48 protein-coding genes, 2 tRNA genes and 3 rRNA genes (1 of these 53 only partly in view) are annotated in these 57,671 nt (G+C 57.1%); 21 read left to right on the forward strand and 32 right to left on the reverse strand.

The genetic code is table 11. From position 1 onward, the window contains the following. Nucleotides 1-82 precede the first annotated feature (82 nt). A complete protein-coding gene (locus KGFNPO_RS15775; RefSeq protein ID WP_472632186.1) occupies nucleotides 83-661 on the forward strand; it encodes a type II secretion system protein N in 579 nt (192 codons plus the stop codon). A 136-nt stretch (nucleotides 662-797) separates the two neighbouring features. Here the strand turns inward: KGFNPO_RS15775 and hslU are convergent, their stop codons facing one another. From hslU to KGFNPO_RS15795, 4 genes are all read right to left on the reverse strand, one after another. After that, nucleotides 798-2,135 carry an ATP-dependent protease ATPase subunit HslU gene (hslU, locus tag KGFNPO_RS15780; RefSeq protein WP_472632187.1) on the reverse strand — a complete coding sequence of 446 codons (1,338 nt, stop codon included), beginning with the start codon at nucleotides 2,133-2,135 and terminating at the stop codon, nucleotides 798-800. Nucleotides 2,136-2,140: 5 nt separating this feature from the next. Further along, nucleotides 2,141-2,677, reverse strand: a complete 537-nt coding sequence (gene hslV / locus KGFNPO_RS15785; RefSeq protein ID WP_472632188.1) for an ATP-dependent protease subunit HslV — start codon at nucleotides 2,675-2,677, stop codon at nucleotides 2,141-2,143. Between the two features lie 95 nt (nucleotides 2,678-2,772). Continuing rightward, nucleotides 2,773-4,143: an STAS domain-containing protein gene (locus KGFNPO_RS15790; protein WP_472632189.1), complete on the reverse strand. Its 1,371-nt coding sequence runs from the start codon at nucleotides 4,141-4,143 to the stop codon at nucleotides 2,773-2,775. A 12-nt stretch (nucleotides 4,144-4,155) separates the two neighbouring features. Then, complete coding sequence (locus KGFNPO_RS15795; RefSeq protein ID WP_472632190.1) at nucleotides 4,156-4,296, reverse strand: hypothetical protein; 141 nt, start codon at nucleotides 4,294-4,296, stop codon at nucleotides 4,156-4,158. Between the two features lie 124 nt (nucleotides 4,297-4,420). Between KGFNPO_RS15795 and KGFNPO_RS15800 the strand changes: the two genes are divergently transcribed. Further along, nucleotides 4,421-4,603 carry a hypothetical protein gene (locus tag KGFNPO_RS15800; protein WP_472632191.1) on the forward strand — a complete coding sequence of 61 codons (183 nt, stop codon included), beginning with the start codon at nucleotides 4,421-4,423 and terminating at the stop codon, nucleotides 4,601-4,603. Continuing rightward, complete coding sequence (locus tag KGFNPO_RS15805; protein WP_472632192.1) at nucleotides 4,603-5,538, forward strand: mechanosensitive ion channel family protein; 936 nt, start codon at nucleotides 4,603-4,605, stop codon at nucleotides 5,536-5,538. Before KGFNPO_RS15800 ends, KGFNPO_RS15805 begins: the two co-directional genes overlap by 1 nt. 360 nt (nucleotides 5,539-5,898) lie before the next feature. On the opposite strand, the gene dksA is transcribed toward KGFNPO_RS15805, so the two are convergent. The 10 genes from dksA to pabB form a co-directional block, all read right to left on the reverse strand. Then, nucleotides 5,899-6,276, reverse strand: coding sequence for an RNA polymerase-binding protein DksA (dksA, locus tag KGFNPO_RS15810; protein ID WP_472634508.1), 378 nt, complete (start codon nucleotides 6,274-6,276; stop codon nucleotides 5,899-5,901). A 343-nt stretch (nucleotides 6,277-6,619) separates the two neighbouring features. After that, the gene (locus KGFNPO_RS15815) at nucleotides 6,620-7,669 is read right to left on the reverse strand and encodes a CobW family GTP-binding protein (protein WP_472632193.1); all 1,050 of its coding nucleotides are present in this window, start codon (nucleotides 7,667-7,669) and stop codon (nucleotides 6,620-6,622) included. A 37-nt stretch (nucleotides 7,670-7,706) separates the two neighbouring features. Next, the gene (locus tag KGFNPO_RS15820) at nucleotides 7,707-8,291 is read right to left on the reverse strand and encodes a Fur family transcriptional regulator (RefSeq protein WP_472632194.1); all 585 of its coding nucleotides are present in this window, start codon (nucleotides 8,289-8,291) and stop codon (nucleotides 7,707-7,709) included. Nucleotides 8,292-8,349: 58 nt separating this feature from the next. Next, entirely contained in the window at nucleotides 8,350-9,384 is a 1,035-nt protein-coding gene (locus tag KGFNPO_RS15825) for a tyrosine recombinase XerC (RefSeq protein WP_472632195.1), read from the reverse strand. A gap of 1,048 nt (nucleotides 9,385-10,432) precedes the next feature. Beyond that, nucleotides 10,433-10,545, reverse strand: a 5S ribosomal RNA gene (gene rrf, locus KGFNPO_RS15830). A 170-nt stretch (nucleotides 10,546-10,715) separates the two neighbouring features. Further along, nucleotides 10,716-13,590: ribosomal RNA gene (locus KGFNPO_RS15835) — 23S ribosomal RNA — on the reverse strand. Nucleotides 13,591-13,983: 393 nt separating this feature from the next. Further along, nucleotides 13,984-14,059, reverse strand: a tRNA-Ala gene (locus KGFNPO_RS15840). A gap of 41 nt (nucleotides 14,060-14,100) precedes the next feature. Then, a tRNA-Ile gene (locus KGFNPO_RS15845) sits at nucleotides 14,101-14,177 on the reverse strand. A gap of 152 nt (nucleotides 14,178-14,329) precedes the next feature. Then, nucleotides 14,330-15,862, reverse strand: a 16S ribosomal RNA gene (locus KGFNPO_RS15850). The 16S, 23S and 5S rRNA genes sit together here with 2 tRNA genes alongside, the layout of an rRNA operon. A 520-nt stretch (nucleotides 15,863-16,382) precedes the next feature. Beyond that, the gene (gene pabB, locus KGFNPO_RS15855) at nucleotides 16,383-18,275 is read right to left on the reverse strand and encodes an aminodeoxychorismate synthase component I (RefSeq protein ID WP_472632196.1); all 1,893 of its coding nucleotides are present in this window, start codon (nucleotides 18,273-18,275) and stop codon (nucleotides 16,383-16,385) included. A 273-nt stretch (nucleotides 18,276-18,548) separates the two neighbouring features. Here pabB and KGFNPO_RS15860 point away from each other — a divergent pair, with 273 nt between their 5' ends. Further along, nucleotides 18,549-21,398 (forward strand): bifunctional diguanylate cyclase/phosphodiesterase, encoded by a 2,850-nt coding sequence (locus KGFNPO_RS15860; protein ID WP_472632197.1) that lies wholly within the window; start codon nucleotides 18,549-18,551, stop codon nucleotides 21,396-21,398. Nucleotides 21,399-21,407: 9 nt separating this feature from the next. Here KGFNPO_RS15860 and slmA read toward each other — a convergent pair whose 3' ends face one another. From slmA to argB, 3 genes are all read right to left on the reverse strand, one after another. Then, complete coding sequence (gene slmA / locus KGFNPO_RS15865; RefSeq protein WP_472632198.1) at nucleotides 21,408-21,983, reverse strand: nucleoid occlusion factor SlmA; 576 nt, start codon at nucleotides 21,981-21,983, stop codon at nucleotides 21,408-21,410. 214 nt (nucleotides 21,984-22,197) lie between these two features. Beyond that, complete coding sequence (locus KGFNPO_RS15870) at nucleotides 22,198-22,902, reverse strand: pyrimidine 5'-nucleotidase (RefSeq protein ID WP_472632199.1); 705 nt, start codon at nucleotides 22,900-22,902, stop codon at nucleotides 22,198-22,200. A gap of 14 nt (nucleotides 22,903-22,916) precedes the next feature. Continuing rightward, a complete protein-coding gene (argB, locus tag KGFNPO_RS15875) occupies nucleotides 22,917-23,840 on the reverse strand; it encodes an acetylglutamate kinase (RefSeq protein ID WP_472613846.1) in 924 nt (307 codons plus the stop codon). A 285-nt stretch (nucleotides 23,841-24,125) separates the two neighbouring features. On the opposite strand from argB, the gene KGFNPO_RS15880 reads away from it, so the two are divergent. Further along, entirely contained in the window at nucleotides 24,126-24,383 is a 258-nt protein-coding gene (locus KGFNPO_RS15880) for a cysteine-rich CWC family protein (RefSeq protein WP_472632200.1), read from the forward strand. 198 nt (nucleotides 24,384-24,581) lie between these two features. After that, nucleotides 24,582-25,706 (forward strand): branched-chain amino acid ABC transporter substrate-binding protein, encoded by a 1,125-nt coding sequence (locus KGFNPO_RS15885; protein WP_472632201.1) that lies wholly within the window; start codon nucleotides 24,582-24,584, stop codon nucleotides 25,704-25,706. A gap of 27 nt (nucleotides 25,707-25,733) precedes the next feature. On the opposite strand, the gene KGFNPO_RS15890 is transcribed toward KGFNPO_RS15885, so the two are convergent. The 4 genes from KGFNPO_RS15890 to pdxR form a co-directional block, all read right to left on the reverse strand. After that, the gene (locus KGFNPO_RS15890; RefSeq protein WP_472632202.1) at nucleotides 25,734-26,411 is read right to left on the reverse strand and encodes an SPOR domain-containing protein; all 678 of its coding nucleotides are present in this window, start codon (nucleotides 26,409-26,411) and stop codon (nucleotides 25,734-25,736) included. Then, complete coding sequence (locus tag KGFNPO_RS15895) at nucleotides 26,405-27,196, reverse strand: type III pantothenate kinase (protein WP_472632203.1); 792 nt, start codon at nucleotides 27,194-27,196, stop codon at nucleotides 26,405-26,407. The genes KGFNPO_RS15890 and KGFNPO_RS15895 overlap by 7 nt, the downstream gene beginning before the upstream one ends. A gap of 13 nt (nucleotides 27,197-27,209) precedes the next feature. Continuing rightward, nucleotides 27,210-28,025, reverse strand: a complete 816-nt coding sequence (locus tag KGFNPO_RS15900) for a biotin--[acetyl-CoA-carboxylase] ligase (protein WP_472632204.1) — start codon at nucleotides 28,023-28,025, stop codon at nucleotides 27,210-27,212. A 412-nt stretch (nucleotides 28,026-28,437) separates the two neighbouring features. Further along, nucleotides 28,438-29,964, reverse strand: a complete 1,527-nt coding sequence (gene pdxR / locus KGFNPO_RS15905) for a MocR-like pyridoxine biosynthesis transcription factor PdxR (RefSeq protein ID WP_472632205.1) — start codon at nucleotides 29,962-29,964, stop codon at nucleotides 28,438-28,440. Between the two features lie 173 nt (nucleotides 29,965-30,137). Here pdxR and KGFNPO_RS15910 point away from each other — a divergent pair, with 173 nt between their 5' ends. From KGFNPO_RS15910 to KGFNPO_RS15930, 5 genes are all read left to right on the forward strand, one after another. Beyond that, nucleotides 30,138-30,551: a GNAT family N-acetyltransferase gene (locus KGFNPO_RS15910; protein WP_472632206.1), complete on the forward strand. Its 414-nt coding sequence runs from the start codon at nucleotides 30,138-30,140 to the stop codon at nucleotides 30,549-30,551. A 170-nt stretch (nucleotides 30,552-30,721) separates the two neighbouring features. Beyond that, nucleotides 30,722-31,354: an FMN-binding negative transcriptional regulator gene (locus KGFNPO_RS15915; RefSeq protein ID WP_472632207.1), complete on the forward strand. Its 633-nt coding sequence runs from the start codon at nucleotides 30,722-30,724 to the stop codon at nucleotides 31,352-31,354. A gap of 70 nt (nucleotides 31,355-31,424) precedes the next feature. Then, nucleotides 31,425-31,856, forward strand: a complete 432-nt coding sequence (locus KGFNPO_RS15920; protein WP_472632208.1) for a carboxymuconolactone decarboxylase family protein — start codon at nucleotides 31,425-31,427, stop codon at nucleotides 31,854-31,856. A 289-nt stretch (nucleotides 31,857-32,145) separates the two neighbouring features. Further along, nucleotides 32,146-32,751: a phosphatase PAP2 family protein gene (locus KGFNPO_RS15925; RefSeq protein ID WP_472632209.1), complete on the forward strand. Its 606-nt coding sequence runs from the start codon at nucleotides 32,146-32,148 to the stop codon at nucleotides 32,749-32,751. A gap of 42 nt (nucleotides 32,752-32,793) precedes the next feature. Next, a complete protein-coding gene (locus KGFNPO_RS15930) occupies nucleotides 32,794-34,191 on the forward strand; it encodes a bifunctional DedA family/phosphatase PAP2 family protein (protein WP_472632210.1) in 1,398 nt (465 codons plus the stop codon). Between the two features lie 206 nt (nucleotides 34,192-34,397). Here the strand turns inward: KGFNPO_RS15930 and KGFNPO_RS15935 are convergent, their stop codons facing one another. The 4 genes from KGFNPO_RS15935 to KGFNPO_RS15950 form a co-directional block, all read right to left on the reverse strand. Continuing rightward, complete coding sequence (locus tag KGFNPO_RS15935) at nucleotides 34,398-35,441, reverse strand: HD domain-containing phosphohydrolase (protein WP_472632211.1); 1,044 nt, start codon at nucleotides 35,439-35,441, stop codon at nucleotides 34,398-34,400. A 67-nt stretch (nucleotides 35,442-35,508) separates the two neighbouring features. Beyond that, nucleotides 35,509-36,162, reverse strand: a complete 654-nt coding sequence (locus tag KGFNPO_RS15940) for a protein phosphatase CheZ (RefSeq protein ID WP_472632212.1) — start codon at nucleotides 36,160-36,162, stop codon at nucleotides 35,509-35,511. Further along, nucleotides 36,159-36,581, reverse strand: coding sequence for a response regulator (locus tag KGFNPO_RS15945; RefSeq protein WP_472632213.1), 423 nt, complete (start codon nucleotides 36,579-36,581; stop codon nucleotides 36,159-36,161). Before KGFNPO_RS15945 ends, KGFNPO_RS15940 begins: the two co-directional genes overlap by 4 nt. Then, entirely contained in the window at nucleotides 36,578-36,715 is a 138-nt protein-coding gene (locus KGFNPO_RS15950; RefSeq protein WP_472632214.1) for a hypothetical protein, read from the reverse strand. Before KGFNPO_RS15950 ends, KGFNPO_RS15945 begins: the two co-directional genes overlap by 4 nt. A gap of 92 nt (nucleotides 36,716-36,807) precedes the next feature. Between KGFNPO_RS15950 and KGFNPO_RS15955 the strand changes: the two genes are divergently transcribed. The 4 genes from KGFNPO_RS15955 to KGFNPO_RS15970 all read left to right on the forward strand — a co-directional run bounded on the left by KGFNPO_RS15955 (nucleotide 36,808) and on the right by KGFNPO_RS15970 (nucleotide 42,073). Continuing rightward, entirely contained in the window at nucleotides 36,808-37,419 is a 612-nt protein-coding gene (locus KGFNPO_RS15955; protein ID WP_472632215.1) for a response regulator, read from the forward strand. Between the two features lie 139 nt (nucleotides 37,420-37,558). Continuing rightward, nucleotides 37,559-39,295 carry a cache domain-containing sensor histidine kinase gene (locus KGFNPO_RS15960; protein ID WP_472632216.1) on the forward strand — a complete coding sequence of 579 codons (1,737 nt, stop codon included), beginning with the start codon at nucleotides 37,559-37,561 and terminating at the stop codon, nucleotides 39,293-39,295. A 63-nt stretch (nucleotides 39,296-39,358) separates the two neighbouring features. Next, nucleotides 39,359-39,754, forward strand: a complete 396-nt coding sequence (locus KGFNPO_RS15965; RefSeq protein WP_472632217.1) for an Hpt domain-containing protein — start codon at nucleotides 39,359-39,361, stop codon at nucleotides 39,752-39,754. Between the two features lie 123 nt (nucleotides 39,755-39,877). Continuing rightward, the gene (locus KGFNPO_RS15970) at nucleotides 39,878-42,073 is read left to right on the forward strand and encodes a response regulator (RefSeq protein WP_472632219.1); all 2,196 of its coding nucleotides are present in this window, start codon (nucleotides 39,878-39,880) and stop codon (nucleotides 42,071-42,073) included. Between the two features lie 596 nt (nucleotides 42,074-42,669). Here the strand turns inward: KGFNPO_RS15970 and KGFNPO_RS15975 are convergent. The 3 genes from KGFNPO_RS15975 to KGFNPO_RS15985 are packed head-to-tail and all read right to left on the reverse strand — an operon-like array spanning nucleotide 42,670 to nucleotide 48,555. Continuing rightward, nucleotides 42,670-44,127, reverse strand: a complete 1,458-nt coding sequence (locus KGFNPO_RS15975; protein ID WP_472634509.1) for an efflux transporter outer membrane subunit — start codon at nucleotides 44,125-44,127, stop codon at nucleotides 42,670-42,672. 7 nt (nucleotides 44,128-44,134) lie between these two features. Beyond that, nucleotides 44,135-47,287, reverse strand: coding sequence for an efflux RND transporter permease subunit (locus KGFNPO_RS15980; RefSeq protein WP_472632220.1), 3,153 nt, complete (start codon nucleotides 47,285-47,287; stop codon nucleotides 44,135-44,137). Between the two features lie 11 nt (nucleotides 47,288-47,298). Further along, on the reverse strand, nucleotides 47,299-48,555 hold the full coding sequence (locus KGFNPO_RS15985; protein ID WP_472632221.1) for an efflux RND transporter periplasmic adaptor subunit: 1,257 nt from the start codon (nucleotides 48,553-48,555) through the stop codon (nucleotides 47,299-47,301). A gap of 420 nt (nucleotides 48,556-48,975) precedes the next feature. On the opposite strand from KGFNPO_RS15985, the gene KGFNPO_RS15990 reads away from it, so the two are divergent. The 6 genes from KGFNPO_RS15990 (at nucleotide 48,976) to KGFNPO_RS16015 (ending at nucleotide 54,590) form a co-directional block, all read left to right on the forward strand. Continuing rightward, the gene (locus KGFNPO_RS15990) at nucleotides 48,976-49,617 is read left to right on the forward strand and encodes a TetR family transcriptional regulator (protein ID WP_472632222.1); all 642 of its coding nucleotides are present in this window, start codon (nucleotides 48,976-48,978) and stop codon (nucleotides 49,615-49,617) included. A 31-nt stretch (nucleotides 49,618-49,648) separates the two neighbouring features. Beyond that, nucleotides 49,649-50,782, forward strand: coding sequence for an MlaE family ABC transporter permease (locus KGFNPO_RS15995; protein ID WP_472632223.1), 1,134 nt, complete (start codon nucleotides 49,649-49,651; stop codon nucleotides 50,780-50,782). A 38-nt stretch (nucleotides 50,783-50,820) separates the two neighbouring features. Beyond that, a complete protein-coding gene (locus KGFNPO_RS16000) occupies nucleotides 50,821-51,636 on the forward strand; it encodes an ABC transporter ATP-binding protein (protein WP_472634510.1) in 816 nt (271 codons plus the stop codon). A 14-nt stretch (nucleotides 51,637-51,650) separates the two neighbouring features. After that, complete coding sequence (locus tag KGFNPO_RS16005) at nucleotides 51,651-52,592, forward strand: MlaD family protein (protein ID WP_472632224.1); 942 nt, start codon at nucleotides 51,651-51,653, stop codon at nucleotides 52,590-52,592. A gap of 162 nt (nucleotides 52,593-52,754) precedes the next feature. Beyond that, nucleotides 52,755-53,408 (forward strand): ABC-type transport auxiliary lipoprotein family protein, encoded by a 654-nt coding sequence (locus KGFNPO_RS16010; RefSeq protein WP_472632225.1) that lies wholly within the window; start codon nucleotides 52,755-52,757, stop codon nucleotides 53,406-53,408. A 3-nt stretch (nucleotides 53,409-53,411) separates the two neighbouring features. Beyond that, nucleotides 53,412-54,590, forward strand: coding sequence for a VanZ family protein (locus KGFNPO_RS16015; RefSeq protein ID WP_472632226.1), 1,179 nt, complete (start codon nucleotides 53,412-53,414; stop codon nucleotides 54,588-54,590). Nucleotides 54,591-55,194: 604 nt separating this feature from the next. Here KGFNPO_RS16015 and KGFNPO_RS16020 read toward each other — a convergent pair. The 4 genes from KGFNPO_RS16020 to modA form a co-directional block, all read right to left on the reverse strand. Next, nucleotides 55,195-56,016, reverse strand: a complete 822-nt coding sequence (locus KGFNPO_RS16020; protein WP_472632227.1) for a TOBE domain-containing protein — start codon at nucleotides 56,014-56,016, stop codon at nucleotides 55,195-55,197. Between the two features lie 87 nt (nucleotides 56,017-56,103). Continuing rightward, nucleotides 56,104-56,814, reverse strand: coding sequence for an ABC transporter ATP-binding protein (locus KGFNPO_RS16025; RefSeq protein ID WP_472632228.1), 711 nt, complete (start codon nucleotides 56,812-56,814; stop codon nucleotides 56,104-56,106). A gap of 12 nt (nucleotides 56,815-56,826) precedes the next feature. Next, a complete protein-coding gene (gene modB, locus KGFNPO_RS16030; protein ID WP_472632229.1) occupies nucleotides 56,827-57,498 on the reverse strand; it encodes a molybdate ABC transporter permease subunit in 672 nt (223 codons plus the stop codon). A 30-nt stretch (nucleotides 57,499-57,528) separates the two neighbouring features. Then, nucleotides 57,529-57,671 carry the end of a molybdate ABC transporter substrate-binding protein gene (gene modA, locus KGFNPO_RS16035; protein WP_472632230.1) on the reverse strand. Its footprint extends 616 nt past the window's final position, so 143 of the gene's 759 nt are visible here — the last part of the coding sequence; its start codon lies beyond the right edge, outside the window; it ends in the stop codon at nucleotides 57,529-57,531.

The following is a 57,671-nucleotide window of genomic DNA, read 5'->3' on the forward strand; positions in this document are numbered from 1 at the left end:
CCTATCGAACTTGCATGATGGGTTGCACCCATCCTACGGACGTGCGTGTCATTAGTTAATAATATGCGTAGAAAGAATTGACATGAAGCGCTTGCCCTGGTTTGCCAGTTTTGCGATGTTCATCGCGCTGTGTGCGTCGGCCGCCTATTGGGCCATGCAACTGTTCCAACCGCCGGTACGCGCGGTGGCTGCCGTACCGCAGGCGGAGCCACCCGAGTTGTCGCTGGACGCCGCCAAAGGCTTGTTCGGCGGCGGTGCGGCAGTCAGTCTGGCCAGCAATTATCAGCTCAACGGGGTGGTCGCCGCCGCCAGAAGCGACGATAGCGTGGCCATCCTGTCGGCCGACGGCAAGCCGGCCAAGGCGGTGGCTGCCGGCGGGGAACTGTCGCCGGGCGTGACGGTAAAGGAAGTCCATCCGCAATACGTACTGCTGTCGGAGTCAGGCGTCATCAAGCGCGTCGAACTGGCAGTCAGCGCCAAGAGCCAATCCGGCCTGGATCTGTCGATCAGGGCGCCTGATGCGGTGGCGCCGGGCCTGTCTTCGGCCACCACGACCACAGTCGTGTCGGGGGCGACCACTGGCTTGCCGCCGCCCGCTCAGCAAGGAGTGGCACCTGCAGCACAATCACAGTCGCCGCCAAGAGCAAGCCCACAACGTTAAATAGTATGTTTCCAAAGATTTTGGGGCTTTAAATATACACTAATGTGTATATTTAAAGCCCCAATAATTATATGCTGAAACAGTATGTTTTTTGCATATACTCCAGCATAAATCAAATTATGCGGGGGGGGGATTCCTACAGAATGTAACGCGCCAGATCGTCATCGATCGACAGCGCCCCGAGCCGCTCGTTGACGTAGGCGGCGTCGATCGAGACCACTCTGCCGGCAGTTTCGCTGGCCGCGAACGAAATTTCTTCCAGCAGCTTTTCTATCACCGTATACAAGCGACGGGCCCCGATGTTCTCGGTTTTTTCATTCACCGAATAAGCGATTTCAGCCAGGCGCCTGACGCCCTCCGGAGTGAAGTCAATCTGCACTTGCTCGGTCGCCAGCAGCGCTTCGTATTGCGCGGTCAGACAGGCGTCGGTGGAGGTCAGGATGCATTCGAAATCCGCAATCGACAGCGATTCCAGTTCGACCCGGATCGGGAACCGGCCCTGCAGTTCTGGGATCAGATCGGACGGTTTGGCCAGATGGAAAGCGCCGGAGGCAATGAACAGGATGTGATCGGTCTTGATCATGCCGTATTTGGTATTGACGGTGGTGCCCTCGACCAGCGGCAGCAGGTCGCGCTGCACGCCGGCGCGCGAGACTTCGGCCCCGCCGGCTTCGGAGCGCGAGGCGATCTTGTCGATTTCGTCCAGGAACACGATGCCGTTTTGCTCGACATTGGCGATCGCCTGCTGCTTGAGTTCTTCCTCATTGACCAGTTTGGCTGCTTCTTCCTCGATCAGCAGCTTCATCGCGTCGCGGACTTTCATCTTGCGGGCTTTCTTGCGGGCGCTGCCCATGCCGGAAAACATGGTCTTGATCTGCTCGGTCATTTCTTCCATGCCGGGCGGCGCCATGATTTCCATTTGCGGCCCGGCTTCGGCGACTTCCAGCTCGATCTCGTTATCGTCCAGCGCACCTTCGCGCAAGCGCTTGCGGAAGGTCTGGCGCGTGGAATTGCCTTTTTGTGCATCGGTCTCGGCTGGCGTATTCAGGCCGAAATCGCGCGCCGGCGGCACCAGGATGTCGATGATGCGGTCTTCGGCCGCATCTTCGGCATGTGCGCGCACCTTGCGGGTGGCCGCTTCGCGAGTTTGCTTGATGCCGATATCGACCAGGTCGCGGATGATGGTGTCGACATCACGGCCGACATAACCGACTTCGGTAAACTTGGTGGCTTCGATCTTGATGAAGGGCGCATCCGCCAGTTTCGCCAGGCGGCGCGCGATTTCGGTCTTGCCGACGCCGGTGGGGCCGATCATCAGGATGTTTTTGGGCGTGATTTCGTGCCGCAGCGGCTCCGCCACTTGTTGCCGACGCCAGCGGTTGCGCAGCGCGATGGCGACTGCGCGCTTGGCGTTGCCTTGGCCAACCACATGTTTGTCGAGTTCGGAGACGATTTCTTGCGGGGTCATATTCATGGCGATCAGTCCAGCGTTTCGATGGTGTGTGACATATTGGTATAGATGCAAAGCTCGGCGGCAATCGTCAGCGATTTTTTGACGATATCAAGCGGCGTCATATCGGTATTTTCTTGCAGGGCTTTGGCTGCCGACTGGGCGAAAGTGCCGCCGGAGCCGATTGCGCCGATGCCGTCTTCCGGCTCCAGCACGTCGCCGTTGCCGGTGATGACCAGCGTCGTTTCGCGGTCGGCCACCAGTAGCATCGCTTCCAGCCGGCGCAACATGCGGTCAGTGCGCCAGTCCTTGGCCAGTTCGACCGAGGCGCGCATCAGGTGACCCTGGTGTTTTTCCAGCTTGGCTTCGAAGCGTTCAATCAGCGTGAATGCATCGGCGGTGCCGCCGGCAAAACCGGCCAGCACTTTGCCGTGGTACAGCGTGCGCACCTTGCGGGCGGTGCCTTTCATGACGATATTGCCGAGCGTAACCTGGCCGTCGCCGCCCAGTGCGACAATATTGCCGCGCCGCACCGACAGGATGGTGGTGCCGTGAAATTGTTCCATGCTTACCTCAAAAATGCTGTGGACGAATGTGTTCCAGATATGCTGCCATAAGGAATAAAAGTGGGGATGCGCCAGCCGATTGCAAGACGACGACATCAGCCCTTGCGCGGGATGATGCTGGCGATTTCCTTCAATCCCATGACATTGAGCAGAGCCGCGACCGGGCAGTTGACTGCATGGAATTCGAGTATTTTGCCTTTTCTGGCCAGCGGCACCAAACCGGCCAGAAGTTGCCAGGATGCGCTGAAATCAATGCGGTACAACTGCGAGCAGTCGATCACAACGGTTTCGCGCTCAGACGCGAATGCACTGATAGCCTCCAGCAGTTGCCGGGTATCGCCGGTCACAAGCTCCGGCATCACGAAGTGCTCTGGCTGGCTGGTAGTCCCCTCTCCCGCTTGCGGAAAAGGGACTGGAGGAAAGTGCGGCCTTGGCGTCTCAAAGGCCGGAGGAGAAATTTCGAAAGTGATGCAATATTCGATGCTGCTTTCTTCGAATTCCTGCTCCCGGTCCAATAGCCGTAGCAGTTCCAGCAGCAAAAGCCAGGGTGCGGCACTGGCATCGCGCTGTCCGGCTTGCAGGGTGGATTGGATGCGCTCGACCAGCTGCGGCGCTCCCGGCAAGATCAGATCATGGCTGTGCAGACTGCGCAAGAGTTGCAACAGCAGAGCGCAACCGGCCGGGTCGGTCTCCCGTATGCGGCTAAAGTCCAGGCGCAAGACCTGGTGTGCGGCGCTCAACTGTTGTGCGCGTTCGACCTGCGTTGCGCTGTCGCCATCCAGGGACTCCGGAAAAACCACGCTTGGCCAACTGGATGCCGGCGCAGCGGACCGCACTTGCTGGGTTCGGTTGCGCCATGCGGGCGGCGAGGTTTCAAAACGGCTGATGTAATCGGTCGACAGGCTGTCGAACGTCTGTTGCTGGCCGCTGAGTTGATACAGGTCGAACAGCAGCAGATAGGCAGGTTCATTGGGCTCGGTGAGCGGCGCTTGCAGGATCGCGTTTTGTAGTAGCCGTTCGGCCAGTGCCTGCTGATCGTTCGCAAACAGGATCGCGGCTTCCTCAATTAATGGAGCCGGCAGGGTTGTCGCCATCACGCTGGCAGCGCCGGGCAGACCGTTGTCGAACAGGATTTCGGTCGGCGCATCCATCAGTTGCATGGTGTTTTTGAATGCGCTGGGTTCAGTGCCGGACCGCCCCTTGGCGCTCACTGTGCCCGAGGCGCCATTCGTGCGGGGATTGCCATCAAGTTGGAGCGACATGGCCGATTCGATCGCATCGATCTTCAGTTCAGTAGCGCGCGCGACCTTGCGCCGATCGAAGTGCATGTTGCCACTGCGTTCGACTTGATTGTTCGCGCGCAGGTTTTCTTCGCTGCCGTCGCGTGCACGCGCGTCTTCAGCCGGTGTGTCGGCCTGCGGCGGCTGTTTCTTGCCGAAAAGAGAAAAAAACTTCACGTTCTTCATGTTCTGCGGGCCTCACCGGTGCTGTGTGTTTTCTGAAATGACATCCGACAGGCTGCCAGACAGCAGAATCTGTTCAAAAATATAATCGATGGTTGTTTTGCTGTTGACTTCGACCACCCCGGCAGCGCGCCAAGGGCCGCCACTACGTTGCATATTTTAGTTATCATATAACAACATTTGCACTGCATCGGCAAGGCGATTATGGCATGCTTTTCCGGCCCATTGACCCCGAAGTTCAACCTCCCAGGCGCGCTCTACTGGCGCAAAAACCAAACCGTTGAGCTTCACCATGGCGAGTCTGGGGCGGATCAAAAACCTGACCGCCCTGGTGGAGTGGTATGCTGCATCGCACTATCCGGACCTGTTCTGCCATTTGCAATTGCGTCCGCGGGCAGCCGGAATCACCCACAGCAGCAACTCCAGACACTTCTTTAGCAATGTCACCGCGTTGGAAAAATAATGGAAACACTCAACAACATAATCGGCGCCTTCGATTTAAAGGAATTGCTGAACCTGTCGCAAGCGGCACTGCATATCCTGTTAATTCTGATCCTGTCCTGGGTGCTGCTGCATTTATCGAATAAAGCCATATTGGTACTGCAGAACTATTCGATACGCCATACCGGCAATGATCCGGAAGATCTCAAGCGCATCGAAACCCTGGGCCGGGTGTTCCACTATGTTTCGTCAGTGGTTATTTATGTGGTCGCGGGCATGGTGATCTTGAGCGAGCTGGGTGTTTCCATTGCGCCGATCCTGGCCACCGCCGGAGTACTCGGCATCGCAGTTGCATTTGCTGCGCAGAGCCTGATCAAAGATTACTTCAACGGCATCTTCCTACTGCTGGAAAATCAGGTGCGGCAAGGCGATGTGGTTGAAGTAGGCGGCAAGGCTGGGCTAGTGGAGGAAGTAACGCTGCGCTATATCCGGTTGCGCGATTACGACGGCAACGTACATTTCATTCCCAATGGCATTATCACCACGGTCACCAACATGAGCCGGGGATTCGCCTTTGCTGTGGCCGATGTCGGCGTGGCATACCGGGAAGACACCGATGAGGTGATGCGTTTGATGCTCCAGGTAGGAGCAAATTTGCGCATGGACCAGACCATCGGCCCTAAGATCATGGCGGATATGGAAATGGCCGGCGTCGATAAATTGGAGCAATCCGCAGTCATTATCCGCTGCCGTTTCAAAGTGCTGCCGCTTGGGCAATGGGAGGTGCGGCGGGAATTCCTGCGTCGGCTAAAGCAGGCCTTCGATCAGCACGGCATCGAAATACCCTACCCACACATGACTATCTATCCCGGTCAAGCCAAAGACGGTTCAGCGCCAACCTTCCATATAGCACCTGAAGCACCTGATAACGGCTCCGCAAAATCAGATGAGGATTAATGAAAAACATTGTCCACGAAAGACACCAAAAGCACGAAAGAATACATAACGCACTCCTTTCGGCTACAAAAGAGAAGGTTTTTTCGTATCTTTCGTGCTTTTCGTGGACTGCGTTTTTTGTGTGCAACATCAGATATTTGATGCAATACCAAACATACTCCCATAAAAAATAATGGAAACACCTGCTTTCCGCATATAACCATTGCGGTAAAAAAATAATACACCACCATGTATAATTTTTTAGCGTACGCGGCAGGTTTACAACATTACCGCTATTTGCTTTATGGCAATAAAAAACGTGCGAACAACTTGCTCGCACGTTTTTTTAACACAACGCCCATCGGGCGTTCTATTTAGTCTTTAATCGCCGTACAGCTTTTGCTTGAGTTCACGCCGCTGCTGCGCTTCCAGCGACAAGGTTGCGGTCGGACGGGCCAGCAAGCGCGGGATGCCGATTGCTTCGCCGGTTTCTTCGCACCAGCCGTAATCGCCTTCGTTGATTCTGGCGATCGATTGCTGGACTTTCTTGATCAGCTTACGCTCGCGGTCGCGGGTACGCAATTCCAGCGCATGCTCTTCCTCGATCGTGGCGCGGTCGGCCGGATCGGGCACCAGCGTGGTTTCGCGCAAATGCTCGGTGGTGTCGTCGGCGTTTTGCAGCAGTTCTTTCTCAAGCTGCTTCAGGCGTGCCTTGAAAAAGGCCAGCTGCGCCTCATTCATGTAATCCTTTTCGCCCATCTTGAGGATTTGCTCTTCAGTAAGAAGCGTGTCGGTCACGTTGACGTCGGCATTGGGTTGTTTGGTTTTAGTAATCACTTCGCTGACTTTCGATGCAGGTTCAAATAATTTTATCCGCTAATCCGGCTACGGTATCGTTCATTAACGCGTTGCCGGAACGGATGCGCTCACATTGTCAATTTGCCTGGAAGTCTCACAATCGGCTGGCCACTTTAGCAGACTTCATAGCGCTGACGTTGATAATCCTCATCTTCCAGTGCGTTAATACTTGTGCTGTTTTTGGAGGGCTAACATGGTGTTTTCAAGAATAAATTCTGCCCATACCACCAAAAACGCCGACAGTTTATACCAGACATTGCTCCAAACCGGTAATAATTGTTTCCTTTGGCAGATTTTGTCCGATAAACACCATCTTGCTGCCCCGTATTTCGCCCTCCGCCCAAGTGCCGCCGATATCGGTACCCATCAATTGATGCACACCCTGGAACAGCACCTTGCGGTCTGCGCCTTCCATCAGCAATACGCCTTTGTAACGCAGCATGCGCGGCCCGAAAACCTGCACGATGCTGCCCAGAAATTCATCCAGCAAAGCGCTATTGAATGCGCGTTCGCTCCTGAATACGAACGAGGAAATATCGTCGCTGTGATGCGCGTGGTGATGGTCATGATGCTCGTGGTGCGCGTGATCGCAGCCGGGCGCGTAGGCATGTTGTTTTTGATGTGCTTCAGCGGCTTCGTCGGCCAGAAATTCGGGATCGATTTCCAGTTTTTCATTGAGATTGAAGCCGCGGATGTCGAGCAGTTCGGCAATCGGGGCGCGGCCGAAATCGGCGGTCCCCACCGGCGCCCGCGGATTGATGCGTTTTAAGCGCGTGGTCAGTACGGCGACTTCGGCCGCGCTGACCAGATCGGTTTTCGATAACAGGATACGGTCGGCGAAGCCCACCTGGCGCTGTGCTTCTTCATGCGCATCGAGTTGTTGCATCGCGTGGCGCGCATCGACCACGGTGATGATCGCATCCAGCATGTAGGACAGTGCGACTTCCTCATCCATGAAGAAAGTTTGCGCCACCGGCCCCGGATTTGCCAAGCCGGTGGTCTCGATCACCAGGCGATCAAAGTGCAGCAGTCCGGCGGCGCGCTTTTGCGCCAGATCGGTCAGCGCCGCGATCAGGTCGCCGCGCACCGTGCAGCAGATGCAGCCGTTGTTCATCTGAATGATCTGTTCGCTGCTGTCTTGCACCAAAATTTCATTGTCGATGTTTTCCTGGCCGAATTCATTTTCGATCACGGCGATTTTATAGCCGTGATTTTCCTGCAGAATGCGATTGAGCAAGGTGGTTTTGCCAGCGCCGAGAAAGCCGGTCAGTATCGTGGTCGGAATCAATGCCATAGTGTATTTCGTCGTAAATCGCCGTAAATATTGGGAATTATTGTGGTTGCCGTGCGCATTCGGCGCACCAGCCCTTGATGGTCAACTCGATGTCGTGGCTTTGAAAGCCGGGACCGAGATTGTCTTGCAGCACCGCTTGCAATTGCTGGCGCAGTGTCGATTGCCGGCAAGCCGATTGCGCCAATACATCGGACACCAGATCAGCCTCGCCGTCCACGTTCAGGCAGAATACTTTGGCGCAGCGCGTGCATTTGAAGTGTCCATGCTGATGTTGCGCCGGTGCACCCTGGTGTTGATATGCGCTGGCGCCGCCGCGTTCGGAATGCTCGGTCCCTGCGCTGTAGCGGAACACGCGATCGTCGCCGGCGATCTTATGGGTCAGGCCAGCCGCGATCAGGCAGTCCAGCGCCCGGTACAGGGTGACGCGATCCATTTCGGTAAAGGACTCTTGCATATCCTGGTGCGACAATGCACGCGGCGCCCCCAGCAGGGCTGCCAGCACTTTAACGCGCGCCGGCGTGACCCGCACCGAGACTGCGCGCAGACGGCTTTGGGCTTCTGTGCTGGCGGCTTCCGATGGCTTGCTGCGGTGGGCGATGGCGATCTGGGACGTGGTGTTCATAGGGTGTATATGTGAAAAATCCATTCAGTAATTATGCCGCAATTGTGCAATTGCGTAGTCACACCCCAGTCGGGGATTTTTTCTTGGCGCGCGGGTGGGCGGCATCATACACGGCGGCCAGACGCTGAAAATCGAGCGCGGTATAAATTTGCGTTGAGGCAATCGATTCGTGTCCCAGCATTTCCTGCACCGCACGCAAGTCGCCCGACGATTGCAGCAGATGCGAGGCAAATGAATGGCGCAGCATGTGCGGATGCACGTCAGCCGGAATTCCCAGCGCCTGCGCATGCGCCTTGATGCGCATTTGCAGCGTTCGTACCGAGATGCGGGTGCCGCGGGTGCTCAGAAATAACGGATGCGGGTCAAGCTGGACCACGCCCGCACGTGCGGTAATCCATGCCTGCAGCGCCAGGATCGCACCCCGGCCGACTGGCACGCTGCGCACCTTGCTGCCTTTGCCGGTAACGATCACATCCCGCGCATCGATATCGATCCAGCCTGCCGAAGTGTATGGCTTGCCGCGCGGCGTCGCCTCATGTACATAACGCACATCCAGCCCGACCAGTTCAGACACCCGCAGGCCGCTCGAATACAGCAGTTCGAACATCGCCCGGTTGCACAGCTGCATGGCACTGTCGGCGGCGGCATTCGGATTAGGGTTTGACACCAGACGCACCGCATCGTCGGCGCCCAGCGCCAGCGGCAAAGTTTTGGCCCGCCTAGGCGCGCTGACACCATCGACTGGGTTCGACGCTAGCGTAGTCTGCTCGGACAGCCAGCCGAAAAACCCACGCCAAGCCGACAGTTTGCGTGCAATCGAGCGCGGATTCAGACCCCTGGCATGCAGGCGCGAAGTCATGCTGCGCACCTGCTCGTGGGTTACCAGCGCTAGCGCAGCGCCGTCCAGCATTGCCGCCAGTTCGTACAGGTCACGTCCGTAATTGTCCGTAGTGTGCGGAGATAGTTTGCGTTGCGTCTTCAGACAGTCCAGATAGCAACCGATGCGCGCATAGTTCGCGCTGACGCTCGCTGCGTCCGCAGGTGGAATGAGGCGCAACCTGGGAAAAGTAATTGGATAGGCGCGAGGATACATTTTTTCGGTTCTCTGACAGGGCGCGACGACTCGAATGTGTCAGTCGCTTTGAGACGATTATTGCGAAGCTTAGTGTCTAATTCTATCTAATTTCTTTCGTCATCTACTGAAGTCGGTTTTGGCATATTGATACCGGCTACGGTCGGCAGAATAGGCTGCCGCTGTAGACGGTAATTTTTGAAACGGTTGGATGCCTTAAAAAAGCGTTTTGCAGAACCTGCGTTCGCATAGATGATCGGTACTACGCCGTTATGTTTCGCTGCGAGCGTCATATAGCCGATACCGGAGTAGCGATGCTCCTAATTGTACCAAGAGAAAAAAGTCTGGCAAAAGGTATGTGCCTCGTCGATCGATTGAAACCGGTCCGTGAAATTAGGCTGGCATTCCATGGTCTTGACATGTGATTGCGAGAACGGATTGTCGTCAGATACGTAAGGCCGACAAATCGGTCATCGGCTGAAGCGCCTCGATGCATCTTAAATAGTGAAGATTACACAGAGATTGTAATGCGCTGACTTGGCCGCCCCCTTGATTTTGGTGATTTCTCACGATCACACTTTACATGACCTCGTCGCCAGCAACTCTGACTGTGCATACGCTGGATGCGCCAGTTCGCTACGTCGAGGCAGCGTCCGGCTGATGTGGTGCAAGCTTCGACCGATCGTAACCGGCTGCATTAAATGCGGCCGCGCAATGATCAGGTGGCACTGCATTCTGACCTTCACCATCCTGCGCCGTATTGCGCCGTAATGCGCTCAACCTGTTCAAAAGCGACACCACCACGAAACGCGGCATCAGCAACAAGCAACAGAAAGCTGGCTGGAAGGTTAATTACCTTGGCAAGTTACTGGGTTAAACAACGGACCCTTCATGCAATCGCCCTGCTTGTGCGGGCGTATTGCCTATTTTCTGAAAGCGGATGCGGAGTCATGCTGCGGGGGTTTAGTGCGGTAGTTGAGCAAGCGGCGTTGAATACTGAAGGGTATTTACGCGTGGGTGCGCATAAAAAAACCCCCATACGATGAGTACGGGGGTTTTAGGAATAACAGCCTGACGATGACCTACTTTCACACGTGTTGACGCACTATCATCGGCGCGAAGTCGTTTCACGGTCCTGTTCGGGATGGGAAGGGGTGGTACCGACTTGCTATGGTCATCAGGCATAACTTGTAACATCGTTTGCTACTGCGTATATCGTATTTCTACGAGTGTGCATGTCAGCAAGCGACGCAATCTGGAAGAAGTAAAGGTATATTATTTTTTGGGTTGTGACTACCAAAGTTGGCAAACACAAGTGTTACACATTGATTTCTATAACCTGCCAAGGTTATAGGGACAAGCCTTACGGGCAATTAGTACTGGTTAGCTTAACGCATTACTGCGCTTCCACACCCAGCCTATCAACGTCCTGGTCTCGAACGACCCTTCAAGGAGCTCAGGGCTCCAGGGAAATCTCATCTTAAGGCAAGTTTCCCGCTTAGATGCTTTCAGCGGTTATCTCTTCCGAACTTAGCTACCCGGCAATGCCACTGGCGTGACAACCGGTACACCAGAGGTTCGTCCACTCCGGTCCTCTCGTACTAGGAGCAGCCCCCTTCAAATTTCCAACGCCCACGGCAGATAGGGACCAAACTGTCTCACGACGTTTTAAACCCAGCTCACGTACCACTTTAAATGGCGAACAGCCATACCCTTGGGACCGGCTACAGCCCCAGGATGTGATGAGCCGACATCGAGGTGCCAAACTCCCCCGTCGATATGAACTCTTGGGAGGAATCAGCCTGTTATCCCCAGAGTACCTTTTATCCGTTGAGCGATGGCCCTTCCATACAGAACCACCGGATCACTATGTCCTACTTTCGTACCTGCTCGACTTGTCAGTCTCGCAGTTAAGCACGCTTATGCCATTGCACTAACAGCACGATGTCCGACCGTACCTAGCGTACCTTCGAACTCCTCCGTTACACTTTGGGAGGAGACCGCCCCAGTCAAACTGCCTACCATGCACTGTCCCCGATCCGGATAACGGACCAAGGTTAGAATCTCAAACAAACCAGGGTGGTATTTCAAGGTTGGCTCCACGCAAACTAGCGTTCACGCTTCAAAGCCTCCCACCTATCCTACACAGATTGGTTCAAAATTCAATGCAAAGCTACAGTAAAGGTTCATGGGGTCTTTCCGTCTAGCCGCGGGTAGATTGCATCATCACAACCACTTCAACTTCGCTGAGTCTCGGGAGGAGACAGTGTGGCCATCGTTACTCCATTCGTGCAGGTCGGAACTTACCCGACAAGGAATTTCGCTACCTTAGGACCGTTATAGTTACGGCCGCCGTTTACTGGGACTTCAATCAAGAGCTTGCACCCCATCATTTAATCTTCCAGCACCGGGCAGGAGTCACACCATATACGTCCACTTTCGTGTTTGCATAGTGCTGTGTTTTTATTAAACAGTCGCAGCCACCAGTTTATTGCAACCCTTTCATCCTTCCCCCGCAGGGGGGTCAAACTACCAGGGCGTACCTTATCCCGAAGTTACGGTACCAATTTGCCGAGTTCCTTCTCCCGAGTTCTCTCAAGCGCCTTAGAATACTCATCTCGCCCACCTGTGTCGGTTTGCGGTACGGTCTCGTATGACTGAAGCTTAGAGGCTTTTCTTGGAACCACTTCCAATTGCTTCGCGAACAAGTCCGCTCGTCTCAACCCCTTGAATTACGCTGCCGGATTTGCCTAACAGCCTTCTACAAGTCAAGAACCGGCACTTCCAACCGCCGGACAACCTTCTGTGATCCGTCCCCCCATCGCATCATACGACGGTGCAGGAATATTAACCTGCTTCCCATCAGCTACGCATCTCTGCCTCGCCTTAGGGGCCGACTCACCCTGCTCCGATGAACGTTGAACAGGAAACCTTGGGCTTACGGCGTGGAGGCTTTTCACCCCCATTATCGCTACTCATGTCAGCATTCGCACTTCTGATACCTCCAGCATCCTTTACAAGACACCTTCGCAGGCTTACAGAACGCTCTCCTACCATATCCTTACGGATATCCGCAGCTTCGGTGACTGGCTTAGCCCCGTTACATCTTCCGCGCAGGACGACTCGATCAGTGAGCTATTACGCTTTCTTTAAAGGATGGCTGCTTCTAAGCCAACCTCCTGACTGTTTTAGCCTTCCCACTTCGTTTTCCACTTAGCCAATCTTGGGGACCTTAGCTGGCGGTCTGGGTTGTTTCCCTCTTGACGCCGGACGTTAGCACCCGACGTCTGTCTCCCACGCTCGCACTCATCGGTATTCGGAGTTTGCAATGGTTTGGTAAGTCGCGATGACCCCCTAGCCATAACAGTGCTCTACCCCCGATGGTGATACGTGAGGCACTACCTAAATAGTTTTCGGAGAGAACCAGCTATTTCCAAGTTTGTTTAGCCTTTCACCCCTACCCACAGCTCATCCCCTAATTTTTCAACATTAGTGGGTTCGGACCTCCAGTGCGTGTTACCGCACCTTCATCCTGGCCATGAGTAGATCACTTGGTTTCGGGTCTACACCCAGCGACTAAATCGCCCTATTCGGACTCGATTTCTCTACGGCTTCCCTATGCGGTTAACCTTGCCACTGAATGTAAGTCGCTGACCCATTATACAAAAGGTACGCAGTCACGGAACAAGTCCGCTCCTACTGTTTGTATGCACACGGTTTCAGGATCTATTTCACTCCCCTTCCGGGGTTCTTTTCGCCTTTCCCTCACGGTACTGGTTCACTATCGGTCGATATCGAGTATTTAGCCTTGGAGGATGGTCCCCCCATGTTCAGACAGGATTTCTCGTGTCCCGCCCTACTTGTCGCAAGCTTAGTACCACAATAAACATTTCGTGTACGGGGCTATCACCCTCTATGGCAGCCTTTTCCAAAGCTTTCCACTATGTCTACTGCTATTGCTTGCAGGCTCTTCCCATTTCGCTCGCCGCTACTTTGGGAATCTCGGTTGATTTCTTTTCCTGTAGCTACTTAGATGTTTCAGTTCGCCACGTTCGCTTTGCACACCTATGTATTCAGTGTGCAATGACCTTTCGGCCGGGTTTCCCCATTCGGAAATCTGCGGATCAAAGCGTGTTTGCTCGCTCCCCGCAGCTTATCGCAAGCTACTACGTCCTTCATCGCCTGATATCGCCAAGGCATCCACCATGTGCACTTATTCACTTGTCCCTATAACGTTGGCTTCTAACCCGATAGTGCTGTTCATGCACGGATTAAAAACCGGTTATAGGATATTTCTATGAGTATTACTTTAGCGTTTGCCGTATTGCAAGGAATTTGTATTTAAAACATCTTAACAAACTCACTTTTAATACTTTTTTGATTTGATACAATCACAACCCATCAAGTCATACAGGTCTATCCATGTGCACGTCTGGCATTGCTGCCGCGATATTGCTATCAACGTGCGCATCGATTTATCCATACTCCTTGATAAATCTTTACTTCTTCCAAATTTTTAAAGAACGAAACAGCTAATGGCTTAAGAAACCAAACCTGAATTTTTCATGCACTTCTTACTTTCGCATGGGTGACTCAGGTTTGTATTCTTGATCAATTACGTGGTGGAGGTTGACGGGATCGAACCGACGACCCCCTGCTTGCAAAGCAGGTGCTCTCCCAGCTGAGCTAAACCCCCCAGATATGCGCACTTACAATCAACACATAATCTTTGTCGTATGGTAGGTCTGGTTGGACTCGAACCAACGACCCCTGCGTTATCAACACAGTGCTCTAACCAGCTGAGCTACAGACCCGCTTGGATCAGTGCTTGGTCAGCTCTGCGCTGTTGCCTGTGCGGCCTTTCTTGCACAACGCACACGCCGGCAGTCCAATTACTGTTCATTGCTGCTCTTCTTTTTCATAACAGTCGATAAGTGTGAACACTTGACTTGGGCACATACTCTAGAAAGGAGGTGATCCAGCCGCACCTTCCGATACGGCTACCTTGTTACGACTTCACCCCAGTCACGAATCCCACCGTGGTAAGCGCCCTCCTTGCGGTTAAGCTACCTACTTCTGGTGAAACCCGCTCCCATGGTGTGACGGGCGGTGTGTACAAGACCCGGGAACGTATTCACCGCGACATGCTGATCCGCGATTACTAGCGATTCCAACTTCATGTAGTCGAGTTGCAGACTACAATCCGGACTACGATACACTTTCTGGGATTAGCTCCCCCTCGCGGGTTGGCGGCCCTCTGTATGTACCATTGTATGACGTGTGAAGCCCTACCCATAAGGGCCATGAGGACTTGACGTCATCCCCACCTTCCTCCGGCTTGTCACCGGCAGTCTCATTAGAGTGCCCTTTCGTAGCAACTAATGACAAGGGTTGCGCTCGTTGCGGGACTTAACCCAACATCTCACGACACGAGCTGACGACAGCCATGCAGCACCTGTGTTACGGCTCTCTTTCGAGCACCCTCTGATCTCTCAAAGGTTCCGTACATGTCAAGGGTAGGTAAGGTTTTTCGCGTTGCATCGAATTAATCCACATCATCCACCGCTTGTGCGGGTCCCCGTCAATTCCTTTGAGTTTTAATCTTGCGACCGTACTCCCCAGGCGGTCTACTTCACGCGTTAGCTGCGTTACTAAGTCAATTAAGACCCAACAACTAGTAGACATCGTTTAGGGCGTGGACTACCAGGGTATCTAATCCTGTTTGCTCCCCACGCTTTCGTGCATGAGCGTCAGTGTTATCCCAGGGGGCTGCCTTCGCCATCGGTATTCCTCCACATATCTACGCATTTCACTGCTACACGTGGAATTCTACCCCCCTCTGACACACTCTAGCCATGCAGTCACAAATGCAGTTCCCAGGTTGAGCCCGGGCATTTCACATCTGTCTTACATAACCGCCTGCGCACGCTTTACGCCCAGTAATTCCGATTAACGCTTGCACCCTACGTATTACCGCGGCTGCTGGCACGTAGTTAGCCGGTGCTTATTCTTCAGGTACCGTCATTAGTAACCCTTATTAGGAGCCACCGTTTCTTCCCTGACAAAAGAGCTTTACAACCCGAAGGCCTTCTTCACTCACGCGGCATTGCTGGATCAGGGTTGCCCCCATTGTCCAAAATTCCCCACTGCTGCCTCCCGTAGGAGTCTGGACCGTGTCTCAGTTCCAGTGTGGCTGGTCGTCCTCTCAGACCAGCTACTGATCGTGGCCTTGGTAGGCTTTTACCCTACCAACTAGCTAATCAGATATCGGCCGCTCCACGAGCACAAGGTCCTTGCGAATCCCCTGCTTTCCTCCGTAGATCGTATGCGGTATTAGCGCAACTTTCGCTGCGTTATCCCCCACTCGAGGGTACGTTCCGATATATTACTCACCCGTTCGCCACTCGCCACCAGAGCAAGCTCCGTGCTGCCGTTCGACTTGCATGTGTAAGGCATGCCGCCAGCGTTCAATCTGAGCCAGGATCAAACTCTTCAGTTTAATCTCTGTTTTATGTCATTGCTGACATGGTCCGTTTTACCAGACCGGTCGCTCACTCAAAATACTGACAGGCTCTTCCTGAAGTTGCCTCCAAAAAAATCCTATTCTTCTTCTGTGCGAGCATTTGATATTTTAAGTTCACCCCAAACGCTTGCGCGTCTGACGTGGCGCCTTCATCAAGTGCCCACACTTATCGACTGTTAGTTGTTAAAGATCTTTCTTTTCTCCGTCAGCTCTGGTATCTTCACCCGGGCCAACCAGACTGCAAAGCGTTTTGTTTGCAGCACTGAAGAGGGCAGATTATGCAGCGTTTTTCTTACTCAGTCAACATTTCTTTTCCGTCCCGCACCGCGCAAACTCCAACTCCCTGCACTCCGCGTTTCGTCCAATTCCGTCAACTTCCGCTGCCACTTCTCTTCCTGCCTTTACCCCGCCTCGCAGCGGGAGCCGAACTATAGCAAACGTTGCGGAACTTTGGCAAGCGCTTTCGGGGGAATAATTGCATGCCCCCATAAATAACCTAACCCCGCCACTCCACTACTGCCGCCACCGCACCGCGCAGTGCATTGCAGACCACGACGCGCTCGGCTGCGCGCAAATCTGCCAATGTCAAACGGCGCTCGCTGGCAGCCCATTGCGGATCGTCCAGCAACACACTGCGCATTACGCCGGGCAAAACACCAGATTCTAGAGGCGGTGTGTACCAATGCCCTTGTATTTGCAGGAAAATATTGCTGCGCCCGCCCTCGGTTAATTCGCCCTTGGTATTGGTAAATATTGTATCAAACGCGCCCTTCAACTCTGCCTCACGCCAGGCGGCATCGTAGCGCGCCCTGAGCGTCGTCTTGTGGTGCAAAAACAAATCTGCCGCATTGGTGGGATGCGCGCTTATCAGTACTTTGACTTGCGCCGGCAAAGGCTCCAACGGCACGGTCTGCACCACGCACTGTCCAGATTGATCCAGTGATAATCTGGCCCGATATGCCACATCAAGCAGTAACCTACTGAGAGCCTCTTCCAGAGTATGGCGCACCTTGCCTTCTGCATAGGCAAAACCGAAGTAATCGGCGGAGGCGCGCAGGCGCCTCAAGTGCAACGCAAGGTGGCGATAACCCGCCAAACGTGTCGCATGCAAAGTCTCGAATAAATTAAATTCATGCTGCAAACCGGTAAGGAATTGGGCCTTCAACTGGCACTCGGCATACTCTTCAGTAACTTCGCTATCGTGCACGATACCTGCGCCCACACCCATCTCGCCGTTGCGGATACCGCTTGAAAGCGGAGCTTGCAAGGCCAAGGTACGAATCGGAACTGAGAGACAAAAATCACCGACTGTTTGAGGTGCATTGTTAGGGATCGGATCGAACCAGCCGATGCTGCCGGTGTATATCCCACGCGGGTCAGGTTCCAATTCGCGGATAACCTGCATCGCACGCCGCTTGGGTGCGCCGGTGATGGAGCCGCAGGGATACAGTGCCGTGAACAGTTGTTCCAGGGTGACATCTGCGCGCAGTTGGGCGCAGATGGTCGAGGTCATCTGCAGCACACTGCTGTAGCGCTTGACCGCGAACAATTCCGGTACGGCCACTGTGCCCAGCGCCGCAATACGTCCGAGATCATTGCGCAGCAAATCAACGATCATCAGGTTTTCCGCCCGGTTCTTGGGGTCGATTGCAAGCGCCTGCGCGTTTGCCGCATCCTGCAGTGAATCACCGGATGCTGGTGCGGTCCCCTTCATAGGGCATGCTGTCAACCGGCCATTTTCGTGCCGGGCAAATAGCTCTGGAGAAAACGACAGCACTGCGCGCCCATCCGGCAACGCTATCAAGGCGCCGTAGGGCACCGGTTGACGTTGGCGCAAACGCAGATATAACGCATACAAATTGCCAAAAGCATCAAAGCGCAAACGATAAGTGTAATTGGCCTGATAGATATCACCCGCCGCGATGTAAGCGCGAATCTGGGCGATGGCTTGGGCAAACTGGCTGTCACTGATATTGGCTTGAATATTTGCAATGCCGGCACTGAACGCATGACTATCCATGCTGTCCGACTGACTCTTGCTTTGCGCTGCCAGCCACGCCTGCACTTGATCGGCGGAAAGTTGCTGGTAGCTTTTGAATAACAGAATTTGCGCCAAAGGCTGGTCTACCGGATGCTGCGCCGTTCCCATCAACTCCGGCCCGAGCTCATAAGAAAACAGGCCCACTGCATGCAACCCGCGTTGTAACGCCTGCTCCATTCGGGTGAGCAAGGCGGGAAACGCGCGGCACTCGCTGCAACTCAGCGTATCGACATACGCGGTGTAAAGGCGGGAACGCGGATCAGTGGCACTGGCGTCGCAATCATCGAGCAAGGCAAAAACGTCGCCGTTGGCGGCATTACCAGAAGTCGTATCAGGAAGATGCAGCACAGGAAAACAGGCTTTCAAATGAGTAAAAAATTAAAACCAGCAACAACGCCGGGGGTCTTATTGTAGGGCTTTTTTTGTAACCTCCGGCTACTGCCTGTATTGCGCAGAATGCGGCATTACTACGGCCACTGTTAGGATCAAAAGCGCAGCAATGCTGCGTTGCGATAATGTAACAATGCGCGTTTAAACTTATCCCCTTTCACCAAATGAATTACCCTATGGCAATCGGTGCCCAGGGTTTGTACGTGGCGTGCCACTAATGGAGTACACAGTTTGTCTGAACGTAAACATTTTTCTGCATTTATACCTGCACTGCTGACCCTGCTGACGGGACTGCTTGTCACGTCGGTATTATTCGTTAGCAGTCGGCATCTGGAGAATGACAAGGTAGAAGCCAGCTTCAGGCAAAATGCTGCAATTTACTTGCAGACCATCCAGAATGAACTGGATAACGCGATCATGGCGCTGCGCGCGATCAATCGACTCTTCGTAACGAACCAATCGGTGAGCCGGGAACAATTCCAAGTCTTTACCCGCCCTTTGCTGGAGCGCTATCCGTATGTTTTGAATTTCGACTTCCATCGCATTATTTCCCACGATGAACGCCCGGCTTTCGAAGCCGGCATACGCAAACGCTATCCGGATTTCGCGATAATGGAAACGAATGGCCAAGAGCGCATCACTGCCCGCTCCAGACCATATTATCGGGTGGTGGATTACATTGAACCGATGCAAGGCAATGAAGCGGTGTTCGGATTCGATGCCGATTCTCAGCGTGGGCAAGCGGCAGCGATGCAGCGCGCCGTCGACAGCGGGCAGCCGGCAGCCACCGGCCTGTATCGACTGGTGCAGGAAAAAGGCAACCAGCGCGGGTTCCTGGTATTGATGCCGGTGTATCGGCATAACGCCAGCCTGCACGATGTGGCGGCGCGACGGCAAGCGTTGATTGGGGACACCGCGGTGGCTTTTCGCGCCGGCGACCTGATCGGGCAGATTCTCGCCAAAACACAGCTGATGAACCCGGCTGACATCAGTCTCAGCGTGTATGCCAGTGCCGCGCCTGACGAAAAATATCTTGCGTTTCGCAAGGGTAGCAAGGACATGCCGGTGTCGGGGCCTGAGCGCGTATTGCCGCATTGGCTTTTTTATAATCAGCCGGAGACAGTCGCCATGCAACTTGAGGTTGCCGGCAGCCCTTGGCACCTGACTGTCGCAGCCGCTCCCGAGCCATTTTACAAAGCCAACAATAATGCGCTGTATGCGTTGATCATGAGCGCGCTGCTGAGTGTGCTGGCAGCGGCCTATGTGCATACGCTGTCATCGCGTTCCAGGCGCATCCAGTCGCTGGTCAACCTGCGCACCGCTGAATTGCAGTTCTCGAACCAAAGGCTCAACGAAGATATCGCGGCACGGGAAAAAACCGAACATCGATTGCAAATATTGGAAAGCGCGGTGCAATCGAGCGCCAACTCCATCTTCATCACCAGTGCGACAGCGCCCGACTATGCGATCGAATATGTGAATCCGGCTTTTGAGCGCATGACAGGCTACACGGCAGCCGAAGTGATCGGGCGAAATTTACGCTTTCTGTTTCGCGATGACCGCAAGCAGGACGGCATCAAGAATATCCAGGAAGCGGTGCGAAGCCGGCGTGAAGGCCATGCGGTGGTACGCAATTACCGCAAGGATGGCACGCTGATCTGGGTCGAAATTTACTTCGCGCCAGTCAAGGATGAAACCGATCAGGTCCACCACTTCGTGGTTTCCAGCTATGACATCACGGCCAACAAGCGCTATCAGGCTGAACTGGAATTCCAGGCTGGCCACGATGTTTTAACCGGGCTGTCCAATCGCAATTTGCTCGACGACCGCTTAAGCCAGGCGATTGCCCATGGAGCGCGCCATGCGCATCCGGTCTGGGTAGTCTCCGTCGACCTCGACCGCTTCAAGTTCGTCAACGATACACTGGGTCACAAGGCGGGCGACATGCTGCTGCAGGCGATCGGCAACCGGCTCCAGCTGGCCGTGCAGGAATCCGATACCGTGGCTCGCTTAGGCGCTGACCAGTTCGTGCTGGTGCTGCAGGAACGCAGCTACGCACGCCTGACGCTGGCGACAATTGAGCAAATAATGGACACGATCGCGCAACCGCTGTCGATCCATGGGCATAATTTCCAGCAAAAATGCAGCATCGGCATCGCCATCTATCCGACCGATGGCGACGATCCGGAAATACTGATAAAGCATGCCGATATCGCCATGTACCGCGCCAAGGAAAGCGGCCGCAACAATATTCAGATGTATGCGGCGAGCATGAATGCGCGGGCGCTGGAACGACTGCGGTTGGAAGGCGATTTACACAATGCGCTGGAGCGCAACGAATTCCTGCTGCACTACCAGGCGCAAGTGGATTTGCGCAGCGGGCACATCGTCGGCATGGAAGCACTGATCCGCTGGCAGCACCCGACCCTGGGCATGATTGCGCCCGATCGTTTCATCATGCTGGCCGAGGAAACCGGCCTGATCGTGCCTATCGGCGCCTGGGTGATTCACACCGCATGCGCCCAGAACCGGGCCTGGCAACTGGCCGGTCTGGGATACTTGCGAGTCGCAGTGAACCTCTCGGCGATCCAGTTCGCCCAGCGCGATATAGTCAAATCGATCGCTGCCGTGCTGCAGCAGACTGAACTGGCGGCGCAGTATCTGGAGATCGAGCTCACTGAAAGCCTGGTCATGACCGACGTCGAACATGCAATCGGGATTTTGCGTGAACTCAAGGCGCTCGGGGTGCAACTCTCGATCGATGACTTCGGCACCGGCTACTCCAGCCTGTCGTACCTGAAACGGTTCCCGATCGATGTCCTGAAGATCGATCAATCCTTCGTGCGCGACATCACCATCGACCCCGATGATGCGGCAATCGTGGTGTCGATCATCTCGCTGGCGCACAGCCTGCGGATGAATGTGATCGCTGAAGGGGTCGAAACCGCAGCCCAACTGGCTTATCTGCGCCGCAACAATTGCGACCAGATGCAAGGCTATTACTTCAGCCGACCGGTGCCTGCCGACGAGTTTGACCTGCTGCTGCGGCAAAACAAAAGCCTGCCGGCCGAAGAGGCCTGAGCCGAGCCGTTAAACCAGCAGCAAGGTGATTTGCCCTTGCAGGCTGCCGGACGGTAGTTGCTTGAAACCGGTCTTGGCAAAACGATGCCAGCCACCGATGACGAAATTGACGATCAGGTTGGCGCGCGCCGGCACTTCCGCTTCCTTGGCATGGCCCTGCGTGACGGCGATGCGCAACGATTGCTTGAGTGCCAGTTCGATCCGTTCGACGAACTGGTTCATGCGCGCTTGCAGACGCGCATCTTCATTGACCAGCGCCTCGCCTATCATTACCCGCGTCATGCCCGGATTGCGCTCGGCAAAGTTGAACAGCATCACGGTAATCGCCTGCGCCTGCGACAGCCCGTCATCCTGCTGCGCGGTGATCTGGTTGATCAGGCCGAACACCGAGGACTCGATGAAATCGATCAAGCCCTCGAACATCTGGGCCTTGCTGGCGAAATGCCGGTACAGCGCCGCTTCCGAAACAGCCAGCCGGCTGGCCAGTGCGGCGGTGGTAATCTTTACGCTTTTCGGCTGCTCCAGCATGGCCGCGAGTGTCTGCAGGATTTGGAGCTTGCGCTCACCGGATTTAACTATTGCCATATTCTCGGAAAAAATAAATGCACTGTTGCAAGGCCGCCAGGCGCATCTGCGGTTTGCGCAAAAGCCTCTGGGGAATTCTGTTAGAGCGGGAGTATGGCAAAAAAGCAATTATTTACCGCATGTATTTATTGCGGCTTTTAGAATACTCCGCTGGCAACATCATACGCTTGCAAAGCTGCCGCCACCCTTTGCGTTAACCTTTAATGCGCCAACATCAACGCAAGCGATGCAGCTGGCCGGGCAATTGCCTGACTGACTTTACCTTGACGTCGATATAAGCGGGGCGCGCGCCGCGCCTGGGAGCGCCCGGCGCGGCCAGATATTGGGTCACCCAGGCGGTGCGCATGCCCAGCGCGCGGGCGACTTTCAGCGTGGCCGCGGTATCCTCCACCAAAATGCAATTGCTAGCGCAGACGCGCTGTCTGGCCATCAACTGGCGCAGCATCAGGCTGGACGGTTTGGGGCGCAGCTTGCCATGCACCCGCATCGACTCGATCGGAACATGGGCGGCAAAATGCCGGTGCAAGCCAAGATGGCGCAACACCGCGCGCGAATATTGATACGGCGCGTTGGTCAGCAATATCTTGCGTCCGGGCAGCCGTTTGAGCAGTTGCGCCAGGCCGCGCTCGGCGCGGATCATCGCGCTGACGTCATCGAAGCGATGCGCTGCGTGCAAAAAATCCGCCTCCCGCACCGCGTGATGCTTGACCATGCCGAGCAAGGTCGCGCCGTAACGCTGCCAGTAATCGATCCGGATCGCATTGACGATCTCTGGATCGGCCGGTCCGGCGTCATTGCCCAGCACTTGCGCGATGAACGCGTTCATGTTGACGTTGATGGCCGGAAAGATCGCGTGCGAGGCGTTATGCAGCGTATTGTCGAGATCGAACAGCCACAGCGGCCCAGGTCTGTGACGCAAACCAGTGGCCGAAATCAGTGGCTGCGGATCATGGTGCCGAACGCTTGTTCGGTCAACACTTCCAGCAACAGCGAGTGGGCGATCCGGCCATCGACGATATGCACGGTGTTGACGCCCGATTTGGCGGCGTCCAGCGCCGATGAAATCTTCGGCAGCATGCCGCCGGAAATGGTGCCGTCGGCAAACATTTCATCGATTTCGCGCGCCGATAAATCCGTCACCAGATTGCCCGCCTTGTCCTGCACGCCGGCGATATTGGTCATCATGATCAGTTTTTCGGCCTTCAGGATTTCGGCGATCTTGCCGGCCACCACGTCGGCATTGATGTTGTAAGCCTGGCCGTCGTCGCCAAAACCGATCGGCGAAATGATCGGAATGAAGGCGTCGTCCTGCAGCGCCTTGACCACCGCCGGATTGATCGCGTCGATTTCGCCGACAAAGCCGAGATCGAGGAATTGACCCGGATTTTCCTTGTCTGGCATGCGCATCTTGCGGGCCCGGATCAGGCCGCCGTCCTTGCCGGTCAAGCCTACCGCCTGGCCGCCGTAATGGTTGATCAGCATCACGATATCTTGCTGCACTTCGCCGCCCAGCACCCACTCCACCACTTCCATGGTTTCTTCATCGGTGATGCGCATGCCTTGCACGAAAGTGCCCTGCTTGCCGATTTTCTTCAGTGCGCTATCGATTTGCGGGCCGCCGCCATGCACCACCACCGGATTCATGCCGACCAATTTAAGCAAAATCACGTCGCGCGCAAAGCCGTGCTTCAAGCGTTCATCGGTCATCGCGTTGCCGCCGTATTTGATGACGATCGTCTTGCCGTGGAATTTGCGGATGTAAGGCAAGGCTTCCGCGAGGATTTCGGCCTTGATTTCCGGTGCGACAGCGTTTAAATCGCCGCCGGGATGGAGATCAAAATTAGTGAGAGCGGTCATGGCAAGTCCTGAAATATTTTCCGCGATTTTACAGGGAAAATCATCTTTCCCCGCAATTGCGGATTGCATTTCGCATGCCGAGACACCCAGGACCTGCCGCCGGAGAGTCGAAGCGTGTAGCATCGTGCCGGCAGTGCGGCCCCTTGCAGATGCCGCCACAGCGAGCGCATGTAAAGCTGAATCGACAGCCGCATTAACACGCAAATTATCCAATTGTTTCAAGGACTTATCGATGAAAATAGGCGACACACTGCTGCTACCGGTAGCAGAATCAGGATCGGAATCATGAGCCTGTGCATGCGCTGCGGTGCGCCATTCGCGTGCGGCATGGTTGACGTGCATGGCGCAGACATGGCGCCGTGCTGGTGCACCACATTGCCAGCCTTGCCAGCCGCCGCGATTGACGCGATTGGCGCGATTGGCTCGATTGGCTCAGTAAGCAGCGCCGGGGTGCCCGCATCCTGCCTTTGCCCCAGCTGCCTCAACGCGACAGTTGCAGCGTTGCCGCTTTTGCCAACAATCTTGGCAACAACTTCGCAGTAAATTATACACATATGTGTATTTTTTAATCCGCATATAAATAATGCGGGAAACTGGTATTTTATCAACATACCCCTGATATTTAAATTACATCCAGAGCGTGTTGCAAGATTTTTTGGCAGCCGGTTACACTATTTTTTCACTCAAAAGATGCCTAATGGCACTATCATCACAAGCACATCCGCACAATCAGGAGGACAAATGAATCCATTCAAGCGCATCTCATGCATCATCGCCGCACTCACTCTGCTGGGCGCTTGCAGCCGCGAGGTAACCGTGAAAATCGGCGTGGTCGGACCGATGAGCGGACCGCTGGCGCAGTACGGCAAAGACATCGCCCACGGTGCCGAAGTGGCGGTGGACGAACTGAACCGGGATTTTTTCATGATCAACGGCAAGCGCGCCCATTTCGAGCTGGCAATCGAGGATGACAAGGCGTCGCCGGACGAAGGAAAAATTGCCGCCAGGCGCTTGATTGATGCAAAAGTTGCGGCAGTGTTCGGCCACTTCAACTCCGGCGTGACGATTGCCGCGGCGCCGTTGTACGCCAGCGCCGGGATTCCGCAATTGTCCGTTTCCACCAACCCGAAATACACCCGCATGGGCCTGAAGACCGCCTTTCGCATCACCGCTGACGATATTGAGCAAGGCGCCGCCCTGGGCCATCTGATCCAGAAGAAACTGCGTCCGAAATCGGTGTACCTGGTCGATGACGGCACCCTGTTCGGGGCCGGGCTGGCGGCAGAAGTGAGCAAGACCCTCAAAAGCGCCAATATCGCCACGCAGCAGGACAGCGTGGATGGAGCCAGCACCGACTTCGCGCAGTTAGCGCAAAAAATCGTCGGATCGAAGGCCAACATCATCTTCTTCGGCGGCGACGAAGCGGCCGGCATGCCGCTGCTGAAAGCCTTGCGCAAGGCTGGCTCCAGCGCCAAATACGTAGTGGGCGATGCGATGTGCGATGCCTCCACCGTCAAGCACGCGGAAGGCAGCGGCGATAACGATTTCTATTGCTCGATTGCGGGCGTGCCGCCGTCCTGGCTGTCGGCCGGAATCGCTTTCACCGAACTGTACAAAACCAGGTTCGGCGTGCCGGGAGCCTATTCGGCGCTGGCCTATGACGGCATTCATCTGTTTGCGCAAGCGATGCAGCGCGCCAACTCGACCAACCCGAAAGTGTATCTGCCTGAAATCAGCAGGGAATCATTCAATGGCAAGATCCAGGGTTCGCTGTCGTTCGACGACAAAGGCGACATCCGCGACGGCACCATCGTGATTTTTGAATCGATCAACGGCAAGCTGACCGAACAGCGCAACATGCTGTAAACATGCCGACAAGACGCGGCTATCGGTTTACTGGCAGTTGCGCAACTGCTGCTCCGGAAAATCTGCGGCAATCCGGTCGAGCGCCGCTTTGCCGGCCGGGTCCAGATCGCGCAGCTGAAACATCACGTTGCCAGTAGCCACGCTGCGGGCGCCGATCCGGGCCGACTGCACGCCTTGCTGCCTGAGCTTGTCCAGCAGGATTTTGGCAGCAGATTCGGTCTTGTATACCCCCAGCGAAATGCCCCAGCGCAAATCGGGACTGGGATTGTCTTGCATGATGAAGAAATTGGTCACGCCGCGCTGGCGCAACTCCGCCACCTTCTGCTGCGCGCCGGCCTGGCCTCCCTGCGGCGGGAGATACACCATGTAACTGCCGACTTCGCGCACATTGCGGCGCGATTGCCGGTCGCCCAGCGCCAGCTCCGCACTCCGCGCCTCAAAACGCTTGGCCTGTGCCAGCGGGAAATTGCCGATTTCAGTGCAGGCAATCAGGGCTGGCGGCGCAGGCTCGGCTGTCACCGCTGCCGGTGTGGCCGCCGCAACTGCGGCTCCGGCAGCAAGCAAGGTCAGCTGTTCCGGATGGATTTGGCGTTGGATGCGCTGCGACTCGCGCCCATCCGGCATGAAAGCATCGAAAGCGCTCCAGTTAACCGCCAGTAGCGCAGCGTTGACCAGCAACAGTATCCAGAAAATGAATTTCAACATGATAGGTCCGAATCCGAATCCGCGGCCTGCAACGCCACGACTTGTAAGCCGATAAGCACCAGATTATCGACGGTTTTATGCGGCACCCGCAGCTGCGGCGCGATATACGCCGCCGCGCCGCCGGCCACCACGCACTGCACAGCAGCATGCCGCTGCGTATGGGCCGCCAGCGCGCGCTCGATGGCGCCAGTCTGGGCGGCCAGGCAACCGGCCACAATCGCGGCATCGGTATTGTCGGCAAACGCCTGCGACAGCGATAATTTATGCGCCACATGCGGCAATTGTGCGGTGTTTTGCGCCAGCGCACTCGCCATCAAACCCAGACCCGGCAAGATCATCCCGCCCACAAAATTTCCATCCGGATCGAGCGCATCGACCGTGGTGGCGGTGCCGCAGGTGGCGACGATCAAGGCTTGCTGCGGAAACAATGCGTGCGCGCCAATCAGGGAAGCGAACCGGTCGCAGCCGAGCTGGGCCGGGTCGCGATAGCCGTTCCTGACCCCGCCCAGTTGCGGCGTTGAAGCGAACCAGACGATCTGCTTTGGCTGCGGGTTTGTGGCGGCAGCGGCGGCGGCCAAAGCCGCCTCCAGACTCAGGCGCAATGCTGCACCGGCCACGTTGGACACCAGCGCACGCGAAAACCGCAAGTTTTTCCAAGCCTGCGCCAGCGTGCCAAGCTCGGCGTGGCTGACCGTACCAAAGGCGCTCCAGCGGCCCAATTCCGTGGCAGCATCCACCAGCGCCCACTTGATCCGGGTGTTGCCGGCATCGACCAATAACAGCATGCTTAATTTTCCTTCACTTTTTCTCTAAGCGCAGCGATACATCGCCGGCCAACACGGCAACCCGGCCGGCGGCAGTGTCCAGCAGCAGGCGGCCGATGGCATCCACTCCCATCGCCACGCCTTGCTGCACCACCTGGCCGCGATCCAGAATTACCACCGTTTTGCCGGCAAATGCATGCAGACCATTCCAGCGCGCCACGAAAGCGGCAAAACCGCCCGACTCGAATTGCACCAATGATTCCGTCAACGCATTCAACAATGCCGCCAGCAACAAGTTGCGGTCCAGCCGCGCCAGCCACGGCGCATCAGCCACCGCGCGCCCGATCTGCGCTTCGAGTTGATCCGGCACGCTCAAATTTAAACCAATCCCAATCACCGCCCAAGTGCCGCCTTGCGCGCCCGGTCCACTTGGTCTTGATGTAGGCGCGGCCACCGTTTCGACCAGAATCCCGGCCAGCTTGTTGCCGTCTTTCAGCACGTCGTTCGGCCACTTCAAGCCAACCCGAACATCAAACAGCGCCAGCGCCTCGGCCAGCGCCACCCCGACCGCCAGCGGCAAACCCAGCAGCGCCTGAATCGGCAGCGCAAAACGCCACGCCAGCGAAAACGTCAATGCGCCGCCCGGCACCGAATGCCAACTGCGCCCGGCGCGGCCACGGCCGGCAGTCTGGCTTTCGGCCACCAGCAGCACCGGCGACGACAAGCCGCCCAGCCGTGCCAGCAAGTCAGCATTGGTCGAGCCGGTCTCGGCCACGACCTCGACCGCAACCTGTTGTGCGCTAGCCTGACGCAATGCGGCAATGTGTGATTGTGAAAGCAAGATATCCATGCCGCGCATTGTAGCGGGAGTGGCATGTTTGACGCAGCAAAAAAAGGCAAGACCGTAAGTCGTAATTCGTAGGATGGGTGCAACCCATCGCCTATCGAATTTACAGATGGGTTGCACCCATCCTACGATTATCATCCCGCTCGATACTTACATCCGTTGCGCCGCAATCGAATGATTAAGGCATTAAAGTGCAATGCGATTTATTTCAAAATACAACGCACCTGTCCCGATTTGAGGTGGCAGAAACTTTTTCAGAAATTCAATAGTACAGGCCTATGTATTATTAGTTACCGCAATTAATATATGCGGTAAATACACTATTTTTAACTATACTCCTGTTATTTTTCTTTAAAAATAAAACGAATAACAGGCGACTGCGTGAATTTTAAGAGCCCGGGACCATACACGCCCCTCAATTGTGACTCGATGCCTCCTTTAAAACTTGTCGCAAAACAGTCACGCCGTGCTTAATCTCATCCACTGAAATCGCGGCAAAGCCCAGCAGCAATCCTTGCGATTGACTATATGCGGGCGCAGCGTTGGCAAGCGTGCTGGCATAGTGCGACAAGGGCCGCACTTCAATCCCTTTTGCCAGTGCCGCTTGGGCAATGGCAATTTCATCGTGCGGTTTTTTAAAATACACTGCGAAGTCGAGCCCTGCATCAGTCGGGCCGCACACCAATTCGTCTGCCAGCTGCGCGTCGAGCGCTTGCAGCAGCGCCTCGCGCCGCTCTGCATACGCTTCTCTGGTGCGCTTGATATGGCGCTTGAAATGACCCTCGGCGATGAAATCCGCCAACACTATCTGCGGCACGATCGCGGTGTGACGATCGATCACGGCTTTGCCCTGGACGATCGCCTCAACCAAGGGCAGTGGCGCGACCAGATAGCCGAGCCGCAAACCGGGGAACAGCACTTTCGACAGCGTGCCGACATAGATCACGCACGCGGCAGTATCGAGACTTTGCAAGGAAGCCAGCGGCGGGCCGGTGTAGCGGTATTCGCTGTCGTAATCGTCCTCGATCACCCACGCTTTATGGGCGGCGGCCCAAGCCAGTAATTCCAGCCGGCGTTGCAGGGGCATCGTCACGCCGAGCGGGAGTTGGTGCGAAGGCGTGACGTAGATCAATTTGGCATCCGGGCAATGCTGGGCGCCATAGGCGACGCTGAGTCCGTCGGCATCGACCGGCACGGGCGTAATGCGGGCCTGGCCCGCATGCAGCGGCGCACTGGCACCGCGATAACCGGGATTTTCGACCCAGACCGCATCGTCGGGCGCGAGCAGCAAGCTCGACAACAGGAAGAGCGCCTGCTGCGAACCGGAGGTAATGACGATCTGCTCCGGCGTGCAATTGACACCGCGTGACGCTTTCAGGTAAACGCACAGCAGTGCGCGCAAAGGCGCATAACCGGCCGGATCGGAATAGCCCATCTGATAGTCGGGGCGACGCCAGCAGCGCGCTTCAAGCCGGCACCAGATATCGAATGGAAACAGATCGAGATCGGGCATGCCGATTCGAAACGCACGCGGCTGGCCTTGATGAAAACGCATTTCCCCCATCGCATCGACAAAGCGCAAGCCACGGCTAGATAGCGGACGCAACAGCGTTGCCGCTGAATGCGTGGTTGCGCTGCTGGCGCTGGCAGAAGGAGCCGCACGCTGCTGCGATGCGATCGGCAATCGCTCACTGACAAAGGTGCCCTTGCCAACGCTGCCAGTCAGATAGCCTTCGGCCATCAGTTGCGCGTAGGCGTTCAGTACGGTTTGGCGCGAAATTCCGAGCAAACGGCAAAAATCGCGGGTTGGCGGCAGTTGCATGCCGGGGCTGATGGCACCGCTCAAGATGGCTTGTTTGATCGCTGCATACAATTGACGAAACAACGCTGTCGGGCCATTACGGTCTAGTGGTAAGGATGCGAGTAATTGGGTGATATGCATAACAATTTTTAATACTGAAATTGGTAGCTCCAAAATCACAAGCATCGGCAAACAAAAAACACGCCTGATGCTATGCAAATTGGCATTTCAAAAATAGGTGTTATTGGATATTTTCAAAAGCCAAGTTGAACAATAACATGGTGCATATCTCCACCCCAACGACCAGGCACACCATGCACACTATCGTTTATGCGCAAAACCGCCGTATCACGCCAGAACAACTGGCCCATGTCTTTACGCGCTCCGGCATCAACCGGCCCGTCGATGATTTGCCGCGCCTGGAAAAGATGCTCCAGCATGGCAGCGTACTGATCACCGCCTGGGATGGCGCAAACCTGATCGGTGTGGCCCGCGCTCTGACCGACTTTTCTTTTTGCTGTTATTTATCCGATCTGGCGGTGGATCGCGACTATCAAAAAAAGGGCATCGGGCAAGCCCTGATCGCGCAAGTGCACAGCGCGATTGGCACTGACACGATGCTCTTGTTGCTGGCGGCACCGAGCGCGATGTCGTACTACCCGAAAATCGGATTTGACGCAGTTGCCAATGGCTGGGTCATCCCGCGTCCTTCCGCTGTCGCTGCATAGCGCACTCACACGCCTCCACCATCGCCATTGCCCATTCGCTCAGAGCTGATGTGGTAGTCGAGATACCTTAATTTTTATATTGCGGCTTACGCAAATCCAGTAGTGCAGGCCTCCGTGCCTGCACGACTAAACCACAGTATTTGCGTAATCCGCATCTTGAAAGCAATCCCATGTATGTACCCTCGCACTTTGCAGAAGATCGGCTCGATGTGCTGCATCAGCTGATGCACGACTATCCATTGGGCACCCTGATTACGCTGGAGCCGGGCGGACTCAATGCCAGCCACATCCCGTTTGAAATCGCGCCCGCCAGCGCCGCTGCGCCGCATGGGACATTGCGCGCGCATATCGCCCGCAACAACCCGTTATGGCGCAATGCTTCGGACGCGCTGGATGCGCTGGTGGTATTCCAGGGGCCGCACGCTTACATCACGCCCACCTGGTACGAGGAGAAAAAAGCGAGCGGCAAGGTGGTGCCGACCTACAACTATGCGACCGTGCATGCGTATGGGCCATTGCGCATCATCGATGACGCCGCATGGTTGCATGCGCTGCTGGAACGCCTGACACATCGGCATGAAGCGACTCACGCCCAGCCGTGGCAAGTCAGCGACGCGCCGCCAGAATTTATCGAAAAAACATTACCCGCCATCATCGGCATCGAAATCCCCTTGAGCCGCGTGATCGGCAGTTGGAAAGCGAGCCAAAACCGTTCCAGCGCGGACCGGATGACGATTGCGGCCGGTCTGCGCGCGATCGGCGATGCCAACGCGGTGGCGATGGCGGATCTGGTGGCGCGATAAAGGGGTTTAGTGTTGCCTTTCGTAATCACCGGAATGCATAAATATCGTTTCTATAAATAGGAGTTTTCATATGCGTCATCTGCGCCTTCCGTATTTCGAATTGTCCCCGGAGTTGTTGAAAGGCTTGCGTCAAGTCAACGCCGCGCTGGAGCGCAGCGCGCTTGGCTTACCGTTGATTGAACTGGTCTATATGCGTATCTCGCAGGTCAACGGTTGTTCTTTTTGCCTCAAAAAACATGGCAAAACTCTCCGCGATACTGGTGAAACTACGGAAAGGCTGGACGTCTTGGCGGGTTGGCACGCGAGTGACTTATTCAACGCAAGAGAACGCGCCGCCTTAGCCTGGGCCGAATCGCTGACAAGCATCAGCGAAACCCATGCGCCCGATGCCGTGTTTAATCCATTGAAAGAACACTTCTCTGACGTCGAAATTTCCGACCTGACGTTCGCCATTGCGAATATAAACGCATTAAACCGCCTTGCTATCAGCATGCGGCAATAGAAGAAGACCATAAGGCGCAATTCGTAGGATGGGTGAAACCCATCTCCTATCGAACGCACAAGATGGGTTGCACCCATCCTACAATTAATCATCCTGGTCGATACCTACATCCGTTTCACCTCAGTCAAACGGATAGGCCGTAAGGCGCAATTCGTAGGGCAATGCACCTTATGGCCTTGAGGACATGTGTTATTGCAGCACGCATGTAAAATCGTTGCTATTGTTTATCACCGCGACGCTTCAGTTCGAGCTGAGCCCCAAACTCGTCAAATTCCATGGAACAACCTTCATGACACCATTAGAAACTCTCAACCAAGCGCTTTTCTTGCGTCTGAATGCCGACTTAAGCACTGCGGCCTGGAAGCTCAACCTCGGCGTTTTAACGGCCGAATACCTGATTTATTTGATTCCCCTGATTCTGGTCGGCCTGTGGTGCTGGGGCAATGAATCACAACGGGCATTGGCACTGAAGGCTTGCGTCGTCACGCTCGTCGCGCTGGGGATTAACCAGTTGCTCAGTATGGGATGGCCGCATCCGCGACCATTTATGATCGGGCTAGGCCATACATTTATCCCGCATGCGGCCGATCCATCTTTTCCCAGCGACCATGTCACCATTTTTGCCGCCATAGGATTGACCTTGGTGTTCGCAAACATCCGCTCGGTGGCAGGCTGGGCCACGCTTTTGCTGGGCGGGGGCGTGGCGTGGGCGCGGATTTTTCTCGGCGTGCATTTTCCACTCGATATGGTCGGTGCGGTCACTGTCGCCGGCGCGGTCTGGCTCGGCATCCGGCCCGTCTGGCGTCTGGCCGGAGAACGCATCACTGCGCAGGCGTTGGTAATTTACCGCACGCTCCTGGCCGGTCCTATTGCGCGCGGATGGATGCGCCGCTAACGCGCTGCCAGCGGGCCTTTCAACACATTTTCCGGTACCGGCATGCTCGATTACCTGGTCAATCTCGTAGGTCGCCTCGGGCAGTGGGGTTACCTGCTTATTTTCCTCGGGGCGATGCTCGAATCGGCCGCTTTTCTTGGCCTCATCATCCCGGGTGAAAGTCTGGTGCTGGTGACCGGGTTTCTTGCCGCACAGGGGGTGCTCGATTTTGATGTCCTGATTGTGACTGTTGCGATTGGCGCGGCCCTGGGAGACAGCGTCGGCTACGAGATGGGAAGATGGATGGGGCGTCCGGCGCTGTTGCACTATGGCAGCCATTTCGGTTTGACCAATGCCCGCGTGGAGAAGGCAGATGCCTTCTTTGCACGACACGGCAGCAAAGCGGTTTTCCTCGGACGATTTGTCGGTTTTGCGCGCGCCATCGTGCCATTCCTGGCCGGTTCTTCAAAAATGCCCTACCGCAAGTTTTTGCCCTATAACGTATTGGGTGCGGCGCTTTGGTCGTCTGCGGTCGTGTTGCTCGGGTATTTCCTCGGAGCCGGCTGGCACACTGCAGAGCGCTGGATTGGTCGCGCCAGCGCCATTCTCGGCGGCATATTGTTATTCATCTTGCTGCTGGTCTGGCTCTACCGCTGGGCGGTTCGTCACGAAGCCGGCGTTATGAGCATCATGCAGGCCTGGCAGCGCCTTTCCCAGCGGCCGCAGATCGCTGCACTGCGTCACCGCTTCGCCCCACAAATCGCATTCCTTCATGCCCGGCTGTCACCGCGCAGCTATCTCGGGTTAAATCTGACATTCGGGGCGCTAGTCTTGATTGCTGCCAGCTGGTTATTCGGTGGCATTGCCGAAGATGTTTTGACCGGCGACCCGCTCACGGTCATCGATGTGCGCGTCGCAGACTGGTTCCACGTCCGCGCGACACCCGTCTTAACGCAATGCATGCTGCTCATCACCAATCTTCACGGACCGGCTGCCATCAGCATATTTTTGGCGTTGGCGGTGCTGTATTTGGCCTGGAGGCGCGATTGGTACTGGCTCATCTGCCTGCTGGTGACGGTCCCGTCCGGGATGCTGCTGAACGTGTTGATGAAATATGCATTTCACCGTGCCCGTCCCAGTTTCGACAATCCGCTTCTTACCCTGCCGAGCTATAGTTTTCCAAGCGGCCATGCGGCTGGCGCAACGCTGTTTTATGGGGTACTGGCGGCCATGCTGGTATCCAAAATCGATACCTGGCGCTGGCGGGTAATTATCGTCGTGACTGCGATTGCGCTGGTTATTCTGGTGGCCCTGAGCCGCGTGTATCTGGGGGTCCACTACCTGAGCGACGTGCTAGGCGGTTTCGCGGAAGCGATGGCCTGGCTGACGCTTTGCCTGCTCGGCATCCATACCTATTGGCAACATCGCGCTGCGAGTCAAGGCCACAAAGCGCATTCGTAGGATGGGTGCAACCCATCGCCTATCGAACGCACAAGATGGGTTGCACCCATCCTACGATTAATCATCCCGGTCGAAACTTACATCCGTCCGCCTCGATCGGACGAATAAGGCAACTGGGCGCTTAATTAATACTGGCTTATGTATTTTTAAGTTATGCAATATATACATGCGTAAAATGCACTATTTTAGACGATACTCCCGTTATTTTAATGCTGCCCCACATCCTGATATTGGCTGCGGATATGGAGTACGGCATCCCAATCCTTGAAAAAGGCATGCACGCAGGCGGGATCAAAATGATTGCCCGCGCCGTCGCGGATCAATGCCGCTGCGCGGTCCAGCTCCCAGGCCTGTTTGTACGGGCGCGCCGAAGTCAGCGCATCGAATACGTCGGCCACCGCGGTGATGCGGCCATGCAACGGGATCTGCTCCGCGTTCAAACCATTCGGATAGCCGCTACCGTCGTATTTTTCGTGATGGGTCAGCGCGATTACTGCTGCCGCCTGCAGCAACGGCGATGCGCTGCCCTTGAGAATGTCGGCGCCAATCTGCGCATGCGTGCGCATGATCGTCATTTCATCTTCGGTCAGCCGGCCTGGCTTGAGCAGGATGTTGTCGGCAATGCCAACCTTGCCAATGTCATGCATGGGCGCCGCATCCTGAATCAAATCCTGTTCCGCTGCGCTCAGGCCGAGGTTGGCCGCGAGCAGCCGTGAATAATTCGCCATGCGCAGCAAATGCGCGCCGGTTTCCGGATCGCGATACTCGGCGGCGCGCGACAGGCGGTGAATCACATCCCGTTCGCGCGCCACGATTTCCTTGGTGGCTTTTGCGACCTCCTCGGCCAGCCAGTTGGGGCGGCTGGCAAGTTGCACCTGCGCCTTGCGTAGCGCGAGCAAGTTCGTTACCCGCGCGCGCAGTTCGGTCGTATTTACTGGTTTGGTGAGGAAATCGTTTGCGCTCATCTGCAGCGCCTTGTGCCGCACTTCGGTTTGCACGTCTGCGGTGACCATGATCACCGGGACCTCCGCCTTGCCGGGCAACGCCCGAAAGCCCTGCAGGAATTGCAATCCGTCCATCTCCGGCATCATGTAATCGACCAAGACCAGATCCGGCGCATGGGTCTGGCACCAATCCAGCGCCTTGACCGGGCTGGACGCCTCGATCGGCGTCACATCCGGGATCGCTTTGAGCATATATGAAAATAATGAGAGGTTGGTCTGGTCATCATCGACTATGAGTACATCCATATATTTTCGTGCCTTCTGCGTATCAATGAAGTGCGGTTAAAGACCTTTTTTGCAGCAACACGACAGTTCAGAACCCCAAATCAGCGAGCAGATCGTCTACGTTTTCCTGGTCGAGCGCGATGCTGCCGGGTGCGCCAGGGCCTGCCGTAACCTCATTCCTGGTCGCCGGGATAATCGTGCCGGGCGGCACGGCATCGAGCAGGAGTTTCAGCAAGTCATTCTCGGTGCGCTCCATCAGCGTGACCACTTTCTTGATGAGCTGGCCGGTCAGATCCTGAAAATCCTGGGCCATCATGATGTCCGACAGCGCCGCGTGCGTGGCGCCGCAACCCGTTTGTACCTCGGCCAGGAAATTTCGCGTGTTCATGGCGAGCTGCGCATATTCCGGCGCAGCCGGCGCGCTGCCGGCAGCGCCATTCCAGGCTTGCTCCAAGCTGGCGGCATTGCTCGCAAGCTGGTCCAGCAGCGGGGTATTTTCTTCCACCTTGCCAAGCACTGTGTTGGCGGCGTTTTCAGTGAGGTTGGCAATATGCAACAAGCGCTCGCGGGCGGAGGGAAACTCGCTCGCGGCGTCCGTGAGCACGTCCTGCGCGCCAATCTCGGACAAGGTGTCATGCAGCGCGCGGACAATCATGCCGAGGCGTTCGAATACTGGAATGGTGTCGCCACCCTCGGCCGGAAACGCGAGGCTGGCTGTACCAGGATTGACGCAGTCGTTCATACGGATAGCCCTTTCTTGAGCAGAATTTTGTCCAGCTTTACCTTCAGGGTTGCCGCATTAAACGGCTTGACGATATAACCATCCGCTCCGGCCTCGGCAGCGAGAATGATGTTTTCCCTCTTGGCTTCGGCAGTCACCATCATTACCGGCAGATGGCGCAGGCTGCCGTCTTGCCGGATGGCCTTCAAAAATTCCAGGCCATCCATGACCGGCATGTTCCAGTCGGTGATGACAAAATTAACAGGCATCCCATCCTGCTGTCCGCAGCGCAGCAGGTGAAGCGCCCTTTCGCCGTCTTCGGCTTCCTGGATTTTTCCATAGCCAAGCTCCTTGAGCAGGCTGGCGATGATGCGGCGCATGGTTGAAAAATCGTCAACGATGAGAAATCGAATTTCAGCAGGCATATTGTTTGTTGTCATGAAAATGATTGCAGCCCACGGCCGCATCCCTGCAGGGAGGCGGCGGTGGCATTGTGCTGCGTGACTTGGTTCATCTGCATGATCGCCTGATTGATTTGCCCGCTACCTGCGCTCTGTTCATTACTGGCTGCCATTAAAAATTTCTAAAAAACCAATTTTAACAAATATTTCTAAAATTTGTTTTATTTAGTTAAAATGATATTTTTAAAGCATAGAGACTGCAAAAATGCCTTCCACTAAAGTATGCACGACACAAAATGTCGCCCAAATACTGGGAATTTCAGTCACGTCGGTGCAACAGTTAGTGGAAGCCGGCACCATCAAGGCCTGGAAAACGCAAGGCGGACACCGGCGCATTCCTCTTGCTGCGGTAGAGGCCTACAAGGCATCGCAGGCGACTGCGCAGAAAGTCAGCGCGAAGCAGGCAGAGGCTGACAAAAACACCGCCATCCTGATCATCGAGGACAACGAGATGCAGCGCGCCATCTACGACCAACAGATTGCGTCATGGAACCTGCCCGCAACAGTAATGTTTTGCGAAAACGGTTATCAGGGGTTGATGCAGATCGTCAGCCACAAACCGGACATTCTGCTGGCCGATATCGTGATGGAAGGGATCGATGGCTATGAAGTGATCAGCACCATCCTGGCGCATCCCGACATGTCTGACATGCACATTGCCGTCCTTTCCAGCCTGACGCCCGATGCGCTGGAGGCGCGCGGCGGCGTGCCGGATGGCGTGGTCTTTTTCAGTAAACCGGTGAACTACGATGAACTGCGCGGCTACCTGCGCGCTTGCTGTGCGCAAAAGGCGCGTCACCGCCATTCTCGCCAATGATTCCATCAAATTTCACAATTAATATATCTCCGTTGCAAATACAACTGAAGCAACTGATGTTACGCACAAAAAATTCGGTCCACGAAAAACACGAAATACACGAAAAAAACTTCTCTGCGATAACCGAAAGGAGAGTGTTGTGCATTCTTTCGTGCTTTTCGTGTCTTTCGTGGACAATGCTTTTCATGTCTTGCATGCAATGCGCGTAACGTCAGTGAAGCAATTAAAAAAAATCGATGCACGGGTTCTTTTGTGTGTGTTCGCAGCACTGCTGATCACCGGCGTCTGGGCCATGACGCTGATCCAGCTGCGCGCAGCACAACGCGTCCAGTTAGACAATGCGCAACGCGATGCGCGCAGCCTGGCGCGGCTGTTCGATGCGCACGCGAGCCGCACCATTGAAGCCGCCGATCAGGCCGTGACTTATCTGCGCTACCGCTACAACGCGGTCGGCAACGCGCTCGATATCGCACAGGACCTGAAAATGGGGCTCAACCCGGGCGACCTCTACAACCTCTTTTCGATCGTCGATGCGCAGGGAGACATCCTCCTTTCCAGCCGGGCTTTCAAGCCGATGAATTTACGCGACCGCGAACATATCAGGGTCCACATGGAGGCCGACAGTGGCGCTCTGTTCATCAGCAAGCCGGTGCTCGGCCGGGTTTCGAAGAAATGGTCGATCCAGATGACGCGCCGCATCAACCATCCGGACGGCGCGCTCAAGGGCGTGGTCGTGGTTTCGATGGACCCGCAGTATTTCACGCGGCTCTACCACGACATCGATGTCGGCAATCATGGTGCGATAACGCTGACCGGCGCGGATGGCGTGATACGCGTGCGCCGCACTGGCAATAGCGACTCCATGGGACAGGATGTCTCCGCCAGTGTGTTGTTCAAGGCGATGCAGGCCAATGGCCACGGGCTCATCCAGACAAAAAGCGCGATCGACGGCAGAGAGCGCATCTTTGCGTATGAAAAACTGGAGCGCTATCCGTTGTATGTGTCGGTCGGGGTCGATATCGAAGAACAGCTCGCACCGTATTACGCGACGCGATTGCAGGCTTTGCTGCTGGCGAGTCTCACCACCATCATCATCCTGCTTTTTACTGGCGGCATCATCGTGCTGGTGGGCCGGCTGATGGCAAGCCGTGAGCAGGCGATCGCGTCGAACCAGGCAAAATCCCGCTTCCTGTCCAACATGTCGCATGAGCTGCGCACACCGCTCAATGGCATTCTCGGCTTTTCGGAGTTGCTCACGGAGGAACTCGGCGCATCGGAGCAAGGCGGCTTCGCGCAATCCATCCACCAGTGCGGCACCCGTCTGCTCGCTCTGATTGAATCGGTGCTTGAACTGAGCGCGCTGGAGTCCGGAAAAATCGCACTGTCGATGCGGCGCGAAAACCTCAGGGAAATGCTGCAGCAAGCAATCCATCGCCACCAGGGCAGCGCTAGCGCCAAACAGATCGGGCTCGGGTTCGACATCGATCCCGACCTGCCCGCCGAAATCACATGCGACCGCGCCAAGCTGCTGCGGGTGCTCGACAGCCTGCTGCGCAACGCCGTCAACTTTACCGGCGCGGGACAGATCCGGCTGAAAGTCGCAACCACGCAAGGCAGCCTGCAGTTCCAGGTGACGGACAGCGGGAGAGGCGTGCCGCCGGAACTCCAGCAACAAATTTTTGGCAAGTTTTCACAGGTGGATGACGCGCCTACACGCGCCGGGAATGGCGCCGGTCTTGGCTTGGCCATCGCGGCGCAACTCGTCGCACTGATGGGCGGGCAGCTATCGTTGCAGTCTTCAAAGGGAGAAGGTTCGACATTTTCCTTTTCGTTGCCACTTGAATCAGCGCGATCGTCGCGCGCTGAAGGCGCTTGATTTTTCCCTTATAGTGAGCCCGGAGTTACCCTGGAGCATCAACAATCTTTGCGGAACATACCGATGCCCGATCAGCAATATCACCATATCGATCCATTCGTCCTGTTGGAGGCGACAGGGGACGACCTTGCGTCGTTTCGCGATTTGTCGAAGACTTTTCTGAGAATCGCCCCGCCGCTGTTGGTGCGCCTGGAAGGGGCGATTCTGGCCGGCGACTGCAAGGCAACTTCGCATGCGAGCCATGCGCTCAAGGGCACAACGTCGCTGGTCGGGGCCACGCAATTGACGCAGATGCTCCAGGACATCGAAAACCTTGCGCTGCACGGCGATCAGGACAGCATGGCGCCGCATATTCCTGAACTGACGCGCTTATTCGGCGCGGTCATGCAAGAGGTGCAGGCCAGCATCGTGTCTTTTCAGAAGGGCGCCGGGCGCAATCGAAATGCGGCGCCGGCATAACTGCAACCCGAATATCCGCACCAGAACCGGTCCCATCACATGCAATCGACAGCATCAGCCAAGAGAACCCGCAAACCCGTGAAACAGCGATGGAATCCCATGCGTTGGGCCAGGGGAAGTGCAATGAGCGCCAGGAGTGCAAGGGGCGCAACGGCCATCATCGGCAGCGTGGTGATCGTTCTGCTTACCGTGATGACGATTGCATCGAGCTGGATATTGCATGACCGGGCGATAGAAGACTGGCGCCAGGAGCTCGGCAACCTGACACTGGTGCTGGCGGAGAACACCTCGCAGACCATGGCCTCGGCCTATCTGGTGCTCGATAGCCTGGCCGAGACGGTCCGCAACGCCGATATCGCTGACCATGCCGGGCTGCTGAAGACTTTCCGCAACCAGCAGACGCAGCAGATGATGCGCGACAAGATCAGCGGCTTGCCGCAGGTCGACGTGGCGACCATCGTTGGCACCAATGGCGATGTGATTACTTTTACCCGCTCTTTCCCGGCACCCGCGATCAACCTCGCCAACCGCGACTATTTCGAGCATCACCAGCGCAAGGTAGACCCCGGAGTGTTCCTCAGCCAGCCAGTACGCAATAAGGGCAATGGCAAGTGGACCTTCTACATCAGCCGCCGCCTGAACAACGCCGATGGCAAATTTCTCGGCGTAGTGCTGGTTGGGATATCGTGCGATTTCTTCAGTAATTTCTTCAAGAACGTCAGCCTGGGCGAGCATGCATCGGTCTCGCTGTACCGGCGCGACTACACTTTGCTGGCGCGCTGGCCGAACGTGGAAAACATCACGGGGAAAAAGAACCTCACCGGCTCGACCTATGAAGTCATGGAACAGGGCAAGGAACATGACGTCATCCTGACGCGGAGTCCGCGCTCGGCGTCCGAATTCAAGGAGGTGTACCGCATGGGCGCGGTACAACTGGTCAGGGACTATCCGCTGATTGTGAATGCGTCCATCACCGAAGATATGTTCCTGAGCGGCTGGCGGAGCACGATATGGCTGCTGGGAGGGATCACACTGGGAAGCCTGCTCGCGCTGGCCATCGCGTTTGTGCTCATGGCCATCATCTTGAAGCGCCGCGAGCAGGACGCCGAAAAAGCGCTGTCGCTCAAGGCGCAGGCCGACTCCGCCAACCAAGCCAAGTCCCGATTCCTGGCGATGATGAGCCATGAGATCCGCACCCCCATGAATGGCATCATTGGCATGTCGGAGTTAATGCTGGAAACGAAACTCGATAGCAGCCAGCAGGCCTACGCCAGCAACGTGTGCAACGGCGCCAAGGACCTGATGCGCATCATTAACGAGATTCTCGATTTTTCAAAAATCGAGTCCGGCCACATGGAAATCGAAACGATTTCCTTCGATCCAGTCCGGCTAATCCAGGACGTCATCGATCTGCACCAATCCAATGCGACTAAAAAGCATCTTGCAATCGATGCCCGGATCGGTCCGCATCCACGGCACTGGGCGCACACAGACCCAATGCGCATCCGGCAAGTGCTGGGCAACCTGATCAACAATGCCATCAAGTTCACGCCTTCGGGCCAGATCACGGTCACCTTCAGCGCGCACCTCGATTGCACAAACCCAGCCGTCATGCACCTGATCTATTGCGTTATCGACAGCGGCATTGGGATCAGCAAGGAAGCGCAACAACACCTGTTCAAACCGTTTAGCCAAGCCGACAACACGATTAGCCGTAAATATGGCGGCACCGGCCTGGGCCTGGCCATCTGCAAGCGTATGGTCGATCTGATGCACGGCCAGATCAGCTGCACCAGCGCCACCGGCGCCGGATCGAAATTCACCTTCCAGATTCCCTGCCACATCGCCGACCAGGTGACTGCGCCCGGCGCGCCATCAGCCGTTCCCGCACTATTGCCTGCTGTTGCACCTGCCGCAGACCTAGTACACGCCGATGCTATTCGCGTGCTGGTGGTCGAAGATACGGAAATAAACAGGCAACTGGTGCGCATCCTGCTGACAAAGAGAGGATGCGTGGTGGAAGAGGCGGAAAACGGACAGCGGGCGCTGGAAGCTCTCGAACATAAGCGCTTTGATCTGGTTTTGATGGATTGCATGATGCCGGTGATGGACGGCTACGAAGCCAGCAGACGCTTGCGCGAAAAGGAAGCCAAGACAGGCGCGGCCAGAATGCCGGTAATCGCGCTCACCGCCAGTGCGATTGAAGGCGACCAGCAACGTTGCCTCGCCGCCGGCATGGATGATTATCTTGCCAAACCATTCACAGCCAGCGAATTCGTAGCGAGGGTTGGCCGCTGGATCAAGCTGAAGCCGGCCTGAAGATACCGCAAAATTCCGTGGCCAAACCGAAAGCACGTAGGGCGGGTGCAACCCGCGGCGGCGCATCGGGACAATCTATTGCCGATGGCGCGCGAGTTGCACCCGCCCTACACACTCATTGATGAGTATTTTTTAGAATGCTCTAAAAAAATGCGGAAAACACACTATTTTTAACGATACTCACGTTTTTTTAAAAAAGTAGGTTTCTATTCAGCCTGCTATGAGGTTGATATCCAAGTGACTGCTTTATGTCATTGGCGGTTGTATTGACGCTGTTTTTGATGTTAGGCCGCTTGGGACGCAGCCGTTTGTGTGCTGCAGAAAATGGATCAGAAATGAAGGCTGTCTGAGCGTAGCGAGTTCCTTCATTTCCCATTTTTTGCAGCACACCAACGGGTACCCGAAGGGCAAGTCTGCGGTCGCCTTTCTTTTGCTCACTTTTCTTTGGCGAAGCAAAGAAAAGTGAGTAGCTGTCGGGCTACCCCCGACAAAGCATCCACGAAGAGTACAGCGATTAATTAAGTCGTTGACTTTGCAGTCACCCTCTCCCGCAAGCGGGCGAGGGGGTATTCATAGCGGGCTGAACGGTTACCCGCTTATTGTGCGGCGCTGCTGGTTTCCTGCCAACCGCCGCCCAACGCGCGGTACAGGTCGATCGCATTGGTCAGGCGCAACAACTGCACCTGCACCAGCGTTTGCTCGGCGGCGAACGATTGACGCTGGGCGTCGAGCACGTCGAGCGAGCTGGCGATGCCGTTGCGAAAACGCGCTTCGGAGAGTTTCAGGCGCTCGGCTTCGGCGTCCTTGACTGCGGCCTGGGCCTCGATCTGCTCATCGAGCAGGCTGCGCGCCACCAGCGCATCGGAGACTTCGCGAAAGGCGCTCTGGATGGCTTTTTCGTAATCGACAATCGCCAGGTTTTTGCGCACTTCGGCCAGATTCAAATTGCCCCGGTTGCGCCCGCCATCGAAGATCGGCAACACCAGTTGCGGCGCGAACGACCACGCGCCGGAGCCGGCGTCGAACAATCCCGCCAGCGCATTGCTGGCAGTGCCGGCGCTGGCGGTGAGCGCAATGCGCGGGAAGAATGCGGCCCGCGCTGCGCCGATATTGGCATTGGCAGATTTCAATTTTTGCTCAAGCTGGCGGATATCGGGACGGCTGGCCAGCAGGTCCGACGGCAGTCCGGCCGGGATTTCGGCGACAATGTTTTGCGCTGACAGCGCTTGTGCCGGCGGCAACTCGGCCAACGGCTTGCCGACCAGCAGCACCAGCGCGTTTTCCGCCTGGGCGCGCTGGCGCGACAGCGTGACTAACGCCACTCTGGCCGTCTGCAGCAGGGATTCTTCCTGGCGCAGGTCGAGCGCGGAACTGGCGCCGACTTCAAAGCGTTTCTGCGCCAGCTGGTAGCCGCTAGTGCGTGCATCGAACGATTGCTGCGCCAGCGCGCGTTGTTCGGCAAACCCGCGCTCGGCCAGATACGCCTTGGCGACTTCCGCCACCAAACTAATTTTGACTGACTGACGCGCTTCTTCGGTGGCCAGATATTGCGCCAGCGCGGCGTCATTCAGGCTGCGCACCCGGCCGAAAAAATCCAGCTCGAACGAGGCCAGGCTGACGCCGACGTCGTAGCGGCTGCTGATGCTTGCGGTGCTGCCTTGCGAGCGCAGATCGGGCGGCGTCCGGTTGCGCGAACCGCTGGCTGTAGCGTTCAGGTTCGGCAGCCGGTCGGCCGACTGGATGTTGTACTGGGCCCGCGCCTCTTCGATGCGCAGCGCGGCTGTGCGTAAATCGCGGTTGTGCTCCAGCGCGCTGGCGATCAGGGCCTGCAACCGCGCATCCGTGAAGAACTCGCGCCAGCCGATGTCGACCGCCGAGCGGCTGGCGGCGTTGTCGGATGCGGTGCTGGCCGATTGGTCACCGTAGCTGGCAGCCATCGGCGCATCCGGGCGCACATATTGCGGCGTCAGCGAACAGCCCGACAGCACGCCGGCGACCAGTAACAAAGCCGGCATCCGTTGCTGCACGGGTTTAAAAAATTTCGATTTGAACATTTTGGATTTAAACACTTTCATTCTCCACATCGATTTGCTTATGGCTCGCGTACATCTTGCGCTGCCGCTCGCTGCCCTTGAACAGGGTGCGCACCACGACAAAGAATACCGGCACCAGAAACACTGCCAGCAGGGTGGCGGCAATCATGCCGAACATGACGCCGGTGCCGATCGCGCGTTGCGCGGCCGAGCCCGCGCCGCTGGCCAGCACCAGCGGCAATACGCCGAGGATGAAGGCCAGCGAAGTCATGATGATCGGCCGGAACCGCAGGTGTACCGCTTCCAGCGTGGCTTCGATCAGGCCCATGCCTTGCGCCTGCAGATCCTTGGCGAATTCGATGATCAGAATCGCATTCTTGGCCGACAGGCCGACCACCGCAATCATCCCGACCTTGAAATACACGTCGTTGGGCATGCCGCGCAGGGTCACGCCCAACAGCGCACCGAGAATCCCGAGCGGCACCACCAGCATCACCGCGACCGGAATCGAGGTGCTTTCGTACAGCGCAGCCAGCACCAGAAACACCGCCAGCAGCGACAACGCGTACAGCAGCGGCGCTTGCGAGCCGGAAGTTTTTTCTTCCAGCGACTGGCCGGTCCATTCAAAGCCGAAGCCGGGCGGCAGTTTGGTCATCAGCGCTTCCATTTCGGTCATCGCATCGCCGGTACTGGAGCCGGCTGCAGCGCCACCGGAAATCTTCATGGCCGGATAGCCGTTGTAGCGGATCAGTTGCACCGGACCGGTAATCCAGCGCGAGCTGACGAAGGCCGAGAACGGCACCATCGCGCCCTGCGCATTGCGGGCGTACAGCTGGTTCAGATCCTCCGGCTGCAGCCGTTGCGGCGCATCGGCTTGCACGATCACGCGCTGCTGACGGCCCTGGTTCGGGAAGTCATTGACATAGCTGGAACCGAGCGCCGTCGAGAGCACGCTATTGATGTCGGCAAACGACACTCCGAGCGCGTTGGCCTTGTCGCGGTCGATATCGAGCTCCAGTTGCGGCGCATCTTCCAGCCCTTCGGGCCGGACACCGGCCAACACCTTGCTCTTGGACGCCATGCCCAGCATCTGATTGCGCGCAGCGACCAGCCCGGCGTGTCCAACCCCGGCGCGGTCCTGCAAGCGGAAGGTGAAGCCGGTGGCGTTGCCCAGTTCAGGAATCGGCGGCGGGTTGATCGGAAACACGATCGCATCCTTGATTTTCGACAGCGCGCCCATGGCCCGGCCGGCAATCGCATCGGCCGAATCTTCCGGCCCGCGCTCGCTCCAGTCTTTCAGCGGCGTAAATGCCAGGCCGGCATTCTGGCCGTTGCCTGAAAAGCTGAAGCCGGTCACCGCGACGATATGGGCAATGCCGGGCTGCTTCAGGTAGTAATCCTCGACCTGCTTGACGACTTCAAGCGTGCGGCCGGTGCTGGCGCCGGGCGGCAACTGGATGTTGGTTACCAGATAGCCCTGATCTTCCGACGGCAAAAAGGATGCCGGCAAACGCGCATACAGCAAGCCGACGCAGACCACAATCAAGCCGTACACCAGCATGTAACGCCCGGTCTTGCCCAGCATCCTGGCGATAAAACCCTGGTAACCGGTGGCGGTACGGCTGAATCTGCGATTGAACCAGCCGAAGAAACCGGTCTTTTCGTGATGATGACCGGCCTCGACCGGCTTCAGAATCGTCGCGCACAGTGCCGGCGTCAGGGTAAACGCCATCAGCACCGAGAAGAACATCGACGCCACCATCGACAGCGAGAACTGGCGATAAATCGCGCCGACTGCGCCGCCGAAGAATGCCATCGGGATGAATACCGCGATCAGCACCAGCGTGATGCCGATCAGCGCGCCGGTAATTTGCCCCATCGCCTTGCGGGTGGCGTCGCGCGGCGACAAACCTTCCGCGCTCATGATGCGCTCGACGTTTTCCACCACCACGATCGCATCATCGACCAGGATACCGATCGCCAGCACCATGCCGAACATGGTCAGCACGTTGATCGAAAAGCCGAACAGCAGCAAGGTGGCAAAAGTACCCAGCAACGCCACCGGCACCACGATGGTAGGAATCAGCGTGTAGCGGATATTCTGCAGGAACAGATACATCACCAGGAACACCAGCAGGATCGCTTCGAGCAGGGTCTTGACCACTTCTTCAATCGAAATCTGGACGAACTTCGAAGTGTCGTAAGGCACCACGTACTGAACGCCGGACGGGAAGTATTTCGACAGCTCTTCCATCTTGGCGTGTACCGCCTTGGCAGTGCCCAGCGCATTTGCGGTGGGCGACAGTTGCACCCCGATCGCCGAAATTGGCTTGCCGTCGATGCGCGCGGAAGTGGCATAACCCTGGCCGCCGATTTCAACCCGCGCCACATCGCGCAGCCGCACCATCGAACCGTCGGCATTGGCGCGCAGCACGATGGCGCCGAACTGCTCGGGTGTCGACAACTGCCCGGAGACCACGATAGTGGCGGAAATCTGCTGCCCGGCCGGGCTCGGCAAATCGCCCAGGGTGCCGGATGCGACCTGGGCATTCTGGTTCCTGATCGCGGTCGAGACATCGGCCGGGGTCAGTTTGTAGCCGACCAGCTTGGTCGGATCGATCCAGATCCGCATCGCGCGTTCGGTGCCGAACAACTGGGCTTGCCCGACGCCCGGCACACGCTTGATTTCATTCAATATATTGCGCGACGCATAATCGCCCAGCGCAACCGGATCGAGCTTGCCGTCTTTGGATGCCAGCGTGACGAACATCAGGAAGTTGCTGCGCGACTTGGTGACCTGCACCCCTTGCTGGGTGACCGCTTGCGGCAGGCGCGCCTCGACCCGTTTCAGGCGGTTTTGCACATCCACCGCGGCCAGATCGGCATTCGAGTCGGTGGAAAAGGTCAGCGTGATCTGCACCTGGCCGTTGGCCTGGCTCTGCGATTCAACGTATTGCAAGCCCTCGGCGCCGTTCATTTCCTGTTCGATCAGGCTGGTGACGCTATCGTCCAGGATCTGGGCGGTGGCGCCCGGATAGGCGGCCGTCACCACGATGGTGGGCGGGGCGATGTTCGGATATTGCGATACCGGCAATTGCGTGATGGCCAGGATCCCGCCCAGCATGATGAAGATCGCCAACACCCATGCAAATACCGGTCGATCAATGAAAAATTTTCCCATTCTGTGGCTCCTTATTGCGCTTTTGCGGTTGGAACAACTTTGGGAGTATCTTTCTTTTCAGCGCTATTTTGTTGCGCAGAAGGCACTGTGCCTTTGGCAGTATCCGCCGCTTTCGGTTGCCCGGGGTGCCATTCGACGACCTTGACGGCTGCGCCCGGCTTGATTTTTTGCAGCCCTTCCACCACCACCCGGTCGCCGGCTTGCAGGCCCTCTTTGATCAGCCAGTCATTGCCCTGCGCGCTGCCGGTTATCACCGTACGCACAGCCACCTTGTCGTCGGCTCCGACCACCATCACAGTAGCGCCGTCGGCACCGCGCGTAAGCGCTTGCTGCGGCACGCTAATGGCTTGTTCCCGGACGCCCTGCTCCAGCTTGGCGCGCACATACATGCCAGGCAACAGGCGACGTTTCGGGTTTGGAAATTCGGCCCGCAAACTGACCGCGCCGGTGCTTTCATCCACACTCAGGTCGGAAAACAGCAGCTTGCCCGGCAGCGGATACGGCGTGCCATCTTCCATCACCAGCGTGACCGCGGCCTTGCCCTGGCCTACGCTTTGCAGTTCGCCGTTGGCCAGCGCGCGCTGCAGTTTCAGCAGATCGGTGCTGGATTGGGTCAGGTTGAGATAAATCGGATCGAGTTGCTGAATCGTCGCCAGTTGAGTGGCTTCGCCCTGGCCGACTAACGCACCTTCGGTCACCAGCGCACGGCCGATACGGCCGGAAATCGGCGCGGTCACCCGGGTGTAACCGAGATTGAGTTGGGCGATGGCGCGCGTTGCCTTGGCTGAGGCGACGTCGGCGGCGGCCTGTTTCTGTGCGGTGCTGGCGTCGTCGTATTCCTGCCTGCTGACCGCATTGATTTCCATCAGCGGCTTGTAACGCTGCAGTTTCAGGTTGGCCTGCGCCAGGTTGGCTTCGGACTTGGCCAGCGCTGCCTGGGTGCTTTCGTAAGTAGCTTGATAGGAGGCCGGATCGATCCTGAACAGCAGCTCGCCTGCCTTGACTTCGCTGCCCTCGCGGAATTCGCGCTTCTGCACGATGCCGGCGGCGCGGGCGCGCACTTGCGCTATGCGCGTGGCTTCCAGCCGGCCCGGCAATTCGTTGGTGATCGTCAGCCGCTGCAATGCCACCGTCATCACCGACACTTCGGGCGCTGGCGCGCCGGCACCGGGCGCTGCCCCGGCCTTGGGTTTTTCGCTACAGCCGGCGAAAATGGATAACACGGCGAGTACGGCAGCCAGGCGCGCAAAGCGTTGATGTGATGTCATAGAACTCTCATACGGTAATGGTTGGCAAACCACCTGCCCCACCGCAAGCAGCAGGCAGATGAACAGGTGAATGGGGGAAAAACAAACAGCAGCTAAATAGCGCAACTATGCAACTACGCAAATGCGAAAATCCCGGTATATAAAAGGTGGATGGGTGAAACCCATCATTTTTTTGACCGCGGTTGAAGAGTGATGGGTTTCACCCATCCTACCCATATTGCTTCAATGCTGCTGGTGCAACGGGAACTTCGGCTATTATATATACATTCGCGAATGTATGTTAAATTGATGAACGATTGAAAAATCATCAGGATTTGCGCACATATTTAAGTATTACAAGCAAGTATTACAAGCAAGTAGTACAGGCTCAGCAGTGCAGGCTGGTCGTGCCTGCACTGCTGGCAACAAGGACATTTCATCATGGCAAGATGTACCAAGGAAAAAGCGCTGGAAACCCGCGAGCGCATTCTCGATGCGGCCGAAGACGTCTTCGATGCCAAGGGCGTGTCGAGCACTTCGCTGGCCGACGTGGCGGCCGCGGCGGGCGTGACGCGCGGCGCGGTTTACTGGCATTTCACCAACAAGGCCGATCTGTTCGATGCGATGTGCCAGCGCATTCGCTCACCGATGCAAACCATGATCGAAGCCACCGCTGACGCCAGCACCAATGATCCGCTGGGCCAGTTGCGCGAGGCTGGCCTGTTCGTGATGCGCCAGGCAGTCGGTAATCCGCATAACCGCAAGGTATTGACGATCCTGTCCCATAAATGTGAATTCGTCGATGCCAGCGATCCGATTCTGATTCAGCGCCGGGAATGGCTGGCACACGGCCAATTTCAGCTGGAGCGCATCCTCGCCAATGCGAAAGCCAAAGGGCAAGTGCCGGCCGATCTGGATCTGCGCCTGGCCTCCCTGATGCTGCACGTCACGTTCGACGGCTTGCTCCACCTGTGGTTGTTTGCGCCGGATAATTTCGATCTGGTAGCGGATGCCGAAAAGATTCTCGATGCCGCAATGGCCAGCTTCTGCAGCGGCAGCGAATCACTGCGCACGCCCGAGTGACGTAGCGCCACTTCTCCCTTACACTGCAAGCATGCCAGGCACACAAGACCCCACGCTCACCGTTGACCGCATTGACGGCAACGACAGTGTGACGCTGCGCGCCTCCGGCACCTGGCTGGTGCAAAAAATGGCGCAAAAAAAAGTCATGCAGGCGCTCCGTGCCAGCGTCCAATCGATCCCGCCCAACAACAATGCACAATGGGATTTATCGCAGATTGATCGCCTCGATCACATCGGCGCGCAATTTTTCTGGAATCTGTGGGGCAAAACCCGGCCGCCCAAGCTGACGCTGGCCCCCGCACAGGAAAGCTTTTTTGCGCGTTTGGCAGATGCCGGCCATCTCGCGTTGCCGCCGCAGCCAGTGCCACGGCTGGTGCCACTGGTCACGCTGGGCCGCGGCGTGCTGGATTTTTTTGAACACATCCACAGTTTCATCGGACTGATCGGGCAACTGATGCTGGACCTCGGCCAGTTCGCGCGCAATCCCGCGCGCGGCCCGTGGAAAGAAATTTCGGCGAATATCTTCCATATCGGTTTTCAGGCGCTGGGGATTACCGCCCTGGTCGGGTTTCTGATCGGCGTGGTGTTGTCGTATTTGTCGGCGCAGCAATTGCACACCTTCGGCGGCGACATTTATCTGGTCAATATCCTGGGCATGAGCATCATCCGCGAACTGGGACCGCTGCTGGCGGCGATTCTGGTGGCCGGGCGTTCCGGCTCGGCGATTACCGCCCAGCTGGGCGTGATGCGGGTTACCGAAGAACTCGATGCGATGCTGGTGATGGGCTTGCCGCACGGCTTCCGGCTGGTGCTGCCGAAAGTCATTGCGCTGGCGATTGCAATGCCGCTGCTGGTGATCTGGACCGACGCGATTGCGCTGATCGGCGGCATGACCGCGGCCCAGCTGCAGCTGGGCATGTCGCCCAGCTATTTCATCCAGTCGCTGCCGGATGCGGTGTCGCTGCCGAATTACTGGATTGGGCTCGGCAAAGGCGTGGTGTTCGGCGCACTGATCGCGCTGGTGTCGTGCCATTTCGGCTTGCGCATCAAACCGAATACCGAAAGCCTCGGGCACGGCACCACTACCTCGGTGGTCAGCGCGATCACGGTGGTGATCCTGGCCGATGCGGTGTTTGCAATCGTCTTCAGCGGAGTCGGCTACTAATGACTACCGGCCCGATCATCGAACTGCAGGATATCTGCATGCGCTTCGAAAACAACGTCATTCTTGAAAACCTGAACCTGGTCGTCCAACCGGGCGAAATCCTGTCGCTGGTGGGCGGCTCCGGCTCCGGCAAAACCACCGTGCTGCGCCAAATACTCGGCTTGCAGCGACCCACCAGCGGCAGCGTGCGAGTTTTCGGCGAAGATATCCAGCGCACCAGCGCGCAGCAATTGCAGGCGCTGCGCCAGCGCTGGGGCATGCTGTTCCAACACGGCGCGCTATTTTCCTCGCTGTCGGCGTTCGAGAATGTGGCGCAACCGCTGCGCGAATTGCGCTATTTGCCGGAAGACCTGATCCGCGACACCGTGCTGCTCAAGCTCGGCATGGTCGATCTCGGTCCGCAAGATGCGCTCAAGATGCCGGCCGATTTGTCCGGCGGCATGGTCAAACGGGTGGCGCTGGCGCGCGCGCTGGCGCTGGAGCCGGAGCTGCTATTCCTGGACGAGCCCACCGCCGGCCTCGATCCGGACATGTCGGAAACCTTCGTGCGCCTGATACGGTCGCTGCACCAGGAACTCAAACTCACGGTGGTAATGGTCACGCACGACCTCGATACGCTGCTGGCGCTGTCGAGCAAGATTGCGGTGCTGGCCGACAAGCGCGTGATCATCAACGCCGTGCCGACCGCAGTGATCGCCTTCGAGCACCCGTTCATCAAGGATTTCTTCCTCGGCGCACGCGGCCGCCGCGCGCTGGAAGCATTGGATACCTCCCCTCTTCCCGACCCTCTCCCAAAGGGAGAGGGTGAGAACGGCAGCCCGGAAAATAAAACCCTTTCCGGGCCGAATCAATAAAATGGAAACCCATCATGGAAAATAAATCACATGCGCTGATGGCCGGCCTGTTTACCGTTGCGCTGATGATTGCAGCGGTGTTTTTCGCGCTCTGGTTCAACCGTGACCGGGTCGATCGGGTGCCTTACGAAATGGCGACCACGCTGGCGGTGTCGGGCCTCAATCCGCAGGCAGCGGTGCGTTACCGTGGGCTCGATGTGGGCCAGGTCGATGCGATCCGCTTCAATCCGCAACGGCCGGGCGAAATCCTGGTCCAGATCAGCGTCGATCCGCAGACCCCGATCACGCAGTCGACCTTCGGCACGCTCGGCTATCAGGGCGTGACCGGGATCGCTTATGTCGAGCTGGACGACGACGGCAGCAAGCCGGCGCCCTTGGCCAGCAACAAAAACCGCCCGGCACGGATCGAAATCCGGCCCAGCATCCTCGACAACATCCAGAGCCGCAGCGCCGCGATCCTGCAGCATTTCGAAGCCCTGACCATCAATTTCAACGCCCTGCTGGCGCCGGCCAACCAGCAAAAAATCATCGGCGCCATCGATCACATCGGCAGCGCCGCCGCTGCGCTGGAAGCGTTGCCGCAGCAGTTGGGACCAACCGTGGCGAAACTGCCGGCGCTGGCCGACCAAGCGCAACAGGCCTTGACGTCGATCTCGGCGCTGTCCAGAGACGCCAGCGCGCTGACGGTCGATCTGACCAAGACCAGCCGGCAACTGCAGGCCGCTGACGGGCCGCTGGCCAAAATCACTGATACCGCGGACCACTACAGCGCGATTGCCGACAATATCGAGCGCGATGCATTGCCCAGGATCAATGCCCTGACTGGCGAAGCGCGCAGCACGATGCAGAGCCTCAACCGCAGCATCGAGAAATTCGGCGAAAACCCGCAAAGCATCCTGCTCGGCGCGCCCGATCCGGCGCCCGGACCGGGCGAAGCGGGCTTTCAGGGCAGGTAAGCGATTGCACCTTAGACATATTGAAATATGTGACAGTATAGGAAAAAATGATATGTTTTCCGCATTATTTCATTGGCAGTTGAAAAATACGCTGACGTGTATATACGCAACACGCCAGCCCGTAACCCGCAGCGCGCAATAACGCCAGACCAAGGACCCGCCATGCATCCATTCCAAAAAACCGGCCATTATTTGCACCCTGTACTGCTACTGCTGTGCGCGCTGATGGCCGGCTGCGCCACCCGCGCCCCGCTCAATCTGTACGATTTCGGCCCGCTGCCGGTGGCAAGTGCGGCCAGTGGGGACAGCGCCGGTACGGGTGCGAGCAACCCGCTGCCGGCGCTGTCGGTTGCCAGCGTGGATGCGCCCGCCGCGCTGAACAGCCCGCTGATGCGGTACCGGCTGGCCTATGCCAGCGACTTGCAGACCCGCTCGTATGCCGGCAGCCGCTGGAGCATGACGCCGGCGCAATTGCTGGAGCAACGCCTCAAGGCGCGCCTGGCGCAAGCCGGCACCGTGGTGCTGTCGGGCCGCGAAGGCGCGGGTACGCTGCCGTTGCTGCGCATCGAAGTCGATGAAATGATCCAGAACTTCAGCAGCCCGAACCAGAGCGACGCGCAACTCGCGCTGCGCGCCACGCTGTTCAAGGGCCGCACCCTGCTGGCGCAAAAATCCTTTCGCCAGCAAATAGCCGCAGCCAGCGCCGACGCCGGCGGCGGCGCGCAGGCGATGGCCAGCGCCAGCGATGCATTGATCGGCGAAATGATGGCGTGGCTGGCCGAGACGCCTGTATCACCTGCACCGCTGCAGAAATAATCGATGACCGAAGAAGCGCCACTGCAACCTTCGCCGCTGGCACGCATCACGCTGCTGGCTTACCTGTTTCTGATCGTCTATGCCAGCTGGTTTCCATTCTCGGGCTGGCGCGACGTCGGCCTGCCGCCATGGGGTTACCTGTGGGCGCCGATGCCGAAATACTGGACCAAATTCGATGCCCTGATCAACATCGGCGGCTACATTCCGCTCGGCATGCTGATCGTGTATGCGCTGCATCCGCGGTTCAGGAAAGCCGGCGCGGTCGTCATCGCGATTCTGGCCGGCGCACTGGTATCGGGCACGATGGAGGCGGTGCAACAATATCTGCCGAGCCGGGTGTCCTCGATGCTGGACTTTTACACCAACATCGGCGGCGTCTGCATCGGCGCGCTGCTGGCGACCTGGAGCGCGGCCGCGCTGCTGGAACGCGGCCGCCTGCGCCTGCTGCGCCAGCAATGGTTTCAGCATCAAGCCAGCAGCGGCATGATTCTGCTGGCGCTGTGGCCGCTGGCGCAAATTTTTCCGCAAGGCTACCTGTTCGGTCACGGCCAGCTGCTGCCGATCCTGTCGGACTGGATCTCGGATGCGCTATCGGACTGGGTCCCGGAGACGCTAACGGAGTCACTGACCGGCTGGCAAAGCGATCTGCTATCGGCGCCGATCCATCTGAACACATTTCTGAGCCGCAATCCTAAGACTAGCGCCGGGCAATACTGGCTGCTGGAGACGCTCATTACTGCGTCCGGCCTGACCGGCGCGGTGTTGCTGCTGCACTGTCTGCTGCGCAAGAGCGCGCCCAAAGTGGCGCTCACGCTGGTGTTGGTCGGCGCTGCGCTGGCCACCAAATCGCTCGCCAGCGCCTTGCTGTTTACGCCCGAAAATGCCTTTGTCTGGCTCACCATCGGAGCCCAGGGCGGCCTGCTGGTGGCGGCGCTGATGCTGTCCGGCCTGATCTATACGCAGCCCGTGATCCAGCGCCGGCTGGCGGTGCTGATGCTGACAGTGAGTCTGCTGGCGGTCAACAGCGTGCCGGTCAATCCCTACTTCGTGGCGACGCTGCAAGCCTGGGTGCAGGGAAAATTCCTGAATTTCAACGGCGCTGCACACTTCCTGTCGCTGTTATGGCCGTTTTTAACGCTGTGGTTTTTGTTGCATCCGCTGCACCGCGTCAAGCGCCCGTAGTGCGGGCAGACAGTCACTAAAATTCGTAACTGTTCACCTCGCTATGAATACCCCCTCGCCCGCTTGCGGGAGAGGGTTGGGGAGAGGGTGACTGCAAAGTCGACGACTTAATTAATCGCTGTACTCTTCGTGGATGCTTTGTCGGGGGTAGCCCGACAGCTACTCACTTTTCTTTGCTTCGCCAAAGAAAAGTGAGCAAAAGAAAGGCGACCGCAGACTTGCCCTTCGGGTACCCGTTTGTGTGCTGCAAAAAATGGGAAATGAAGGAACTCGCTTCGCTCAAACAGCCTTCATTTCTGATCCATTTTCTGCAGCACACAAACGGCTGCGTCCCCAGCGGCCTAACATCAAAAACAGCGCCAATACAACCGCCAATGACATAAAGCAGTCACTTGGATATCAACCTCATAGTAGGCTGAATAGATACGAAAATTCTAAATTAATAGGGGTATGTGCAAAAACAATGCATATTCAGCATTATTTAATTGAGGTTTTTAAAATACATGACTATGTATAAAAATATGTAATTCCTTCCGCAGCGTGCAGAAGAAATGAATCGACCGCCGTTGCAATCACGCAAATGTTCCTGGAGTGACGCCCGGCTTTACGCCGGCACACCCAAAATCACACTGGACGCCTTGAAAATCGCGCTGGCCTTGACGCCCACCGCAAGTCCGAGCGTGCTGCAGCTTTCATTGGTGATGATGGCCGCGACCGCGCCGCCGCCGCCGGCCAGCGCGATCACGACTTCGGTGTTGACCGCGCCCGGCTGCACGCGCGAGACGGTGCCGCTGATGCGATTGCGGGCGGAAAACTTCGCGTCCGCGTCTTCCGTCACCAGAATGATCGAAGAAGACTTGATCAGCGCAAACGCTTCCGCTCCGAGGCACAAGCCAAGCCCCTTGGTGCTCTCCTGCGTGACGATGGCGACGATCTTCTGGCCGCCGCCGATCTCCAGCTCGATCTCGTCGTTGACCGCGCCTTGCCTGACATGCGTGACCTTGCCCATAAACTGGTTGCGGGCACTGGTTTTCATAGTCATTCTCCTGATCAGTAAAAAATCGTCGGCGATCCCCTCGGCTTGCGCCTGACGGCTGAGTTGATCGACAAAGTTGCGATGCTCGCGCTCGATGATTCCGAAATTCGCCACCAACTGCGCGCCGCGCCGGGTCAAGCGGGTGCCGCCGCCGCCCTTGCCGCCGGCCAGTCGCTCCACCAGCGGTTCGCCAGCCAGATTGTTCATGCTGTCGATGGCATCCCAGGCCGCCTTGTAACTCATCTTGATGGCCTTGGCCGCCTGGGTAATCGAGCCGCATTCGGCGATGCTGGCCAGCAGCGCGACGCGCCCCGGGCCGCCGAAATTCTCGCCGCCCACCATCATCCATACCGAACCGCGCAACTCGATGGATTTATCTTTCATCTCCATGTGCTTTATCCGCCTTATCTATTTGAGATTCTTTGCGTTGCGCTGGCAAACCGCATACAGCAATGTGCAAAACAATGCGCAAAAAATTCAGTCCGCAAAATCCGTAATTTCCAGTGAAACATCGCTGCTATTGCCGGCATCGATTGCGCCTTCGCGCAGTTCCAGAACCTGTTCGCCAAACACCCGCGCGTCCTCCGGATCGTGGGTGATCAGGATCATCGGCACCTGCAGCCGGCGCTGCAGTGCGTCGAGTTCGCTGCGCATCGACACCCGCAGCACTGGATCGAGCGCGGCAAACGGCTCGTCCAGCAGCAGCGCTTGCGGCCGCGTCACCAAGGCGCGCGCCAGCGCGGCGCGCTGACGCTGGCCGCCGGAAAGTTCGTCAGGGAATTGATGGGACACATGACGCAGATGAAAAGCATCCAGCCAATAATCCACCGCCGCGTGCCGATCGCGCTCACATGGATTGAACCAGCCGCGCGCCAAGCCGAAACCGACGTTCTGACGCACGTTCAGATGCGGGAACAGCGCATAGTCCTGAAACAGGTAAGCCACATTGCGCGCCTGCGGGGCCAGGTTGACGCCCGCCGGCGCATCGAACAACGTGCTTTCGCCCAGGCGGATATGGCCGCTGTCGGGCCTCATCAAACCGGCAATCGCCTTCAGCGTCAGGCTCTTGCCGGAGCCTGACGGCCCGATGATGACAATGCGCTGACGGTTCGAGCGCAGCTGCACGTTCAGGTGGAAAGTGCGCTTGCCGGAGCGCAGCGTCTTACGGATATCGATGTCAAATTGCATGCGTTTCACCCACTATCGATTGACGATCCGGCCGGGAGCCAGCCGGCCGGCCGCCAGCAGCACCACCACACAGACCGCCGAAGTGATCAACACCAGGGTATTGGCCACGCCGTCCTGCCCCGCCTGCACCGCTTCGTAGACCGCGATCGACAAGGTTTGCGTTTTACCGGGAATGCTGCCGGCCACCATCAGAGTCGCGCCGAACTCGCCCAGCGCGCGGGCAAAGGCCAGCAGCACGCCGGCCAGAATGCCGCGCCAGGCCAGCGGCAGCGTGATCCGGAAAAAAATGCCGGCTTCGCCGATACCCAGCACCCGGGCCGCCTGCTCCAGTTGGCCATCGACCGCCTCGAAGGCGGCGCGCGCCGGCTTGAACACCAGCGGAAAGGCCACGATGGCGGCGGCGATCACCGCGGCCTGCCAGGTGAAAATCAGATTGATGCCGAAATTATCAAACAGCCATGCGCCCAGCCAGCTGCGCCGCCCCATCAGCACCAGCAGGTAATAGCCCAGCACGGTGGGCGGCATCACCATCGGCAGCGTCAGCAGCGTATCCAGCAAGTCGCGCCCAGGGAAGCGCAGGCGCGTCAGCGCATAGCCCACGGCGATGCCAAGGACGAGGTTGATCGCGGTGGCGCAACCCGCGACTTTCAACGAGAGGGTGAGTGCGGTCCATGCCGAATCCATATCGAATCTATGCGCTATTGGCTGGTGTTGTCAGGGCTTGCTGAAGCCGTATTTGTGCAAAATCGTCTGTCCGGCAGGCGACAGAATGTAGCCGACAAAGCGCTGGGCTTCCTCGCTATGGGTGCTGGCGATGGTTTTTGCAATCGGGTAGCTGATGGCGACATCCAGCGCAA

This window comes from Gelidimonas diazotrophica, assembly GCF_055694025.1.

Excerpts from the sequence above, each read along its gene's own strand:
- KGFNPO_RS15805 (WP_472632192.1), top strand. The coding sequence starts at position 4,603 with ATGGAAACACTCAACAACATAATCGGCGCCTTCGATTTAAAGGAATTG.
- KGFNPO_RS15950 (WP_472632214.1), bottom strand. The coding sequence starts at position 36,715 with ATGGCAGCCAGTAATGAACAGAGCGCAGGTAGCGGGCAAATCAATCAG.
- KGFNPO_RS16010 (WP_472632225.1), top strand. The coding sequence starts at position 52,755 with ATGCATCCATTCCAAAAAACCGGCCATTATTTGCACCCTGTACTGCTA.
- KGFNPO_RS15975 (WP_472634509.1), bottom strand. The coding sequence starts at position 44,127 with ATGTTCAAATCGAAATTTTTTAAACCCGTGCAGCAACGGATGCCGGCT.
- KGFNPO_RS15910 (WP_472632206.1), top strand. The coding sequence starts at position 30,138 with ATGCACACTATCGTTTATGCGCAAAACCGCCGTATCACGCCAGAACAA.
- KGFNPO_RS15995 (WP_472632223.1), top strand. The coding sequence starts at position 49,649 with ATGCCAGGCACACAAGACCCCACGCTCACCGTTGACCGCATTGACGGC.
- KGFNPO_RS15990 (WP_472632222.1), top strand. The coding sequence starts at position 48,976 with ATGGCAAGATGTACCAAGGAAAAAGCGCTGGAAACCCGCGAGCGCATT.
- KGFNPO_RS15940 (WP_472632212.1), bottom strand. The coding sequence starts at position 36,162 with ATGAACGACTGCGTCAATCCTGGTACAGCCAGCCTCGCGTTTCCGGCC.
- KGFNPO_RS15920 (WP_472632208.1), top strand. The coding sequence starts at position 31,425 with ATGCGTCATCTGCGCCTTCCGTATTTCGAATTGTCCCCGGAGTTGTTG.
- slmA (WP_472632198.1), bottom strand. The coding sequence starts at position 21,983 with ATGGCAATAGTTAAATCCGGTGAGCGCAAGCTCCAAATCCTGCAGACA.
- KGFNPO_RS15890 (WP_472632202.1), bottom strand. The coding sequence starts at position 26,411 with ATGTTGAAATTCATTTTCTGGATACTGTTGCTGGTCAACGCTGCGCTA.
- KGFNPO_RS15900 (WP_472632204.1), bottom strand. The coding sequence starts at position 28,025 with ATGGATATCTTGCTTTCACAATCACACATTGCCGCATTGCGTCAGGCT.
- KGFNPO_RS15795 (WP_472632190.1), bottom strand. The coding sequence starts at position 4,296 with ATGCAACGTAGTGGCGGCCCTTGGCGCGCTGCCGGGGTGGTCGAAGTC.
- KGFNPO_RS15935 (WP_472632211.1), bottom strand. The coding sequence starts at position 35,441 with ATGGATGTACTCATAGTCGATGATGACCAGACCAACCTCTCATTATTT.
- KGFNPO_RS15885 (WP_472632201.1), top strand. The coding sequence starts at position 24,582 with ATGAATCCATTCAAGCGCATCTCATGCATCATCGCCGCACTCACTCTG.
- KGFNPO_RS16005 (WP_472632224.1), top strand. The coding sequence starts at position 51,651 with ATGGAAAATAAATCACATGCGCTGATGGCCGGCCTGTTTACCGTTGCG.
- hslU (WP_472632187.1), bottom strand. The coding sequence starts at position 2,135 with ATGAATATGACCCCGCAAGAAATCGTCTCCGAACTCGACAAACATGTG.
- KGFNPO_RS15815 (WP_472632193.1), bottom strand. The coding sequence starts at position 7,669 with ATGGCATTGATTCCGACCACGATACTGACCGGCTTTCTCGGCGCTGGC.
- KGFNPO_RS15895 (WP_472632203.1), bottom strand. The coding sequence starts at position 27,196 with ATGCTGTTATTGGTCGATGCCGGCAACACCCGGATCAAGTGGGCGCTG.
- KGFNPO_RS15970 (WP_472632219.1), top strand. The coding sequence starts at position 39,878 with ATGAGCGCCAGGAGTGCAAGGGGCGCAACGGCCATCATCGGCAGCGTG.
- hslV (WP_472632188.1), bottom strand. The coding sequence starts at position 2,677 with ATGGAACAATTTCACGGCACCACCATCCTGTCGGTGCGGCGCGGCAAT.
- KGFNPO_RS15820 (WP_472632194.1), bottom strand. The coding sequence starts at position 8,291 with ATGAACACCACGTCCCAGATCGCCATCGCCCACCGCAGCAAGCCATCG.
- KGFNPO_RS15925 (WP_472632209.1), top strand. The coding sequence starts at position 32,146 with ATGACACCATTAGAAACTCTCAACCAAGCGCTTTTCTTGCGTCTGAAT.
- KGFNPO_RS15945 (WP_472632213.1), bottom strand. The coding sequence starts at position 36,581 with ATGACAACAAACAATATGCCTGCTGAAATTCGATTTCTCATCGTTGAC.
- KGFNPO_RS15930 (WP_472632210.1), top strand. The coding sequence starts at position 32,794 with ATGCTCGATTACCTGGTCAATCTCGTAGGTCGCCTCGGGCAGTGGGGT.
- KGFNPO_RS16020 (WP_472632227.1), bottom strand. The coding sequence starts at position 56,016 with ATGGAGATGAAAGATAAATCCATCGAGTTGCGCGGTTCGGTATGGATG.
- modB (WP_472632229.1), bottom strand. The coding sequence starts at position 57,498 with ATGGATTCGGCATGGACCGCACTCACCCTCTCGTTGAAAGTCGCGGGT.
- KGFNPO_RS16015 (WP_472632226.1), top strand. The coding sequence starts at position 53,412 with ATGACCGAAGAAGCGCCACTGCAACCTTCGCCGCTGGCACGCATCACG.
- KGFNPO_RS16000 (WP_472634510.1), top strand. The coding sequence starts at position 50,821 with ATGCGCTTCGAAAACAACGTCATTCTTGAAAACCTGAACCTGGTCGTC.
- KGFNPO_RS16025 (WP_472632228.1), bottom strand. The coding sequence starts at position 56,814 with ATGCAATTTGACATCGATATCCGTAAGACGCTGCGCTCCGGCAAGCGC.
- KGFNPO_RS15980 (WP_472632220.1), bottom strand. The coding sequence starts at position 47,287 with ATGGGAAAATTTTTCATTGATCGACCGGTATTTGCATGGGTGTTGGCG.
- KGFNPO_RS15825 (WP_472632195.1), bottom strand. The coding sequence starts at position 9,384 with ATGTATCCTCGCGCCTATCCAATTACTTTTCCCAGGTTGCGCCTCATT.
- KGFNPO_RS15955 (WP_472632215.1), top strand. The coding sequence starts at position 36,808 with ATGCCTTCCACTAAAGTATGCACGACACAAAATGTCGCCCAAATACTG.
- KGFNPO_RS15985 (WP_472632221.1), bottom strand. The coding sequence starts at position 48,555 with ATGACATCACATCAACGCTTTGCGCGCCTGGCTGCCGTACTCGCCGTG.
- KGFNPO_RS15775 (WP_472632186.1), top strand. The coding sequence starts at position 83 with ATGAAGCGCTTGCCCTGGTTTGCCAGTTTTGCGATGTTCATCGCGCTG.
- KGFNPO_RS15965 (WP_472632217.1), top strand. The coding sequence starts at position 39,359 with ATGCCCGATCAGCAATATCACCATATCGATCCATTCGTCCTGTTGGAG.
- argB (WP_472613846.1), bottom strand. The coding sequence starts at position 23,840 with ATGACCGCTCTCACTAATTTTGATCTCCATCCCGGCGGCGATTTAAAC.
- KGFNPO_RS15915 (WP_472632207.1), top strand. The coding sequence starts at position 30,722 with ATGTATGTACCCTCGCACTTTGCAGAAGATCGGCTCGATGTGCTGCAT.
- dksA (WP_472634508.1), bottom strand. The coding sequence starts at position 6,276 with ATGGGCGAAAAGGATTACATGAATGAGGCGCAGCTGGCCTTTTTCAAG.
- pdxR (WP_472632205.1), bottom strand. The coding sequence starts at position 29,964 with ATGCATATCACCCAATTACTCGCATCCTTACCACTAGACCGTAATGGC.
- KGFNPO_RS15790 (WP_472632189.1), bottom strand. The coding sequence starts at position 4,143 with ATGAAGAACGTGAAGTTTTTTTCTCTTTTCGGCAAGAAACAGCCGCCG.
- KGFNPO_RS15880 (WP_472632200.1), top strand. The coding sequence starts at position 24,126 with ATGAGCCTGTGCATGCGCTGCGGTGCGCCATTCGCGTGCGGCATGGTT.